This is a genomic window from Desulfobacula sp. (assembly GCF_030145145.1).
In the GTDB taxonomy this organism is placed as follows: Bacteria; Desulfobacterota; Desulfobacteria; order Desulfobacterales; family Desulfobacteraceae; genus Desulfobacula.
This window is the reverse complement of the sequence record NZ_JAQYWD010000025.1, coordinates 1-57,671: the sequence shown is the minus strand read 5'-3', so window position 1 is coordinate 57,671 and position 57,671 is coordinate 1. Positions and strand designations below refer to the sequence as shown.

Below are 57,671 nucleotides of genomic sequence, written 5' to 3'. Positions count from 1 at the left end.
ATGTTGAATCTCAGCCAGGGCGGTGTTGAGATTGATTCCTATCTGGACAATGCGTTTCTGGATAAAAAAGGGCATGTTGGACTTAATGTTGTAAAATCAATGATTGAATACAAGATTCACCTGTTATTTGTTTCAAGTATTGGCGAAATTTCATTCCATTATTTAAAAAATAATTTTGTGGATATCGTCAACGTTGATGGAGAAATGACGGTAAAAGAAATTGTCAGTCTTTATACAGCAAACAAACTTCATCCCATTACCAAGCCCGATTTGTCAAAACGAAATTTTTAAACGAATGATATGCAACAAAAAAAATCCTAAAATAACGTGATCCCGTTTAAGCTTCATGACAGAACTCCGGCAGTCTAAAGCGGGTCATTCAACCCATTTTTTATGGTGCAAACACCAATGAAGAAAAAAAGGCCCCTATTGGATACATTATCCCAGAATGCGACGGAAATCATTCTTGAAAGCATATCTGATGGTGTTTTTACAGTTGACCATGAGTGGAAGATTATGTCCTTTAACCGTGCCGCTGAAAAAATTACCGGTATATCACGGGAAGAGGCGATTGGCAGGCATTGCTGGAATGTTTTTCGATCAAATATGTGCCAGAACGAGTGCGCATTAAAAAAAACCATGCAGGAAGGCAAGTCCTTCTTCAGCAGTTCCACTTATATCATTAACAGCAGGAAAAAACGGATTCCCACCATCGTTTTCACGTCTTTGTTAAAAGACAAAAATGGAAAGATTATCGGTGGGGTTGAGACCTTCAGGGATCACAGCCTTGTGGAAGAGCTTCGGAAAAAACTGTATGACAGTTTTCAAATGGGGGATATGATCAGCCGCGGCCAGGAGATGCGGAATATCTTTAAGATTTTGCCGAAAATTTCTCAAAGTGACAGTACCGTACTGATCCAGGGAGAAACCGGTACGGGTAAAGAATTAATGGCAAGGGCCATTCACAATTTGAGCCCCAGAAAAGGGGATCCGTTTATTGCGATTAATTGCGGCGCACTCCCTGATACCCTTCTGGAATCTGAATTGTTTGGATATAAAGCAGGTGCGTTTACCCATGCAACCAAAGATAAACAGGGGCAACTTTCCCTTGCAAATGAAGGGACGATTTTACTGGATGAAATCGGCGATACGAGCCCGTCTTTTCAGGTCAAGCTCCTTCGGGTTCTGGAAGAAAAGAAAGTGTTGCCCCTGGGGGCTGTTAAAAAGGAAAAATTAAATATACGGGTCATTGCCGCTACAAACAGAAACCTGGCGAAAATGGTGGCGGAGCATACCTTCCGGCAGGACCTTTATTACCGCATCAACGTCATACAGATAAAACTGCCGCCCCTCAGACAACGGATGGAGGATATTCCCCTTCTTGTGGATCATTTTATTGCCAGCCGGAATAAAATACGGGGAAAATCCATCAGCGGGATCGATCCAACAGCACTTGGCATCCTGATGGCCCATGATTACCCGGGAAACATACGCGAATTGGAAAATATTATTGAACATGCCTTTGTCCTGTGCTCTGAAGGGGATATCACCCCGGACGTCCTTCCATCTGCGCTTACCCGGCAATCCATGATGGAAATAGAGGATGACCCATCACCATTTCCCTTGAAATCGGCAGAAATCAAAGTGATAAAAACCTACCTGAAAAAAAATAATTATGATCGCAAAGCCACTGCCAGGGACCTGGGTATCCACAAAAGTACCTTGTTCAGGAAAATTGACAAACTCGGAATCCAACTGCCTAAAATCGACGGGCGGTCCAAACGCGTGTAACGGACAGGTGTGCTGCAATGTTACGTCACTATACCGTTGCAGTTCTGCGTTTGTGTACCGCCTTTCAACGCCCTGTTTTATTTGTTTATTTTATAACTATTTGATTTTAAGTCTATTTTTTTTAACTGGGATGACAGATGGCACCTGGCATTCTCCTTGCAATACCTTATCAAAAGAACGTATGGCACCCATACCTTTTTTTAACCCTAAGAATGGAGAACACCATGAAAATTTGCATCAGTTCAACTGGAAAAGATATGAATTCCCAGATAGACCCCCGATTTGGCAGATGCGCGTATTTTATCATTGTTCAGACAGATGATATGCGCTTTGAAGCCCTTGAGAATACCTATCAATCCCTTGGAGGGGGGGCCGGTATTCAGGCGGCAAACTTTATTCACTCAAAAGATGTTCAAACCGTTTTGACAGGCAATTGCGGACCCAATGCCATGAATGTCTTTGCAGAATGCAATATTCCGGTTGTTACGGGACAGGCAGGTTCGATCAAGGACGCAGTGGCGCGATTCAAAGCGGGCGGTTTGACACCTTCTGATCATCCAACGGTGAATGAAAAGGCTGGATTGGCATCTGCACCAGGTCAGGGGAACCCTATCCTCCAGGGCCAGGGACGCGGAATAGGGTGTGGCGGCGGCCGGGGCATGGGCGGCGGCGGTGGTCGCGGCATGGGCGGCGGCGGTGGAAGAGGCATGGGCGGCGGCGGTGGTCGCGGCATGGGGGGCGGCGGCGGCCAGGGCATGGGCGGCAGGCGGGCTTAACCATAGGGCCGTGTCGTGAAATCGCATCGTTATACCATGGCAACTCTTTGAGGAACAATGATATGAAAGTTGCAGTTACGATCTGGGATGAAAAAATTTCTCCTGTTTTTGATTCCGCTCACACGCTTTTGATTGTGGATATCAAAAATGAACAAATAAAGAATATATCGTATCATTCATTTGAGCCGAAATTCGAAGCGCGCCTTACAGAGGAGTTAGGTCATCTGGGGGTTGAGGTCCTTATCTGTGGCGCTATTTCCGAAACGCATTCGACACTGATTGAAGCCAGTTCCATTCAGTTGATCCCCTTTATCGGCGGCAATGTAACCCAGATTATTGAAACCTATGCCAAAGGCAATCCACTTGCCCCGACGTTTTTAATGCCGGGATGCCGGGCGGATAGTCCTTCCCTGTGAAGGGGATTGCCTGGGGTTGGGTTGCACTATTGCATTATACCTTGTTATAAGGTCGCAGTTTTGCTTCCTGCTTTTTTTTTGTTTTTTTAGCTTGGGTTCAATACCGTCTCAATCCCTTTAAATATAAAGGGGTTGGTGCAGGTTCAGAAATAGTCTCCTACTGGCATGTTGTTTGCAATATATAATGCAACAGGGGAAGGAGATATCGTGGCGTTGCCCATAAATTGGAAGATACTTTTAATCGATGACGACGAAGATATTCGGGATATTATGGCAATTACCCTGAAAGATGCCGGATATTCAGTCATTTGCGCGCCGGATGGCTATGCGGGCCTGATGCTTGCCACACGGGAAGAACCCCAGATCGTCATCACCGATATTAAAATGCCCGGCCTGAACGGTCTTGAAGTCCTTGAAAAAATAAAAAAAATAAAACCTGAAACAGAGGTCATTGTTACCACGGGGTTTGGCGATATTAAACAGGCGGTCAAAGCCCTGCAGTATGATGCATCGGATTTTATTTCAAAACCCATTGATGACGGTGCCCTGCACATGGCTTTGAAACGGGCCATGCAACGATATGTTGATCGAAAACAATTGTCGGACTATACCTCCCTGCTTGAGAACGAAAATTTGAAAACCAGTGCTGAACTGGTAAAGAATGTGAATTTTCAAAGCAGTCTCATTGAAAATTCAATGGATGGCATCCTTGGATGCGATGAAAACGATACTGTTTTGACCTATAACAGGAGCATGGAAAAACTGGTGGGGTATCCAAAAGCCCTGGTATTGAAAAAAATGAGGGCAAAGGACTTTTTTAAACCCGAACGGTTTTTAAAATTAAAACAAGATCTGTCCGGCAGCCATTTCGGTGGCGAAAATCGGTTGTTTCTCTATGAAACCGCCCTGCTTTCAATGGAAAAAAAGGATATTCCGGTTCAAGTTTCCGGCTTTATCCTCTCCCGGGATACGGTCCAAAACAGCATGGTGCTGTTTATCAGTGATTTGCGGGACCTGAGAACCCTGGAACAGCAAGTGACGGATCAGGCAAAGCTGCTTCACCGGGAAAAATTGATATCTTTGGGACGGCTTGCAGCAAGCATGGTCCATGAAATTAACAACCCCTTGTCCGGGATTTTGAATTATATCCGGCTGATGATTAGAATCAGCGGCAAAGACGGTAACATGGCAAAGGATTTGACACCGGATAAACTCAACAAGTTCGCGTCTTATCTGAAAATTATAGAATCTGAGACCCAGAGATGTTCTGATCTTGTGTCGGGACTGTTGAAATTTTCAAGGCGAACAAAACTGGAACAAAACAGTATTGATGTCGCAGACCTGATTCACCACAGCCTTTTGTTGTGCAACCATAAGCTTGCTTTGAGCAATATTGTTTTAAGCGAGCATTGCGACCCTGAAATTCCCCCCATATGCGGAGATTTTAATCAGCTGGAGCAGTGTATCATCAACCTGATTTTTAATGCCATTGATGCCATGAAAAATGGGGGGGCACTGGAAATCCGGACAGGGTTTAACCGGAAAGAAAACCTGGTTTTTATTTCCATAAAAGATAATGGAAAGGGGATTTCAGAAGAAGATTTGAATTTTATTTTCGAGCCTTTTTTTACCACAAAAAATGAAGGGTATGGCGTGGGACTGGGTCTGTCCTCGGCCTATGGCATCATTGAAAAGCATAAAGGAACGATTGTGGTGGAGAGTCGTCTGAATGCCGGTTCTGAATTTATGATTAAGCTTCCCCCAAAGGAATCGGAAGATAAAAGTAAACGAGACTAAAAACAATATCAATCATATTGGAGGTACCATGTCTGGAAAGTTTGCCCCTGGAAAGACTGCCCGTTTGACCGTTCAACCCTGCAAGATCGGTTTTTATATCTGCCATTGCGGGTTGAATATCGCCAGCAAGGTGGATGTTGAATCTGTCAGAGATTATGTGAAGACCCTGGAAGGGATTACGGTATCAAGGGATTATAAATTTATGTGTTCAGAACCGGGTCAGGCCATGATTGAAAAAGATATCCGGGAACTGGGACTGAATCGTGTGGTGGTGGCATCGTGTTCGCCCAGACTTCACGGAAAAACCTTCATGGAAACCTGCCGACGGGCAGGGCTCAATCCGTATTATTTCCAAATGTCTTCTGTCAGAGAACAGGTCTCCTGGGTGACTGAGGATGAATCCCTGGCCACCCAAAAGGCAAAGCACCTGGTGACGGCTGCCATTCAACGGGTGAAGTTTCATACCCATCTTGAAACAAAAACATCCGGTGTAAATCCCAACGTGGTGATCATTGGGGGCGGGATTGCGGGCATGCAGGCGGCCATTGATATCGGGAATTCAGGTCACAAAGCATATTTGATTGAACGCGAGACCACCATTGGCGGTCATATGCTTCAATTTGACAAAACATTTCCCACCCTTGATTGTGCCGCCTGCATCGGCACCCCCAAAATGGTGGAAGTGGGTCAAGATCCGAATATCGAGCTGCTCAGCTTTAGTGAGGTCACCAATGTTTCAGGGTTTATCGGTAACTTTACATTGGATGTCAGGCGAAAATCACGATACATTAAACAGGACCTGTGCACGGGCTGTGGTGAATGTGCCACTGTGTGCCCTGTTTCCATCCCCAACCCCTGGGATGTGGGTATGGCATCAAGAAAGGCCATTGGCCGGTCGTTTCCCCAGGCAATCCCCATTACCTATAACATTGAGAAACGAGATCTTGCCCCTTGTCGGTTAACCTGTCCTGCCGGGATTAATGTCCAGGGATATATTCAACTGATCGGTCAGAAGAAATATGATAAGGCCGCCCGGCTGATTATGGAGAAAGCCCCGTTCCCTGGTGTGTTGGGAAGGGTTTGCCCCCATCCCTGCGAAGCCGAATGCCGGCGAAAATCAGTGGATGCACCCATTGCCATCAAAGAGCTGAAACGATTTGCTGCTGACAGGGCAGCCTTTGAGACTGCAGACATCCCTGATATTATGGATCGGGAAGAAACCGTTGCCGTCATCGGTGCAGGGCCCGCCGGGTTGACGGCTGCTTATTTCCTGCGTCTCAAGGGATACCGGGTGACGGTTTTTGAGCGATTGCCGGTTCCCGGCGGGATGCTGAAAACCGGGATACCGGATTACAGACTTCCGGCAGCAGTGCTTGACAGAGAAATTAACTTTATTCTGGCCCACGGGATCACCCTTGTCACCGACACGGCTTTTGGAACGGATGTGACATATGCGAGCCTGACAAAGGCGGGCTTTTCTGCCATTTTTTTAAGTTCCGGTGCCCATGAATCTCTCTCCCTCGGCCTTGATGGAGAAGCATCGACAAAAGGGGTGATGGATGCCGTGACCTTTTTACGGGATGTGAACCTGGGCCGCCAGACAGATTGTGGACGAAAGGTGATGATCGTCGGCGGCGGTAATGTGGCCATAGATGCGGCAAGGTGTGCCAAAAGGACCGGCGACTGTGATGTTTCCATTCTCTATCGGAGAACCCGGGAGGAAATGCCGGCATATGAGGAAGAAATTATCGGGGCCATGGAGGAAAACATTCATATTTTAACCTTGACGGCACCCATCGGCATTATCAGCAGGGATGGCAGGATTCAAGGCATTGAATGTATAAAAAATCAATTGGGTGAAGCAGATGCCTCCGGGCGCAGGCGACCGGTCAATATTCCCGGCTCTGAATTTGTTATTGACTGTGACACCCTGATTCCGGCCATTGGTCAGCGAACAGATCTGTCCTGGGCGGATTCAATGCCCGACCTTGAGATCACCCCCTACAACCGGATAAAGACCCATCCGGTGACCCTGCAAACCTCCCTGGAAACGGTTTTTGCAGGCGGCGATATGGTCACAGGACCTGCAACGGTCATAGAGGCCATTGCCCAGGGAAGAAAAGCAGCCGTTGGTATTGATAATTATATTAACAAGGTTGAAATGGATCAAGCGGACGATATGTTCCATCCGGGGGTGACACCTGAAAATTATGCGGACATCCCCTTAGATACGGCGGTTGAACACCGGGTGCAGGTTCTTTCGGTTGATCCGCAACACCGGGTTCAGTCGTTTGAAGAAGTTGAAGCAACCCTGACGGAAGAACAGGCCGTAAAAGAAGCGCAGCGGTGCCTGAATTGTGCGACCTGCTGTGAATGTATGGAATGTGTCAGTGTCTGCGAGGCCAAAGCCATTGATCATTTTATGAAAGAAGAAACCATCCAGGTACATGCCGGCAGTATCATCCTTGCCACCGGTTATGACGCTTTGGAACCCACCCCCCTGAAACAATTCGGGTACGGCCGGTTTGCCAATGTGTTTTCTGCCCTGGAATTTGAACGGTTAAGCAATGCCACCGGTCCCACCGGCGGTAAAATTTTGATCCGGGATGAGAATAATGCGTTTACAAAATCACCGAAAAGTGTGGCCATTGTTCATTGTGTCGGGAGCCGGGATGTGAATTTTCACGAATACTGCTCCCGGGTCTGCTGCATGTATGCCTTAAAATATACCCATTTGATCAAAGAAAAAGTGGGACATGACACCAAGGTCTATGACTTTTACATTGATATGCGGTGCTTTGGTGAAGGGTATGAAGAATTTTATAAACGGTGCCAGGAAGAGGGAACAATTTTTATCCGGGGAAAAGTGGCCCAGATAACCGATAAAGCCCGTAATCCTTCGGAACAGGGGAAATTGATCGCCATTGCAGAAGATACCCTTTTAGGGGAACTGCTTCGGGTCCCCGTGGACATGGTGATTCTCTGCACCGCCATCCAGGCCAGAGAAGATACCGGAGATGTGGGACGGGTGTTTGGCGTCAACCAGGGGGCAGACGGGTTCTTTCTTGAAGAACATCCCAAGCTGGGCCCCTTGAATACGGCAACAGAAGGGGTTTTCCTCTGCGGATGCTGCCAGAAGCCCATGGACATACCGGATACGGTGTCCCAGGCATCGGGAGCGGCTGCAAAAGCCTTGTCCCTTGCGGCCAGGGGCCAGGTTGATATCTCGCCCACCATTTCTTATATAGATCCTGATATCTGTGTGGGGTGTAAAACCTGTATCAGCCTTTGTCCGTATTCAGCCATTGAGTTTGACGACAGACGGCAGGTGTCGGTTGTCAATGAAGCCATCTGCAAGGGATGCGGGAGCTGTTCCGGGTTTTGCCCCAGTGGCGCCGCATCCAGCAGACATTTTACCCCAAAACAGATTTTTGCCGAAATCAGCGGTATTTTTTAAGGAGAATAAAATGGAACCATTTGAACCTGTTATCATCGCTTTTGTCTGCAACTGGTGTACGTATACGGCTGCGGATCTTGCAGGGACGTCACGATTGTCTTACCCCACAAACATCCGCCTGATCCGGGTCATGTGCACGGGAATGGTCGATCCGCAATATGTGATCAAGGCATTTCTTGAAGGCGCAGATGGCGTTTTGATAAGCGGTTGCCATCCGGGCGACTGTCACTACATCAATGGTAACTACAAGGCAAGACGCCGGATTAAATTATTAAAAGAAATCCTTCCCCGGTTTGGCATTGAAAAGGATCGGTTGCGGCTGACATGGATCGGGGCAAGCGATGGTATCGAATTTGCCGAAATCATGACGCAGATAAATGATCAAATAATTGAAATGGGGCCTTCTCAGACAAGATTGAACAAGGCCATATGATGGAAAGGAAATCATTGCCATGATGACTAAAATAGAGCGTGAGGATAACAGTTCTGCCAAAGGGTTGCAGCAGTTTTTTAAACAGCTCCTGGAAATGCAGGAGATTGATGCCCTTTTTCTGCCGGTCAGATTAAATGCGTCAACGTCCATTATGCCGTCCCTGGTGACAGATCCGGCTCAACTGGAAAATGCCGTGCCGTTAAGCCCGTCGTTTCCCCTTAATTCGGCAAGGATGGTATCCCGTCTTTCATATAAGGCATCGGGACGGAAAACAGCGGTATTGCTGCGGCCTTGTGAAACCCGTGCGTTTATTGAACTGATAAAGCTCAAACAAGGCTCCCGCCAGGAGTTGATCCTGATCGGCATGGATTGTCCTAAAGCACTGACCTCGTCAGATTATGCGGCGTATGCCAAACAAGCACCCCTGGCGGATGATGCCTATATTGAAACGGTTTTTTCAGACAACAATGATACGCTGAACGGGTTTGAATTCAGCAGTGCCTGTAATACCTGTGAGCATCCGTTTCCCGTTAACACGGATATCAATATCCTGCTGCATGGTGTTGACCTTTCAGATGGTATGGTGGTGACAGCTGAGACTGAAGCCGGTCAACAGGTCCTGGGACGTCTGAACCTGCCGGAAGCCACAGCCCCGGCCAGGCGGGAGGAGAGGATACAGCAGATAAAAGAGGGGAATTCAACGGCCAACACGGCAATGATTGAAGATATCACAGACAGGACAGACAGTATTGTGAAGCTCAATGCTTTTTTTGATCGGTGCATCAATTGCTATAACTGCCGGAACATGTGCCCGGTCTGCTATTGTAAAGAGTGTGTCTTTAATACCGATGTGTTTCATCATCAGCCGGTTCAATATCATCAGTGGGCAGAAAAAAAAGGCAGCATCAAGCTGCCCACGGATACGACCTTTTATCATCTCACCCGAATGGCCCACATGAGTCATGCCTGTGTCGGATGCGGTCAGTGTTCCAATGCCTGCCCCAGCGATATAAATGTTTTCCAATTGTTTAAGAGCGTGGCCCGGCTGACCCAGGCAGCTTTTGAATATTCACCGGGAACAGATGAGAATGAATCGCCTCCGTTGTCTGTTTTTTATGAGCGAGAGTTTGAGAATACCGTGGGTATTGCAAGGGAAGAATAGAATAACATTACGTTGAATCGTTATGAAAAAAATTTTCGGGGGGTAAAATGAATAAAGCAATTGGCAGAACAGTGGTTGCCGGGGCGGGGTTGAGCGGTATCAGGTCTGCACTGGATCTGGCTGAAACCGGTTATAAGGTTCTCCTCATTGACACATCAGATCACATTGGTGGTCTTCTGTGTCAGCTTGATCACCAGTTTCCCACATCCACCTGCGGATATTGCCGTATGCTGCCCATGTTTGACAGGGACAGGTCTTCCCAGCATTGTTTGAGAAAGGGGCTTGTCCATGAAAATATTGACATTCTTTTGTCAACGGAACTGATATCTGTTGAAGGAGAACCGGGTGATTTAACCGTAACCCTCAAGCAAACCCCTTCCTTGATTGATCCGGACTTGTGCACGGGGTGCGGAGAATGTGAAACGGTTTGTCCTGTTTTTGTCAATGATGCATTTAATGAAGGATTGACAAAAAGAAAGGCGATTTATCTGCCAAGTCCCCAGTCTTTTGCCAATGCCTACACCATTGATTACGCAGCATGCACCCGGTGTGGGGAGTGTGAAAAAATATGTCCCACAGGGGCTGTCAAGTTTATAGAACAGGACAGGGAAACGTTTAAGATCCTGGTGGTGGATGATGAAAAAATCGTTCGGGACTCCATGAAAGAATGGCTCAAGGAAGAGGGATTTTCCGTTTCAACCGCGGATTCAGGACAAACAGCCCTTGACCTGATGGGTTCCCAATCGTTCAATATGATGCTCACCGATATCAAGATGCCGGGTATGGACGGGGTGGCGCTTTTGACCAAGGCAAAACAGATCAACGAGGATCTCTGTGTTATCATGATGACCGCGTATGCCGAGGTTGATTCCGCTGTGGGCGCCATGAAGCAGGGCGCGCTGGATTATTTGACCAAGCCGTTTGATCCGGATGTGCTGATTTCCATGGTGGTGAAAATTTATCATGAATTTGAAATTGCTGAAGCACGGGTTGAAAAGGTCGATGCCCTTATTCTTTCCGGGGGGACACAATTTTTTCGTCCTGAACTGGGAAAAAATTCTTATGGATATGGTGTTCTGCCGGGGGTGATAACCGGACTGGAGTTTGAACGGCTCATCAGCGGTACCGGGCCTGGTTTAGACCCCGGTAGTGGCAGGCTGCTGCATCCACAAACCGGCAAACCCGTGCGAAAAATGGCTTGGATTCAATGTGTGGGATCCCGGGATGTCCATTCCGGGGCATCTTTTTGTTCCTCTGTCTGCTGCATGATTTCCATAAAAGAAGCCATCCTGGCCAAAGAAAAGTTTGGCCGGGATCTTGAAACCACGATTTTTTACATGGATATGAGAACCATTGGCAAGACGTTTGACGGCTATCGGCTGACTGCCCAGGAAGAAAAGGGGGTCAGGTTTGTCAGGGCAAGGATCCACTCCCTTTCTCAGGACAGTCAACATGCAGACAAAGGTCTCCATGCCCGATATGTAGATCTTGGGGGCATTGTGCATGAAGAGGATTTTGATCTGGTGGTTCTGGCCACCGGCCAGCGACCGAATCAACAGATGGCAGACCTTGCCGCAAAAAACAGTATCGGCACGAACGCCTGGGGATTTATTGAAACCCAGCCGTTTTCAATGACCCGGACATCAAGGGCAGGGATTTTATCCGGCGGATCTCTTTCCGGACTGAAGGATATCAGTGAATCGGTTACCTGTTCGTCTGCTGCAGCGTTAGGTGCCTGTAAAGTCATGCACGCTGCCGGGAAACGGAGACGTCCTGAAAGTGATGGGGAAATACCAGTGGATTTGGCCAGGGAAACGCCAAGAATTTTAACGGTGCTGTGCCGTTGCGGCAGTGATTTTTCTAAAAAGCTTGATGTTGAAGTTCTAGAGGCGGGTCTGGCCAGAATTCCGGAAATCGAATCCCTGGAAATAATGGATAACCTCTGCACAGAAGAAGGATGGACAACTTTAATAGAGATGATTGAAAAAAAAATGCCCAACCGGCTTGTCCTGGGATCATGTCTGTCCTGCAGTCACAAACAAAAAATCAAACAACTTGAAACATCAACAGGACTCGCTTCAAACCTTATTGAAACAATGGATATGGTGTCTGTTTTAAAACGATATCCCGGGTCACACATCCGGGAGGCCACCCAGGGGATTGAAAGAGAGTTGAAGATTTTGATATCAAAGTCCCGGTTTAAAAATCCCGTGCCAATGGAACGGGTTGCATCCAATCAGGCCGCCCTGGTCATTGGGGGGGGGATCGCAGGTATCACGTCGGCCCTGTCCATCGCGGATTGCGGATACCATGTGGACCTGATCGAAAAAGGGGAGTCCATTGGCGGGAATCTCTTGTGGATGGACAAGACCGTTGACGGCCTGGATATCCAGGCGTATCTGGACGAATGCGTCAAACGACTTGAGTCCCACGAGCAGATTACGATTCACAAACAGACAAGGGTGGCGAGCACTGCCCAGCGTCCGGGAGAATTTGCCACTGTGTTACAACATGAGGACAAAGGGCACCAAACACTTTTACACGGGGTGACCATTCTGGCCACAGGGGGAAATCAAGCCCCCCTTGAACCGGCTGTGGGGGATTCCCAGTACAACGTGTTCACCCAGAAAGAATTTGAGATGGCCATTCAGGATCAAACCATACATCCGGAACAATTGAACAGTGTTGTCATGATCCAGTGTTCCGGAACAAGGGATGAACGACGGAATTACTGCTCCAGGATCTGCTGCATCAGGGCATTGAAAAATGCGCTTTTCCTGAAAGAAAAAAATTCGGATACCCAGGTCTATATCCTTTACAGAGACATGATGAGCTATGGATTCTTTGAAGACTATTATACCCGGGCAAAAACCCTTGGGGTGATTTTCTTCCAGTATGATTTGGAAAACAAACCCGTGACGGAATTTACGGACGGCCACTGTTTGGTTAAAACCCATGACCTCCTGCTGGATATGCCTGTGGAGATTGAGGCCGATTGTGTTATCCATGCGACGGGGATTTTGCCGGATCTTCCCGAAGCACTGGCAGATCAATATGGTGCAGCACTGGATGGTTTCCATTTTTTTAAGGAAGCGGATTCAAAATTTCGACCGGTGGACAGCATGAATTACCGGGTTTTTTCCTGTGGGTTGTCATTAAAACCATGTACCATTGAAGAAGCTGTTTCTTCAGCCGAAGCTGCAGCCATAAGGGCTGTCCGGGTGCTTGCCCATGAACGGCTGGTGTCCGGGAAAACCGTGGCAACGACCCGTACCGCGACCTGCAGTCTGTGTGAGATGTGTGTGGATACGTGTCCCTATGGTGCCCGGTTTGTTGACAGCCTGGAAGAAAAAATTGTGATCGACCCGGCTGCCTGCCAGGGATGTGGCGTGTGTGCGGCTGTCTGTCCCAGCGGTTCTGCTGTTTTAGAGGGGCTTGGCAGTCAACAGATGCTGGATGCTATTGATATGGCTTTGTCGTGATATGTTCAGTGACCCGGGCCGGCGTGTTGTAGAGAAGATCAAGTGATGAGGTGATCATAAAAATAAAAAGGGGAAATATTATGGGGCAGACAACGAATGATCGTCTGTTGGCAATGACTGAAACGGCCAAGGAAATGGTCGGCACCTGCATTCAATGCGGTACCTGCACAGCATCCTGTCCGAATACTGAATTCATGGACATCACCCCCAGGCATATGTGGCGGTTGCTGCTGACAGATCATATGGACGCAATTTTTTCAAGCAAATCCTTTATTATGTGTTCCTCCTGCTATTATTGCACATTAAGATGTCCCCGGGGGCTTGAGCTGACCGCTGCCATGAGCCTGTTGAAACAAGCAGCATCAAAATTGGAATTAAAGCAGTTCCGACGATCTTCCCTTTTCTATAAATCTTTTCTGGACAGTGTTAAAAAACATGGAAGGGTCAAGGAAATGGAATTTATGACCCAGTATTTTATGGCAATGAAAAATCCTGTGTTGCCGTTCGCCTACGCCGTTTTGGGACTTAAACTGTTGTCCAAAGGAAAGGTCCACCCTGAATTTCCCTTCGGCAGCAAGGGGAAATTAACTGCATTGTTCAATAAAGTTGCCGAACTGGAGGGATGAGATGAACTATCTATATTACCCGGGCTGTTCGTTGGAAGGCACTTCAGCTGAATATGATATTTCCACAAGGCTGTTAATGGCAGCGGCCGGTGTTCAACTGGAAGAAATTGAGGATTGGAGCTGCTGCGGGGCGACTGCAGCGGAGTCCCAAAGCCATTTGCTGTCCTATGTGCTGCCGGCAAGGAATCTGGCCCTGGCAGAAAAAATGAACCGCTCAAAAGAGATCCTTGTGCCGTGCAGTGCCTGTTACCTGAATCTTAAAAAAACCGAGGCAATCATCAAAAAGGACAAGCCGCTATTAAAAAAAATTAATACCGTACTTGCCGAGGAGGATCTTGTTCTAAAAGGGGAGATGAAGGTCCGGCACCTGCTGGATGTTCTTTCAAATGATGTGGATATCGAAAAAATTAAAGCAGGGTCTCACCATAAAATGAAGGATCTTGTTGTCGCACCCTACTATGGATGTCAGTGCTTAAGGCCTTTCAAGATTTTTGATGATCCGGAAGATCCCCATTCCATGGATGCATTGATCCAGGCAACAGGGGCAAGCGTTTTTGATTGGGATATGGGGGGGCAATGCTGTGGTGCATCCAATACCAGCACAAAACCGGAAGCCGGCATGGCGCTTGTGGGAAATATATTGAAAGCGGCCCATGGGGCTGATGCTATTTTAACGGTCTGCCCCATGTGCCAGATGAACCTTGAAAGCAACCAGAAAAAGATATCTCATAAAGAAGGGCTTGATCTTGATATACCGGTTCTATTTCTGCCACAATTTTTAGGTCTTGCCATGGGAAAGACGTTGACCGATGTCCGGCTGGATTTAAATCTTTCCAATACCCGTGCGTTCACTGAAAAGGCCATATGAGTGATTTTGTTAAATATTTAAGACACAGCCTTGTATCAAAACTGATCATTATTGTCGGACTGACGGTTGTTCTTTCCATTTCTGCCTGGGCATACTTCAATATCAATCATATCCGGACCCAGATGATGAAAACCCTTATGGACAGTACGGACAGACTGTCAAATTCCATCAAGCTTGGCACCCATTATGCCATGATGCTGAATTCAAGGGATGACATTACACAGATTATTAATAATATTGCCACCCAGCCGGGAATAGAAACGATTCGAATATACAATAAAGAGGGTCAGATAAAATTTACCAATCAGGAAGAAGAAATCGATACATTTGTTGATATCAAGGAAGTGGCCTGTGAGATTTGCCATCATCAGAACCCGCCATCGGATCAAATCGGGCTGGCGCAGCGGACACGGTTTTTTCGATCTGAAAAGGGCCACAGGCTTTTGGGGATTGTTCAGCCCATCTGCAATGAGCCCAGCTGTGCCACGGAGTGCCATTTTCATCCCGGGCATCAAAAGATACTGGGGTCACTTGATGTGGTGGTTTCCCTTGAGCAATCAGACCATCAAATGTTGAAACTTGAAAAGGGGATCATCAAGCTGGCGCTTTCGACTATTTTCATCATATCTGTGATCATTTTTTTTTCCATTTTACAATTTGTAAAAAAGCCGATCAAGAAGCTGATTGAGGGGACCCAGAAAATTGCGGAAGGGAATTACAACCAGGCTATTGATATTGGAAATGATTATGAAATCGGTCTTCTCAGTACGGCCATAAAAAAAATGGGCACCCGGATCGGTCTTGATCAGGCAGAATTAAAAAAGCAGAGAAACGAATACCAGTCACTTTTTGAAACCGCCCCCTGCATGATTACGGTTCAGGACAAAGACTATCGGTTGTTAAGATGGAATAAGGTATTCCAGGACAGGTTTGATCCCAAGCCCGGATCCCTGTGTTATCATGCCTATAAAGGCCTGGAACAAAAATGCATCAATTGTCCGGTTGAAAAAACCTTTATGGATGGAAAATCTCATTATGGCCAGGCCGAAGGCATGGGGAAAAATGGTGAAAAGAATTACTGGATGTTTATTACCTCTCCCATAACAGATGCAGACGGAAATATCATTGCCGCCATGGAGATGAGCATTGATATCACCCAGAGGCGACGGCTTGAAAAAGAGCTTAAAAGCTCTGAGGAAAAGTATCATGCCATATTTAACAATATTTCAAATCCTGTGTTTGTAATCGAGTTTCAATCCTTTGAGGTCCTGGATTGCAATATTAAAGCGGTTGAAGTGTATGGGTATTCGAAAAATGCCTTATTAAAAAAAATATTTTCCGAATTCTTTATCGAAAAGGAAAAAGCAGAGCTGATTAAAAAAATGAAGTCTGGCCAGGAAATCAACAAGGTGAAACACCTCATTGCCCGGGAGCGATTCATCTATGTTGATATGTGGGTATCGCCGTCTAAATATTCCGGCCAGAAAGTGCTGCTGGTTACCATAAATGATATTACCCGGCGGCTTAAAACAGAACAGCATATGATGCACGCCAGTAAAATGGCCACCCTGGGTGAAATGTCAACCGGGATTGCCCATGAATTGAACCAGCCCTTATCGGTGATTAAATCCTCCAGCAGTTTTTGTATGAAAAAAATGCGGAAAAATGAGAAAATTGATAAGGATATTTTTCACAAGCTGATTTTGAAAATTGACAGCAATGTGGACCGGGCGGAAAAGATCATTCATCACATGCGCCAGTTTGCACGGAAATCGGAAATCAAACTGGTTCGAACGAATGTGAATAGTGTCCTCCAAAGAACATTTGAAATGTTTAACCAGCAGCTTAAAATTCATGGCATTGATGTTGTCTGGGATAAAAATGAAGACTTGCCGGAAATACTGGCCGATCCGGACCGGCTTGAACAGGTATTTATCAATCTTGTGATTAATGCAAAAGATGCCATTGAAGAAAAATGGAAAAAAGAAGGCATAAGACCTGGGGGTGTTGACAGGATTACCATCATCACCAAAATTATTGAGGATATGGTTACCATTGAAATTCACGATACCGGTATCGGGATTCAGCAAGCAACCGCAGATAAGCTGTTTGAACCGTTTTTTACCACCAAAGAAGTGGGAAAGGGGACCGGTCTGGGGCTGTCCATCAGTTACGGCATTATCAAAGAGTGCTCCGGTACAATTCAGGTCGAGCAGGGAAAACAGGGCGGAGCGATCTTCGTGTTATCCTTTCCCGTGCCGGATACATCTGAAGAGGATATTGTATACGAAACGTAACCGAATTGAGGGAACATGATTGATCGAAGCCAGGTGTCCATATTAATTGTTGATGATGAAGAAGATATCCGGGATATTCTTGAAATTGCACTGATGGATATCGGATATGTCGTCTTTCTTGCTGAAAATGGTGAAAAGGCGTTTGAGATATTCAAATCGAAACAACCGGATATTGTCATTACCGATATTAAAATGCCGGTGATGAACGGTATTGAATTGTTACGACAGATTAAACGCGAAAATCCGGCAACAGAAGTGTTAATGATCACCGGGCATGGGGACATGGACCTGACCATTCGCAGTCTCAAATATGAGGCCATCGATTTTATCACCAAACCCATCAATGTGGATATCCTTGAAATCGCCGTTGAAAAGGCCGTTGAAAAAATTATCTCACGGCAAAAACTTTTGGAATACACTCAAAAACTTGAACTTCTCATCCTTGAAAAGTCCAAAATGGCCGACCATTTGTCTTCTCTGGGATTGATGATCGGCACCATCTCGCATAATATCAAGGGGCTGTTGACCAATCTTGACGGGGGGGTGTATGTGGTGCGATCCGGCTTGAAAAAAAAGGATACGAATACTGTCCAGGAGGGTGTGGACCTGCTCGAACAGGCCATTGAGCGGATAAAGAAGATGATCATGGATATTTTATTGTATTCCAAGGAAAGAAAACTCAATCGGACCGTCATTGATACCAGGGGGTTTATGGGTCAGATCAAACAAACGATTGAATTGAAACTGAAAGGAACAGGCATCGCCTTTCATTGCAATGATACCCAGTGCCCTGAAACCATGCGCCTGGACGAAGAATTTTTCATGGCAGCCTTGATTAATATTTTAGACAATGCCATTGATGCCTGCCTGGCGGATGGGGATAAAAAAGAGCATGTTATCCGGTTTGAAATTTTAAAAAAGACAGATCAACTGGTGTTTCACATTCACGATAATGGCTGCGGCATGGACACTCAAACAAAAGAAAAAATATTTAATTTGTTCTTTTCTTCAAAAGGGACAAAAGGAACCGGCTTTGGCCTTTATATTTCAAACTCCATTATCAAACAGCATGGGGGATCCATCCATGTGATGTCTAAAAAAGGAAAAGAAACCGACTTTAAAATAATCTTGCCGGATGATACCTGATTAATGATTCTCCATTGGGTCATGTTCATCCTGAGTTTTTCTTGCGGTCATTATTTTTATGGGGTAATATAGACCCCATATGATTTCTTTGCACCACAGGCTTAAACTGATTTATAAACACTGCATGGGTACATATGGAGGGTGATGATGAATTTGGAAAAATATAAACAAGTGATTTCAGATGCCATTGACGCTGAAATCGCGGCAAAACAATTTTATGAACAGGTTGCCAGGAGGATCAAGAACGCTCATCTCAAAGAGTTGTTTGAAAAATTTGCCGGGGAAGAAAAAAAACATGAAAAAATGCTCACAGGCATCTTGAACAGAGAAAAAATGGACACTGCTTTCTTTAATTTTGACAAGGATTTTAAAGTGTCGGAAACCATTGAAATGCCTGAAGTAAATGAAGACATGGACCTTAAGGGTGCCATAGGGATTGCCATGAAAAATGAAGAGCTTGCCATGAAGAATTATACAGCCCTGGCTGAAAATTGCGATGATCAAGAATTAAAAGCAGTTTTTATGGATCTTGCTGCCATGGAGCGGAATCATAAATTCAAAATGGAAGAAAGCTTTATGGACGTGGCCTATCCCGAAGTCTGGTAGGCAATGCCTTTTTGAATATTTTTTTGAGTGGAATACCCCACGGCTTGCTGTGGGGTATTCGTTTATCCTAAAGCATCCATCTGGAATTTTTTTCGGTTTTTAAATTTCTTTGGGCTTGCACAACCTGTCTGATGATATCGCCACCCGACCGCACCCCTCACAGGTATATTTTAATTTTCCCAGCATGGGTTTACAGATATGTTTGGCATCCGTGGAAGATACGCCGCAGTCTTCACAGGTATATGCTTTTGTTAGTTTCACCGGGTCGCACAAATGCCCTTGGTCCTTTGCCACTTTGCCGCAGGTTTTGCAGGTATGAAGTTCTGCCATGGGTCACCTCTTTTATTAAGTGATTCATTATAAATGTTTGTGAACAGGCTTAGGTATACTATTGCGATGAAATATAGAGATGTCAAGTTTATGTTTTTTAAATCAGCAAATATTCTGTTTAATCTTTTTCCACCTGTTATTTTGTAAATCAATGATTACAATGTTAGTCAAACCTAGTATGAATTTGGTCGGGAAGACCACTGAACGGCCACTATTTAGTGCCTGAACGGAAACCCGTGTTTGGACGGAAAGTTGCCCATATGCAAGGCGCAAGAAATTCTGAAACCGGAGTGTACTAGTGTACATGAGGATTTCAGAGTTTTGCAGCAACGCAGCAGATGGGTGAGTTTCCGTTCAAACACTATTTAGAGATTAAAAGGGGAGACATTACACCTATGACACCTAAAAGAACATATCATACCCTGGAAACATTGACATTTGACAATCGGTTTGTCCGGGAGTTGCCCGGTGACCCGGATATGGCCAATACCCGGCGTCAAGTGACAGGGGCCTGCTATTCCCGGGTGACACCCACACCAACAGCTGACTCCAGGCTTGTTGCGTTTTCCCCGGCAGCGGCCCGGCTCATGGATTTGAAAGATGAAACCTGTCAATCAGATTTTTTTGCCCGGGTTTTTACCGGGAATTATCTCTTGCCGGGGATGGATCCCTTTGCCATGTGTTACGGGGGGCATCAGTTCGGCAACTGGGCCGGTCAGCTGGGAGATGGACGGGCGATCAACCTGGGAGAGATTATCAATCAGCGGGATGAACGGTGGATGTTGCAGCTGAAAGGCGCCGGTCCCACGCCTTATTCCCGGACGGCCGACGGGTTGGCCGTGCTCCGCTCTTCCATCCGGGAATTTTTGTGCAGTGAGGCCATGTTTTACCTGGGGATACCCACGACCCGGGCCCTGAGCCTGACCCTTACAGGAGAAGCCGTGGAACGGGATATGTTTTATGATGGTCATCCCAAACTGGAACCGGGTGCGGTTGTCTGCCGGCTTTCCCCATCTTTCACCCGGTTCGGTAATTTTCAAATCCTGGCGGCCCGGGGGGAAAACAGCCTTCTGCAACGTCTCATGGATTACACGATCACAACGGATTTTCCTCACCTGGGAACGCCATCCCAGGAGGTTTATGAAGCCTGGTTCCGGGAGGTCTGTAAACGGACCATGGACATGATCCTGCACTGGATGCGGGTGGGATTTGTCCACGGGGTAATGAATACGGACAATATGTCTATTATGGGGCTGACCATTGATTATGGCCCCTATGGCTGGCTGGAAGACTACACTCCCGGATGGACACCCAACACCACAGATGCCGCCGGCCGCCGATACTGCTTTAAAAATCAACCCCAGATAGCGCTGTGGAACCTGGGGCAGCTGGGCAATGCCATTTTTCCGGTGGTCAAGCACCTGGAGCCGATTCAGGCGGCTGTTGATGATGCCCTGGCATATGTCCAGCAGGGCCAGAATGCCATGATGGCTCAAAAGCTGGGATTTCAACACTTTGAACCCGCTTCTGACGCCGCCATAATCGCAGACCTGCTTGAGGTTCTTCAGCAGGTGGAAACCGACTACACGCTTTTTTTTCGGGGACTTTCCCTTTTGACTGCCCCGGAAGAATTGTCTGAAAATAAGGTTCCCTCTTTTTTGGAAACCGCCTTTTATGCCCCGGACCGCATCACCCGGGCCCAGGTGATGCGGTTGAATGCCTGGCTTGCCCTTTATCAAAAAAGAATAGCCCAGGATAAGGGTTCCCCCGGGGACAGAAGGCAACGAATGAACCGGGTAAATCCTAAATATGTCTTGAGAAATTACCTGGCCCAGACCGCCATTGACCGGGCTGAAAAAAATGATTTTTCCCGGGTTTGGGAATTGCTTGATGTGATGCGAAAGCCGTATGATGAACAACCGGACCGGGAAGAATTTGCAGAAAAAAGGCCTGAATGGGCTCGCCACAGACCTGGCTGCTCTATGTTGTCCTGCAGTTCCTGACACATTTTAGCAACACCGAGGTAAGAAATATTTGGAAGAGGGAGTTGTGGCTGGAGAATGGAAAATTATTCTCCAGCCGGTTATGGAGGTTAAAGGGCCGTTTCCGGGTGAAAAACGTTTACTTCTTTTAAGTCATCACCCAGATATTCCCTTTCATTTGGTCCCAATATTCCTAATGAAAGGCAAATTAAAGTCCACAAATGAACTACAGGATAATTTCCACCATAATGCTCACTCAGTTCATGGATCTGAGCATGGCAATTGTGACAGCCTGCAATACAATAATCGGCCCCGGTGGCTTTAATCTGTTGATCTTTTAATCTTCCGTATTCGAGGCGTTCGTCTTTAAATCCGGATTGAAGGAAACCGCCGCCGCCACCGCAACAATAATTATTGGATCTGTTGGGCTGCATATCGATAAAGTTTTCTTCTCCGACAATGGATTTGACAACGAACCGCAAATCTTCGGCAATGGGGTCCCCATAGCTTTTTCTGACAATTTGACAGGGATCCTGTACGGTAAATTTTATTTTAAGGTCTTTATTCCAGTCGGAATTGACCTTTAATTTTCCTTCACGAATCCATTTTGCATAATATTCATAAATGTTTTTGATTTCAAAGTTATGTTCAAGATTGTATTTTTTCACTCCGGCCCGGACTGAAAAGGTAACGTGACCTCACTCGGTATTGAGAAAGGTCTTCACCCCCAGCTTGTTGGCCTGATCCACACTTGTGCCTGTCGTCTGTTTCCAGGCATCATCATCTGCCAGGAACATGCAATAGTTTTCACCCCCCCAGCCACGACTGCCATAGGTCCAGTCAACGCCTGCCAGGTGAAGGATTTTCCAAAGGGGTACCATTTCATCCGGTTCTGTCACAGGTTCCCGGGAGTTCTGGTTCAAGAAAAATTCGGCACCTTCTTTGTCAATGGGTGCCTGCATATCTTCAAACTCCGGCTGGGCCTCCTGATACTCTTCCAATACGTCTCCGACAACAAACTCAAAATCTTCTGGGGTGGCTCCCATGGCACTGCAACTTTCATTTCTTAAGGCCATGTCACAGGACCCGAGAATTCCTGTTGGTCTTTCTTCTCTGGGGCGTAATTTTCTTGCATTAAAGATCAATTGGGGGATATCGATCTGCATGGGACATACATAAATGCAACGTTGACACATCGTACACATCCAGGGCCAGTTAGATTTGACAATTTCCTCATCCATACCTAACGCAGCCATTCGAAGAAATTTTCTAGGATCCATATTCTCAAGTCCTGTGGCAGGACATCCTGAGGCGCATGCGCCGCAAGTTAAACAGGCGTTTAAATTACCGCCGTCCGGCAGTAATTCTTTGACTTTATCTAAAAAAATTCTGCTTCGTTTCCTATTTCCAAGCTTAATGACAGCTTCTGCCATTGATCTATCCTTTCTATTATTTAGTGGTAATCGTGGGTACCGACAATAACCTCAATTCCAGTCTTCTTTTCTATGATGTCTGCCAGGTCTTTTGCGCCGGTATAAGGACATCCCGGTACCGCATTGGCCAGGCAGGTACTCAAATATATTTTATCCGGCTTGATTTCAGACAATTTTATTGCCATGCCGATACTGGGGATAACCGTTCGTCCGGGACATTCGCATTTGATAAAGGCAACAACTTGTGATGGGTTCTGGAATGTACCGTCACCCTGGGAGGCTGCTTTCAGACACCGCCATTCGCCAGGGCAACCATATCCCTGATCCATGTATGACCCGCATCCGACAACCGCTACGTTTTCCATTTTTAGGTCTCTCCTTGCTTTAAAATCATCTTTACATCGCAATTCTAAATAGGAAAAGCACAATGCATGCCAAAAAGGGAGTCAATTGCTTTTTTTTAAAAAGCTTATAAATTTAGAGGGTTATGTTTTTGGGGATTGCCTGTTTTATTTTATAGGATTGCAATCGTGCGACTATTCATTCAAAAACGGTGTTAAATCTGCGACATGTTTGCTGGAGAAGGATTGAAATACAACCCTAATGAGGATCGCTGTGTGGCGGATTTGTCCCTTGACATTCTCCTGCAATGTTATACTATTTATTTGTGTGCTGAGTTTAGTCAGTGCAACGGTTTCTTTCTCAAGGTGTATTCCCGAAAAAAATGGCATTACTCCTCAAGTTTGGAACACGATTATTTATTTTATTACAGGAGATTGCCAGTATGGCTAAAGGTATCGTAAAATGGTTTAATGACGCAAAAGGATTTGGGTTTATTGAGCAGGAAGATGGAAATGATTTGTTTGTACATCACTCAAGTATCAATGCAACAGGGTTTAAATCCCTGAAAGAAGGGGATCATGTTACATTTGATATTGAACAAGGGCAAAAAGGTCCTGCAGCAACGAATGTTACCGTTGACTAAGTGAGTATTTTGTTTGATTAAAATCGTCATTTCAATGACGTGAAAAAAAGCCCTTAACCATTGATCTGGTTGAGGGCTTTTTAAGTTTTTCCCGTTCGATCGTTTCAGTGATAATATTTCAACCCTTATCAAAAAGGCTTTTATTATGGTGAAAAATACAGAAACAACGAAGACAGACACTGTAAAAAAACAGACCCTTGTCACTGCAGTTCTGCTGTCCCTGTGTATTGGATTTATTGCAGGAACGATATATGCCTCGTTTAAACTATCTTCTGACAAACCGGTTCAGCCGCAAGGCAAGGTTGCAATGAATACGAATCAGACAGGGGGGCAACCGGTGAATGCCATCGAGTTTTCTGCAAAAATTTTACCGCTGGAACAATATTTAAAACAACACCCCGAAGATGGCGAGGCCTGGACCCAGCTGGGCAATCTTTTCTTTGATTCAAATCAAGTGAAAGAGGCCATTGATGCGTATGAAAAATCGTTGGCAATTGAGCCGGGTAAGATTGGGGTGATCACTGATCTGGGGGTCATGTACCGGCGAAATAACCAGCCTCGAAAGGCCATTGAAGCCTTTGATAAGGCCATTGCAATCGATCCTTCATTTGAGACGGCACGATTTAACAAAGGCATTGTCCTGTTGCATGACCTGAATGATGTGGCCGGTGGTATCGAGGCATGGGAAGCATTGGTTGCACAAAACCCCCTGGCCATGGCGCCCAATGGTGAATCCGTTGATGCCTTGGTTCAAAGAATGAAAAAGCAGCCATAGAGATGGATTAAAAAAATCCAGACGGCTGCAGCTAAAAGGAAAAGATCAACGTCAGGGAGCCGATGGTCTGGCCCTGTCGCTGATCGTCAAACTGTTTGGTCTTGAAAAGATGACGATAGGTCAGTTTGATCCGGTTAAAGTTGACGGCAAGTCCCACAGAAAGGTCTGCCACCAGCAGTTTTTTATCAACGCTGTGGCTGTGTTTCCAGGTATTACCGTCAAGAAAGATATCATGGAGCACGGCTTCCACCTGGGAACTGGCAAACAGGTGTGCGCCAAATGCAGCCGGTTCTGATGCTGACTGGCCAGTGACAGGGGCACTGACCCCTGCGCCGGCGCGGATCACATCAGACCCGAAATCTTTTGGGATATGATATCCGAGACGGATTTCACCCCCGGCATTGCCGGAGGTTCTGACATTGCCCAGGGTTATCCCGGCATGGGAAATCAGGTCATACGCCAGGCTGTCTGACAGTTCCATGCTGTGCCGGCGCCATTTGCGCTGCCAGGAAAACCGCACTGCCGGTTCATTGTGAAGCTGGTTGTCCCACCCTTTTGCCGTGGGGATGTCTCTTATTTCATGGACCGTGTTCTGGGCAAATTTGGCTTCAGCCCCAGGACCCACAACGCCCAGGGTGATTTCCAAGGTGTCAAGGACGGCATCGGTTTTACTGTGCAGGGCCAGTCCACCATACAGGAAACCAGCATATGGCCGGTCCTTTTCAAGCAATGTCGGTGTCTGGATATCCGATGGGGTAAAGATCTGCTGTCCTACCAACAGACCCACCGTATGGATACTTCCCGGATCACCTGAAAAGGGGATGGCCCGGATAATGGGAATGGACCATTCCGGCAGGCGCACGTCATCCGCATATTTTTTCAGGTCTTTGGAAAGCCAGGTGATTTGTATGGCATTGGTATAATATTTATCTGTATCGCCAAAAAGATCATTTTCAAAGAAGACCTGAATGGTCTGGAGGTCAGCGGGCTCCCTGGCCCATGCACTGGGTGAAAAAAACAACCCACAAAAAATGATGCAGATACAGCAACCGCGGCTGACAGCACTCGATGAAACCACCATACACCTCCATGGATTAAAACTGTCTATTTAACCCATCCGAAAGAATTAAGAAAGTCTTAAAAGCACTTGGCCTGCTTGATGTATCCTATTTGTTTGACAGATTTGAGGCCAGCACTGCCGCACCAATGGCGCCGTTTTCCTGGGCCAGTTCACCCACCAGGAGTTCAAATCCAAGGCGGTTCTCAAGGGCCGTTACCATGCCACTGTTTTTTGCCACCCCCCCTGTCATCATAACCGGTTCCCGGATGTTTATTTTGTTGGCAAGGATGGCAACGCGGGCTGCAGCAGATTCGTGTAATCCAGCAATAATATTTTCTCTTCGCTGCTGGTTGGCGATCATGGAAATAACCTCAGATTCTGCAAATACGGTACAGATACTGCTGATTTTTGAGGGGGTGTCTGCCCGGCGGCTGAAGTTTCCCAGTTGATCTAATGTCACTTCCAGGGTATTGGCCATGACTTCCAGAAATCGTCCCGTACCTGCGGCACATTTGTCATTCATGGCAAAGTTTTCCACCCGGCCACTGGTATCCAGAAGAATGGCCTTGCTGTCCTGACCGCCAACATCAATGATTCCCCGGATCGTTGGATTCATGAAATAGGCACCGGTTGCATGGCAGATGATTTCCGTCATGGCCTTGTCTGCAAACTCGACACTGGCACGGCCATATCCTGTGGCAACAATGGCGGCAATCTCGGTTTTTACCTGAGCTGTTTTTTCCAACAGCAGATCAAATACCTTGATCCCTGCCGTTACAGGATTATATCCCGTGGGTATGACCTGGGTGCCCAGAAGCTGTCCATCTTTTATCACCGCGGCCTTTGCAGTATTTGAACCGATATCAATGCCGGCATACATCATATCCGTGCCCCCTGTGTTTTACGATTTCCATGAATGCATCAATACGGGTTTCCACCTGGGATTGCGAAAAATTTCCAGGGTCCACCATATCTGCCTCTATCATGAGCACGGGAATATTTGTTTTTTCCCGGACGATTCTCATGATGTCCATCTGGCCGAAAGAGTAGGGCTTGCAAGACCGGTTTGAATGCATCACCAGCCCGTCGGCAGCATACCAGCGAACCATGTCGATCACCTGGTCTGCCATCTGGTCAACACCGATGTTCAGATAAATCCGGGTATAGGCCTGGGCCATGGAATCCAGATAATGATGTTCATCAATATAGTCCAGGGTACCGCACCAGGCAGAGGTATAGGTATCTGCCACCAGGCAGGCATGATGTTCTGAAAATTTGCCGGACATCCATTTGAGTTGATACCAGATGGGCAGGTTGTCCCACAACAGCCGGTAGCGTTCATTGGGAATGCTGCTGATATTGTTTTTTATCCGTTCTTCCATTTCTGCTAAAAGGTCTGTGTAAAAGTCAACAGCGATCTGTGTCCCCCGAAGGGTGACGATCAGGGCCAGGAAAAAAAAAGCATCAAATGCCGACATGGGGGATGGTTTGTGAGCGGTTGTGTTGAGGACTTTTTGCCAGAGACGTTGTGCGTCAATGGAAAGCTTGCCGATGCGAGCCATTTTATCACGATTAAATTTTCGTTTGGTAAGGGTTTCAAGAAAGGCAATATATTCATCTACCTGTGCCTGGACGTACCTGGCGATTTCAGCCGTGTATCCGGTATGGCAGACGGGGGTGTCCAGGATAAACAGGGGAACGTTATAGAACCGTGCCTGGACTTCATACCATTTGAGCACCGTACCGCAGATATTATTGCAGCAGATCAACATGTCCGGTTTGGGCAGTCCGCCCAGGGGGCCACCCTTGAACACAGAGCAGGCGATATCAGCTCTTGCATAGGCACACAGGTCTGAACTGTAGCCCATGTTTTCCGCCTTTTCACAGAGGTTTTCACCCATTTTGGCTGCACCGATCATGGCCCCGTGGTTTTCCGGGTAAACCGGGATGATGTCCATGGCCAGCAATGGTTCGACAGGGCCGCCGGAAGTAATCCAGGCCACCTGTTTGTTGTTCTGGGAAGCGCTCAGCGCATCGATATAATAGTGGGTCATCAACTCCCGCATTTTTTTTGCAGCGGTTATTTTTTTTGTTTCCAAAGGCGTGTCTGGCATGGAAGCGTCCTTTTTTATATCATATGGATAAAGGTTTCAATTCTGGTGGATAACTGCCCGGATCTTTGCTGCTGATCATCCATTTCAAGGACCATATGCTTGATTTTTTTCTCATCAAGGAATTTTTTAAGGTAGGGGGTATCAAAGGCATGGGGATCACAGAATTTTTGAAGCATAAAAATAATTCCATGGGCCGTGTTTTTTTCAGCAAGGGCAAGGAGGTTTTCACCCCGGGCCGTCAGTGTTGTATGTTTGGCCGGGCAGTTCATACGGTCCATATATCTTTCGGAAATGGCAGTCAAAGGGTCTATGTCTTCGGATATTTTTCCTTCAAACCAGCGCTGGCCGGTACAAAGATCATCCCCCACAATTACCCCCCCGGCCGCTTCAATTGCCGTATAAAATACAGGGGAATCACAGATTGACCCTGAAACAACGATTCGCTTGGCACTGGTTACCGGCGGCTGTGTTTGTTCAAGCCGAGTCACAATGACGGGTAACAGATCTGCCACTATATCCCGGTCCATCACCATGGACCCCTTTACAATGGCGTACAGATCACCACCGGTGATCAATCCCGGATTCCGGGAGTTGAGGGTATAGATCGTTGAGAGATGGTTGCGGATCAGATTGACTTTTTTAATGGCATCGCTAAGATCTGCATCAGTGATGGTTTTACCGGTGGCGGCTTCCAGATCTGTTTTAAATCGGGTCAGCACGTCCTTCATATAGGTCCTGGCGCTCTGGGTGTTGAGTTTGGCCGGCAAGACCACATCAGCAAAGAATTCATATCGTCCATTCATGCGCCAGATATCGCTCAATCGCTGGATGGAATCACAGGTATGGGGAAACACGGTGCCGTCAAGGAAGTCCAGTCGTCCTGACAGGCTGTCTTCCAGCACGCCCCTGACAAGGGAGCAGCAATAGGCCTGGAGATGATTCTCGGCCAGGACAATATCTGATTTAGAAGAAAACAGCCGCATGGGGTGACATCCGGCGGCAACGATCAATTCTTCGGGTGCATAGGAACACAGGTATCCAATGATTTTCTTGGACTTTTTTTTGATGGTGTATGCAATGGCTGAAACGTCTCGAATGGCATCATGAAAAGATTCAATTTCCTTCATATTTTTTTCTCCTGATCGGTATCAAACGCATACCATAAACCCCTTTTTCACCCGCGATTGGTCGTTACAATACCCATAAAAATAAGCAGCATGCTAAAAAAATAAAGTATATTAATACTTTCAAGCAAAAAGACATAGGCTAAAAATCCACTGAAAAGCGGGAGTGTATAATACACCATCCCTGCTTTGGCCGGCCCAAGGATAACAACGGCTTTGGTCCAAAAGACAAAGGCCCCCAGGGAGGCAAAAATACCGATATAAAGGATTGCCGGTATGGTGGTCCGGGTTAAAATAGCGTGCTGGATGGTTGTCTGCTCCCACAAAAAAAAGGGAAATAAAAAAAGTAATCCCAATATGAAGATGGACAGTTGTAATGCCATAACACTGATTGCCGCTGGTTTATGTCTCAGAAAAAGACTGTAAACCGCAAATATAATGGAAGCCAGCAGCATCCAGACGTCACCCCTGTTGAAAGAGATATTTAAAAGGGCCGAGAGGCTGCCTTTTGTAATGAGTGTGACCACACCGATTAATACCAGGGTGATGCCGATGCCTTTTTGGGCGGTTATGGGGTCTTTGTACAGAATCCTGGATAAAAGGACAATAAAAACAGGAAACGTGATGGCAATCAGTGAAAGGTTCATGGCGGTTGTCGTGTGTCCGGCAATGTATATCAATGTGTTAAACGTTGTAACACCCAGAAGCGCTGTGATTGAAAAATAGGTGGGATGTTCCTGGATGATGCCCCACTCGCGTATCAACGATTTTAATGCAAACGGCAGGAAAACAATGACTGCCACCAACCACCTGTAAAACGCGAGGCTTACAGGGGGAATGTTGTCATGGAGTCCCCTTGCGATGATAAAATTACCAGACCAGATAGCGGTTGCACCAAAGGCAAACAGGTAACCGATGAGAAAAGATTGTTTTTTGGCCGTTTCAGACATGATGCATTCCCTTTGTTTAATGTCAGGTGACTATAGTGTTTTAACCGGTTAAAATAAAGATACAATTGTTCACCATACACTTATACCTGTTTCACATACTTTGATTAATGGGTATTTGAAATGATGGAATGAGAGGGGGGGCAAAAACAAAATATACCCCCCATTTATCATTGATGGAAATAATTTAGATAGCGTGACCGACGGTTTAACCCTTAATTTCTTAAAATAAATATACTGATTTTTATCTGCTTAATCTGGGATATACTCCCAGATCCAGCCAATGTTAAGTGCCTTTAATTTTTTCCAGATAAGGAACAGGCTGAAGAAACCAAGGCTCAATAAAAGGATGTGAATAAACCCCGGGGCAGGATAAAAATAAATTGTAATGGGGTGTAAATCAATGGTAACCGGCATTGTGTGCATCGCTTTAACCCCTTCATTTATCATTATATCCATGGCCTGGCAGATGCCGGTAATCCCGAAAAAAAATGATCCTGCTAAAAACATATATTTCATTAAAATCTCCTGATAAGCGCTAATATCAATGGGTCCAGCCTGATGAACACCTGCAGACTGGGTGGTTTGATAATGATAGACAGCAAATTACATGCCATGGAGACCCGTGGCCGTTCATTGTCATGGAACAGATTAAAATAACAGGTGTTATGAAATTTTAAACAGAAAGCCAATACCTAAAAACGGGGAAAATATGAAAATAATGTAATTGTTTTGAGAAATTTTTTTCTTACCGGCAGTGTCATCTGTGCCTCACCTTTCTTTACGGTCACTTTGGCCCCTGCATATGTCACAAAAGGTCGATAAGTGTCAATTCTTCCCCCGAAAAAAAGAAAAGAAGATCCCCAGGACACAGAGAATAGATGAAATGGTAAAGCAGATTCGTAAACTGTGTAAAAACAGATCATAATTGGCCGGTGTTATTTCCTCGCGCCCGATGAAAATTGAAAAAATAACCATGGCCACTGCCATACTGGTCATCTGCCCCAGCAGCCGCATCGTTCCCACCGTGCCCGAGGCAATACCTAAAAATCGTTTTTCAACAGATCCCATGATAGCGCTCATATTGGGAGACGAAAACATGGCAAATCCGAATCCAAGGATAATCAGGGTGCCAATAATATAGGGAATTGATGTCGTCCGGTTTATAAACTGAAAAAGAAACAACCCTATAGCGGTTATGGCCATGCCCGAGGTGGCTATTTTCCTGGGCTCTATACGGTCTGACAACTGACCGGCTAAAGGGGAGAAAACCGCCATCATAACCGGCTGGGCAATTAGGACAATCCCTGCGGTCTGTGGGGTCATGCCCTTGATATATTGCAGATAAAGACTCAGCAGGAATGCAACCGCAAATGTGGCAGAATAATTGATCAGCGCAGCAATGCTTGAAAAGGCGAACAGTTTATTTTCACGGAAAAGGCGGATATTAACAACCGGGAGTTTAACGCGCAGCTCAAACCATATGAAAAATCCCAGGCATAAAAGGCCGAAAATAATCAGATAGACCGCGTTGATATCCGGCAGGACAGATGCGCCGTATATCAGTGAGAGGATGGCAATGCTGTACAGGATACTGCCGGCCACATCAAAGGTTTCTCCTTTTGCATCAGCCCATTCTCCCTTCAGATATTTTGAGGCGATATAAAGCGATAGGAGACCGAATGGCGCTACCAGAAAAAACAGGCTTCGCCACCCGATGTGCTGGGTGAGTATGCCGCCTACAAAAGGACCTGCCGACAAACCAATATAAACGGCAGAAACATAAATTCCCATTACGCGTCCTCTTTTTTGCGGCGGAAATACCGAGGTTAAAATAGCGATGCCTGTTGCGGTGAACATGGCAGAGGCAGCCCCCTGGAGCACTCGGAAAAAAATCAGCATCCCCACAGAGGTTGAAAGGCCGGCAAGAACAGATGCGATGGTAAAAAGGGCAAGCCCCCATTTAAACACGCGCTTGCGCCCGTGAATATCTCCAATCCGGCCCGCCGGCAAAAGCATCATTGCCGTTGCAAGCAGAAGGGACGTCGCTATCCAACTGAGCTGGACGGCATCAGCGTTAAATTCTTTCTGGATAGATGGCAGTGCGACATTGACAGATGAAATAATAAACGGCCCCATAAATGATGTCAGTGTGGAGATAAACAGTGTCGCTTTTTCCTGTGCCTGCTGGGTGGACAAAGACAATTCCTTTTTAATTAATTGACCCATATAATTGCCTGTCCGACAGGGGTATTGAAGAATCTTGAATGAACCTCGCATTTACACATTAACAAAAAAAATGTATTCAGGGGAAGGTTTGGTTCTCCTATAAGGCTTTCAAAGTTTCCACCCCCTTTAACAATGACCATATCCACTGAATTCAGTACGTGTAAAAATTTTTCAGAGCATCTTGACAGCACTGTTCCCGGAAGGGGGCCATCTATCCCATTCGTAATGACCTGGGCAATGTCCGGTAATCCCATATCGACGGCTTCATCATATGTGACATCATTTAAGGCCGGGTTTTCCCTTACTGCATAATACATTTCCATATGATATGTTTCGTATAAGGTCTCAATTAAGAGCTTGTCCAGGACCGCTTCACCTGCATTATCGGCAATCACTAAAAGTGATTTTGAATTTTTAAGTTGAGATGACAATTGTTGATAACTTTCAGTATGTAACGGAATATCTTTTGTGGAAGCCATCAGGACTTTTTTCAAATTATTTTCCGGGTTGCCGGATAACATGACATCTATGGTATTTCCAAAAATTGAAAGTTGTGTGGCCATTAAAATCGGGTCATCACAATTTGAAACATGATGTTTTAATTTGTCATAAATGGATAACAATTGTGAGTTTGCTTTTTCTTTTATCGTGATAAAAGGGTCTGCTATGGCTGTTTTATCCATTAATATTATTAATACTTTTTCAACGAGTTCTGCACTTGTAATGTCCCAGATGTTATTTTGCGTCATTATGGACTTAACAAACTCATGATAAATTGTTCTTTGTTTATCCGGTTCAAGGTTAAGAGACCGTAACCCATTTAGACTCATTTGTAATATACACGGAATGCATTCTTCTTCCACTTTCATTTTATTTGCTCCAAGTTTTAATATTGAAATGCCAAGACCAGAAACCATTTTTCCATATCAACTCCTGGATATAATCGTTATCATAATAACCTTGCTAAGGTAACAATTAATTATGGTTTTAGTGATATCCAGGCATGTTTTTTTTGCGTTGTAAACTTTTATACCCACATGTCGGCCTGCCGACACAACGAATAACGAAAATGGTATTATGCCGCCCCGGACCGTCGGCGGCCCATTTGCCCTACCGGTCTAAAGCGCAGGAACTGCGGGCAACCACAGCCAAAAATCCAATCCAGCCGGTGCAAACTTCATAAAGGAATATGCTTTCCTTGTAAAATTTAAATACCGCTTTATTGTTTACACAAACAATTGTTGCTGAATCTTAAATGATTCAATCAGATGAGATCTAAAAAAAGGAATCTTTTTGAATGTCACATATCAATAATCCCATGGAAATCTTTAAGTTGTTGAATGGTTCTAACTGTAAAAAATGCAATGAAAAAACCTGTCTGGCATTTGCAGTGGCTGTGTTTAAGGAAAAAAAACCGATCCATGCGTGCCCCTATTTGGAAAAAGAAGTGGTTGAACGGTATGGGGGGGCAATTGAGAAACCCAATACTATTGATGAATATAAAGCAGAAGCGATTGAAATACTCAAACAAAAGATATCTTTAATTGATATTGCCGAAGCAGCAAACCGTCTAAAAGCCAAGTTTTCCAACAATAAACTTACCATAAAAATTTTTGGTAAGAATTTCAGTATTGATACTCAGGGAAACATATCATCTGAAATTCATATCAATGCATATATGGTGGTGCCGGTATTGAACTATATTTTGAACGGCTCGGGTAAATCTCCCCACGGAAAATGGATAACCTTTCGGGAGTTGGCTGGCGGGCCTTCCCGATATGCTCATTTTCAACAACGTTGTGAAAAGCCGGTAAAGCGGGTTGCCGATACGTATACGGATCTGTTTAAAGATATGCTGGAAATCTTTGATGGAAAACAAATTGTCAGTCCTATTGATTCAGATATTTCAATTGTTTTGTATCCCTTGCCTCTTTTTCCTATAATGGTTTGCTACTGGAAGCCGGAAGATGGTCTTGATGCAAGTCTTCACATCTATTTTGATGTTACGTCTGATGATAATCTTGACATTGAATCCATCTATACGCTTTGTGAGGGTGTTGCTTTGATGTTTGAGAAGATCGCCTTGCGGCATGGTGCTGAATAAACTTTAGGGCTTGGTCCTAACTTCGCCCACTTTTCATATTGATGGTTCGACGGAGTCAGGCTTGTGTTATTGTGCTTTTGACAACAGACTGTAATAGCAAAGAAATTCAGCAAAAGCGTCAATAACGCAAGCCTGACCCCATGTAATTTTAGATGTTGACAAAGACTGTTTATGTTAATATATTCTGATTTAACGATATATAAAAGAAGAGAGTATGATAAACCTTCTTCAGGGAAGCACAAGCAGAATTAAACAAACAACCCTAGCGATAATATGAGGAAAATATGAAAGCATTTATTCGAGTGATGAAAGCATTGTCCGATCCAAATCGGGTCAAAATGATAAAGATGCTGCAATCTCGTCCTCTGTGTGTCTGTGAAATTAAAACAGTTCTGGGGATTGCCCAATCGACTGCCAGCAAGCATTTGAAAATTCTTGAAGATGCGGAGCTGGTAAGAAGCTTCAAAGATGGATTATGGGTCAACTATTCTATTTCCGACGGCAGCGGTTCCCCATATTCTGCCAGCATGATCGGAAATCTGAAGCACTGGCTGGATAATGAATCTGAGATCCGCGAGCTGAATCAAATACTTCCGGGTATTGACCGTCATGATATTGTTGGAAAATAACAGGAAAAAAAATTTACGTTAAAACATCGTTAAATGACCATATATAATTTATAACAGGAGATGTCATGGTATCAAAAATAACCCAACCCATTCAAGGTGGGGGAAAAATAAACAAGATGATGGCCTTAAATTTGTTGATAGCAGCCATTGGTGTGTATCTGTGGTGGACCCTTTACCGGGTGCTGCCAAATCTATCAAAATGGCTCACATATAAACTTTTACCCATTCAAGAAGGATCTCACCTGGGTTCCTCAATTGAATTTTTTCTGTATGATACACCAAAGGTCATGATGCTGTTGTTCCTTGTTGTTTTTGGAGTTGGCATCATCAGGAGCTTTTTTACGCCTGAAAAAACCCGGGCTTTTTTATCTGGGAAAAGTGAATTTGCCGGAAATGTTTTAGCTGCACTTCTGGGAATTATCACTCCCTTTTGTTCCTGTTCAGCCGTACCACTGTTTATCGGGTTTGTCACAACCGGTGTTCCCCTTGGCGTGACGTTTTCATTTTTGATCGCAGCCCCCATGGTCAATGAAATTGCCCTGGGGTTGCTTTATGGTCTGCTGGGATGGAAAGTGGCTGCCATTTATATGGGAACAGGTCTTTTTATTGCGATTTCCGCCGGCTGGGTCATCGGCCGATTAAAACTGGAAGGCCAGATAGAAGATTGGGTAACCCAGACAAATGTGGCAGCCATAGACATGGAAGAAGAAAAACTAACGTGGAATGACCGTATCGTATACGGGTGGGATGCGGTTAAAGAAATCATCGGAAAAGTCTGGATTTACGTGATCCTCGGTATTGCAGTGGGTGCCGGTATCCATGGATTTGTACCGGAAGGGGTCATGGCGTCCATCATGGGCAAAGGGTCCTGGTGGTCGGTCCCCCTTTCAGTCATCATTGGTATTCCCATGTATTCTAATGCTGCTGGTATTATTCCGGTTGTAGAGGCCTTGCTTGGGAAAGGGGCAGCCCTTGGAACCGTTCTGGCATTCATGATGAGTGTCATTGCCTTATCTTTACCCGAGATGGTGATCTTGCGAAAAGTGCTTAAACCAAAACTGATTGCTGTTTTTATCGGGGTTGTCGGCTGCGGTATCCTTTTTGTGGGATATTTATTTAATATGATTATTTAAGGACCACAAATTTTATAAATTGAACATAATAGCTTGCCTTTTGGCCCATATACTGCGTTGTATCAAAGCCTAAATAGACCTGCTATTAAACCTTTGATGCGCCTTGTAGATGAACCAAAAGTCTGCGCTATTTATGTCCAATTTATTTTATCTGCGGTCCTAAGAATACAAAAAAACATAAATTTTAAAGGAGAATATCATGGATATTAAAGTTCTGGGACCTGGGTGTGCAAAATGCAAAAAGACTGAAAAACTGGTTCAGGAGGTGATTAAGGAAACCGGTGTTGAAGCTACAGTTGAAAAAGTAAGCGATATGATGCAGATTGCTTCATATGGTGTGTTTGGCACGCCGTCTGTTATCGTGGACGGAGAAGTTAAATGTGCCGGCAAAGTGCCTAAAAAAGACGATATCAAGAAATGGCTGGGAAAATAAGATAAGGAAAAAAAATGGAACAGGTATTGAAAAATTTCACTTTGGATTTCTTCGGAAAGGGAAAACATAAAGTTTTACCCGCTGTTTTTTTTGAACTGGATGATGTGGTTCTGCTGGATGTCAGATCAAAAGAGGAGGCGGCTTCTTTATCTATTGAACTGGCCCTTCATGATAATGTGCAGTGTCTTAATATTCCCATCAACGAAGTACCGGACAGGTTGAGCGATATTCCCATGGACAGACCCATTGCCGTTTTCTGCCCGGCGGGTGTTCGATCTGCCATTGTTTACAGCTATTTGCTGGCCAAAGGATTTTCTGATGTCCGTATCCTCCATGGCGGGTATCCTGCATTGACGGATGAAGTAATGCCGGGGAAAGTTTTACAGCTCACCCTGCAGGAAATTTAGAGGCATATGGGTCAGCATATTATCGTCAGTATCCTTATTTTCCTGGTGGCCATATTGATGACCATGGTCGGCAAAGGGGGGGGTAATTTTTATGTTGTTATCCTGGCAATGGCAGGGATTCCAATGCATCAGGCAGCAACAACGGGGCAATTTATTTTGTTTGCGGCTTCAATTGCAGCAATGGTGATTTTCCAGAAGAACAAATCCGTATCCTGGAGTCTTGCAGTGTTAATCGGTGGTACGACATCGATTGCTGCCCTTGGGGGTGGATATTTTTCCCATCTTTTTAGCGGATTTATGTTGAAACTGATTTTTGCTTTTATGCTTTTTGCTGCCGGGGCTGTTATGCTTGCACCGATCAAGAAAGAAACAGAGGGAGGCGTAAAGAACAGGTTTGGAACCATGAAAATCAAATCCGTGGGTCAAATATATGGTGTTAACTTGTGGATTGCACTCCCTGTAACTATTCTGACAGGTTTCGGTTCCGGCATGGTCGGTGTATCCGGCGGGTCCTTCCTGGTCCCTCTCATGGTTATTGCTTGCAAAATTCCCATGCATATGGCAGTTGGAACAGCATCTACCCTGATTGCTGCCACAGCCTTTATGGGTTTTTCCGGACATGCCATTCAAGGGGATTTTAATCCTGCATGGGCTGTTCCTTTGGCAATCGTAACCATTGCAGGTGGGGTGATCGGTGGCAAATTTGCTCTTAAAACAAAACCCAGACACTTGAAAAAACTGTTTGCTTATACCAATTGGCTGGCTGCTTTGTTTATGGTGACAAACGCATTTCATGTTTGAGTTTATGCAATAAAATTAATTATTGAGAAGGATTGTGAATTTATGAACAACAATAAAATTATTGTGCTACTGGGAATGCTGGCACTGGATAAAGTAAAAATAATCAGTGTGCTGGCTGTAATCTTGATGCTTTTTTTCATGACAGGTGCTTTTGCAGAAGATTATTCAAACATTCCGATCAAAGGAAGAGTGACCATGATTGATCTGGGGGCAAAAAAATGCATCCCCTGCAAAATGATGGCACCGATCATGGAAAAGATGGAAAAGGCATACAAAGGGAAAGCCGATATTATCTTTATTGATGTATGGGAAAATCGACAACCCGTAAAACGGTTTAAAATTAGGGCTATTCCAACTCAGATTTTCTTTAATGAACTTGGAGAAGAAATGTATCGGCATGTGGGTTTTCTAGATGAAAAATCCATTATTGAACAGATGACAAAAATGGGGGTTGCGGCTCCAAACCTGGGTAGTAAAGGATAGGTGCAATGCTGGACACACTTTTTTTGACCGTCAACCAATGGATGGCAGGTGGGAGTTATTTTGCCGCAATTGGCTGCTTTATTTGGGGAATGATAAGTGTATTGTTCAGCCCATGCCACCTTGCCTCTATTCCACTGATTGTCGGGTATGTTGGGGGGCAGGACAAGATGGTCAATCCGCGGCAGGCAGGATTGTATTCTGTTCTCTTTACTTCGGGGCTTTTTCTTACCATTGCATTCATCGGTATTCTTTGTGCATTACTCGGTAGAATGCTTGGGGATGTGGGGAATTATTGGCAGATTCTTGTGGGTATTATTCTCATCTGGGTTGCTTTGGGAATGTTGGGGGTTGAAAAATGTTCTTTGTCTGGGAGCCTCTTATATAAATTAAATTTAAAGGGAACATTCGGGGCTTTTGTGCTGGGGCTCGCCTATGGAATTCTTTCCGGCTCATGCACCTTTGGATTTATTGCACCGATTCTGGCAATTATTACGGTTCAAGAAAAAGTGGCTACCGGCATACTCTTTATTATTCTTTTTGCCACTGGACACTGTTTTCCCATTGTGATTGCAGGTAGTTCAACCGCTGCCGTAAAACGCCTACTTGAAAACAGCGCATGGAACGGGGCCGGTCAGTGGTTTAGAAAAATTGCCGGTTCAACGATTGTCCTTTTGGGGATTTACTTTGTTGTGACACCTTTTTTTAATTAATGGTGTAACACCCCTGGCCGGAAATTGTCTACATAGCGGTGTATACAAAATATTTAATTCCAGTTTGGCGGATGGGATGAGAAGGATATTCCCCCTTTATTTCTAACGGGCTGATCAACCGAACGTCATATTTTGTGAAGTTTGATGATATGCTACCCTATAAGTTCAAAAATTTAAATTAAGATTTCCGTATCAATATTTCAAATGCCTGTAAAGGCATTTCGACGGATCAATTTTTGTGGAAATATAATAAAGGGCATTGCATCATACTTGAATGGTAGCACGCCTTGTGTCATAATTTGTTTCACCCCGCTGATGATAGTTTTTTGTTGGCACAAATACTCTATCTGCTTGAGCCATCAAGCGCAACGGGGTTTTTATTTTTTTTGATGATGAATCGGGGTAAAATAGGAGAACGGATCATGAGCAAAGATACAGTTCCGAATTCACAACTGATAGCAGGAATTATACTGGCCCAAGAAACAATTATTAATATGCTTATCGAATCAAACGCTCTAAATAGAGATGAGGTAATCGTCAGGTTTAGCCAGATAGTGAAAGACATGGGTGATGAGCCTGGTGATATTTCTGATATTCCCCTTCGAGTTATTGCAAGGAAGCTTGCAGGGGAATCTATTGATGATCTTATCGGGTTTTCTGAATAATTTGATAAAGGATCAAAGAATGGAATGTGAAACGAGGGTAATAATCCTTGATTAAAGAAATACTTCGATATGATAAAAAAGTGACTTAACGGAGAGTCCCAAATATCGGCGGAGGCTCAAGTTCTAACCCGCATATTATAGTAGAAGGTATTGACAATAAAAGGGTTTAGCGACTAAATACACCAGCAGACATATACTCTGGTCCGTTTCAAGGATTTTAGAAGAAGGAACTTGATATTATAATAATTTTGATAACTATTTTTGCCTCATCTTTTGTTATTGCACTTTCCGGGGCCATGATGCCGGGTACGCTTCTCACCGTCGCCATCAGCGAGAGCAGTAAAAGGGGGGTTTTGGCTGGTCCTTTACTGATTCTGGGTCATGGTATCCTTGAGGTGATATTGCTGGCGGCACTCTTCATGGGCATGGCACCTTTATTCAAAGAAGAGTGGTTTTTTATCTTCATTTCAATAGCTGGTGGCAGCATATTGCTGTGGATGGCAGCAGGGATGTTTCGATCCCTACCTTTCTTGACCCTGTCCCTTGAACCGGGCGATGAAAAAAGCGGCAATATTATTTTGACCGGCATACTCATGAGCGCAGCCAATCCCTACTTTATTATCTGGTGGGCGACCATTGGTCTTGGTTATATCCTTCAGTCAAGTGAATACGGCCTTGCGGGGATCCTAAGTTTTTTCAGCGGCCATATTCTGGCTGACCTGACCTGGTATACCATAATTTCAACAGCCGTGGGAAAAGGTCGTTCCTTTTTCAGTGACAAGATTTATAGAGGGATTATCGGGTGCTGTGCCGGTTTCCTGATATTGTTTTCCGTTTACCTATTCTTTGGTGTGATCCGATATTTAAGAATTTAAACATTATTTTTAAACGATCTTATGGGTTTCTCGAATGAAGAAAAAATTAATTATTACCATTATTATCTTATCTGGAATCAGTATTTTAGGCTGGCAGATTTATCAAAAAGTTTCTGATTCCACAAAGCATTTTAAGCGCCAACGTCAAAACATACCCGTTGCCGTTGAGGTTGCGTTCGTAAAAAAAGCTTCCATACGGGAAGTGGGGGACTTTACCGGATCTTTGCATCCGCTATCTGAGTTCATTATGGCGCCGAAAATCGCCGGGCGTATCGAAAAGCTATTGGTTAATATAGGTGATACTGTCAAAAGCGGACAGCTTGTGGCCGTACTGGACAACGATGAATATTATCAACAGGTCATCCAGGCAAAGGCAGAACTGGCGGTTGCCCGGGCAAATCTTGAGGAACGAAGAAGTACGATAGAAAACGCAAAAAGAGAGTATAAACGAACCAAAGTATTGAGGGAAAAGAAGATAGCCTCTGAATCCCAGCTTGATATTGCAGGATCCGAATTTATGACCCAGCAGGCAAAGCTGAAAGTTGCTATTGCCCAGATATCTCAAAAAGAAGCAGCCCTGAAAATGGCTGAAATACGCGTTTCTTATGCTATGATTAAAATCCCTCTATACACCACCACAGGCTACAAAGTAGTGGGGGAACGCTTTGTGGACGAAGGGGCATTGCTGGAGCCAAACACTCCGATAGTTTCTATTCTCGATATCGGAAAGCTCATTGTAGCCATACATGTAATCGGACGGGACTATCCTAAAATTCAGGCAGGGCAGGAAGCGGTCATTTCAACTGATGCGTTTCCGGGAATCACCTTCAGAGGAAAGGTGATTCGCTTAGCCCCTATTCTGAAAGAAAAATCCCGGGAGGCCCGTGTGGAAATCGAAATACCCAATGAACAAAAACTTTTAAAACCAGGTATGTTTGTGAGGGTTCAAATACAATTTAATGAGAATGATAACGCCACCGTGGTTCCGATAGCATCCCTTGTCAAGAGAAATGGTGTACAAGGGGTTTTTGTAGTCGATCTCCAGGAACAAAAAGCCAGGTTTATTCCGGTTACCCTCGGTATTGTGAACGGCATCCAGGCGGAGGTGTTAAATCCAGTCATCACCGGTGCGGTGGTGACTCTGGGACATCATCTGCTGGAAGATGGAAATTCGATTATTCTGCCAGAAAATAAAAAAGCATCCGATGAGCAGCGGGAAAGTGGGGAGCATGATGCCAAGATAATCGATTCTACCAAGGGGAAAGAAAAATCGTGAACGTCTCTCAATTTTCCGTACAACGCCCCGTATTGACCGTCATGGCGTGTTTGATCGTCATCATTCTCGGCGTGGTTTCCTTGTTCAGACTTTCCATCGACCTGATGCCCGATATCACATACCCGACGCTCAGCGTTTCCACTGAATACGAAAACGCCAGTTCCGAGGAAGTCGAAGAGTTGATCACCCGACCGGTTGAGGAGGCAATGAGTGCAGTACCCGGAGTAGAAGAGGTTACTTCGGTTTCTGCTGAAGGGCGAAGCAGCGTTCGGGTTACTTTCTCATGGGGTACTAACCTTGATGAAGCGGCCAACGATATTCGAGAACGTCTGGATCGCGTTATTCCACGCCTTCCGGAAGATACCGAACGACCAAGCCTGCGAAAGTTCGATCTTGCATCTTTCCCGATTTTAATTATGGGAGTATCCAGTGATCTGGAACCAATACAGATAAGAGAAATTATTGACAATCAGGTGAAAAATCGAATTGAACGTATCCCCGGGGTGGCTTCGTTGGATATTCGAGGTGGATTGGACCGGGAAATCCATGTCAATCTGAATGCCGAAAAGATAAAAGCCCTGGGGCTTCCCATCGATCAACTTATCAGCCGACTCAAGGAAGAAAATATCAATCTTCCGGCCGGTACCATTGAACAGGAGATGCTGGATGTTACCATCAGAACGCCTGGGATTTACACCCATTTAATTGAGTTGAAAAATACGGTAGTTGCCATACGGGAAGGGGTACCCATACAGTTAAAAGAAATAGCTACCGTAGAAGATGCCTGGGAGAAAGTAACCCGGATTGTACGGATAAACGGCAAGCCGGGTGTGCGTATTTCGATCAACAAACAATCGGGGAAAAACACTGTGGAGGTAGCAACCGGGGTCCTCAAAGAGATCGAACAGATCAACCAAGACATCCCCCAGCTTCATATCATCCCCATTATCGATTCTTCAGATTATATCAAACGCTCTATAACCAATGTGGGCACAACCATCCTCTATGGCGGAGTGCTGGCTATATTCGTGCTGTTGTTTTTTCTCCGTAATATTTCCAGCACTGCCATTATTGCCACCACGATTCCAATATCGATGATTGCCACCTTTTCTTTAATGTATTTCAATGGGTTTACGTTGAATCTGATGACCCTCGGCGGTCTCGCGCTTGGTATCGGAATGCTGGTGGACAATGCCATTGTGGTGCTGGAAAATATCTTTCGGCTCAGGGAATCGGGTCAGGAGCCTGAATCAGCAGCAATAAAGGGCAGCCAGGAAGTTGTGGCTGCGGTTATTGCAAGCACATTGACCACGCTTGTCGTATTTTTACCGCTTATTTTTGTGCAAGGCATGTCCGGAATTATGTTTAAACAACTTGCATACGTTGTGACTTTTTCACTGGGTTGCTCCCTGGCAGTAGCTCTGACGCTGGTGCCCATGCTGGCAGCCAGGATAGGCACTTCAGTTACCCTTAGGAAAGGGGTCGGCACTGCTCAAGGCTGGAAGATATTTCATCTATCGGATCGGTTTTTTACCGGTATGGAAAATAATTACATCAATTTACTTAGTTTTGCTATCAACCATCGAGGGTTGATATTAGGAAGCGTATTGCTGGTGTTTTCAGGAAGTCTTTTTTTGATTCCGCTGGTGGGTGTTGAGTTGATGCCAGCGGCTGATGAGAGCGAAGTACGGGTTAATGCAGAGATGGCAGTCGGCACAAAGCTGTCTTTGGTAGACAAAACCTTTCAAAAGATTGAAGCTATCGTGAGACAAGAGGTGCCGGAGATCAAAAACACAGTATCTTATATCGGAGGTTCCTCCTGGCGGGCACAGGGAACCAATACCGGTGAGATGCGAATTGCGCTGAAACCCGTCAAAGAACGAAACCGATCCAGCGAGGAAATAGCAGCAGCCCTTCGCAAAAAACTTGTTTTTATGCCGGGAGTTACAATACGTACACGTGCCGGCCAGGGACTATTTTTGCTTAAAATAGGCACGGGGGGAGATGAAAAAGTTCAGGTGGAAGTGCGCGGGCATGATCTTGAAACATCCGACGCTCTGGCCCATAAGGTTGAAGAGATCATAGGGAATGTGGCCGGTATAACAGATACCAGAATAAGCAGGGAGACCGGAAATCCGGAAGAGCTTATTGTCGTGGACAGGCAAAAGGCAGCGGACATGAAGCTTTCGGTATCCAGGATTGCCAATATGCTGCAAACAGTGCTTTCCGGGACTTCTGCCGGCAACTATAGGGAAGGGGGAAACGAATATAGAATTCGGGTAAAAATTGAGGGTGCTGAGAAAAAAAAGCTGCGAGATATTCTGGACCTTCCCATCATCAATACAGATGGAGAGCCGGTGGTACTTAGAAACGTCGTTGATGTTCGTTCCAGGCGCGGACCTGTACTTATCCAGCGCAAAGACCAGGAACGCGTGGTCTATGTAACAGCCAATATCAGCGGCCGTGATATGGGCTCTATTTTGGCAGATGTACGGGAGGGCTTGCAATCGGTACCTGTCCCCAGAGATTTCAACATCTTTTTGGCGGGAGATTATGAAGAACAGCAGAAATCCTTTCGCGAGCTTTTGATGAGTTTTGTGCTGGCACTGTTGCTGGTATATATGGTACTGGCATCACTCTATGAGTCAATGCGATATCCCTTTGTGGTAATGTTTTCCGTGCCCCTTGCCGCTATTGGAGTGATCCTCATGTTATTTTTTACAGATACCACTTTTAACGTTCAATCCTATATCGGTTGTATCATGCTGGGGGGTATTGCGGTGAATAATGCTATATTGCTTGTGGATCACATCAATTTGCTGCGTCTGCGAGATATGCCGGTTCAAGCAGCCATTATAGAAGCCGGTAAAAGACGTCTCAGACCTATTCTTATGACAGCTACAACCACTATCTTGGCCATGACGCCTTTGGCTGTCGGTATAGGCGAGGGCGGCGAAGCCCAGGCACCAATGGCCAGAGCCATCATAGGCGGACTGATCAGCTCGAATCTGATTACGCTTATTGTGGTACCAACAATCTATGCGCTCTTTGAACGAAAGAAGATGAAATCCCAGACCTATGGCGTTATAGCGCCAGCTGAGCCCAAACTCCGGGAGACTATTAACGAGGAGCTGACATGATGGCAATTTCTTGCTTTCGAAAATTATTTGTAAGGCTGTTTATTTTGACCTTTTTTCTTTTGCCGATATCCTGTGTGATTTCTAAAGACGTATGGATCGCAGAGGATCAAATCCTGGCAGACGTTTACAGTAAAAAGAATATGCCAGCAGCAGTTGACATCAAGCCCATATCCAAACAAATCATAAATCTTCCTGAAAAAGGTCCGCTTAAAATCACTGTAGAAGATGCCATTCTTATGGCTCTTGAGAACAACCGTTCGTTGTTAGTGGAGCGGATCAATCCTTTTATTCAAAAAACTTTTGAGGATCAGGAACTGGCTGTGTTTGACCCGATTGTAAACGCAGGGGCCTCTATCCGGCGAGACGATAGCAAGACATTGAACCCGTCAGGAAGCTATTCTGATAGTTCGGTAAACGATGTCTTTGCCGGAAGCATCTCTCTTAAACAATTCTTCCCCACTGGTACATTTGTGGAAGTTGCCACCGTCACAAAAACAACAGACTCAGACCAATATAGTACACAATACGCCTCCACCCGCTTGGGGCTATCGGTAACACAGTCAATTCTGCAAGGGTATGGAACGGATGTGAACCTGGCCCGACTTCGTCAATCACAACTCGAAACAGACATTACCCAATATGAGCTTCGTGGATTTAGCGAATCGTTATTGGCACAGGTTGAAACCACCTATTGGGATTATGCACTTTCCCTGCGGCAGATGGAAATTGTAGAGGAATCACTTAAGCTTGCCAGGCAGCAGATAACAGAGACCGAAGAGATGATCCGGGTGGGGGCCACAGCAGAAGCAGAGCTTGCTGCAGTACAGGCCGAAGTTGCCGCACAGCAGCAGGGGCTGATCGATGCAAAAAGTACTTTGGAATCTAACCGGCTCCGGCTTATCCGGTTGCTTAACCCTTCAGGGGATAATCCCTGGGAAAGAGATATCATTCTGGTGCATCCACCAACATTGCCGGAAATAAAATATGATGAAGTAGGGGCGCATGTGGCGGTAGCTATGAGGATGCGACCGGAGATGAACCAGGCAAGGATAGATATTCAAAAAAATGACATTGAAATCGTTCGAACCAAAAACGGACTGCTTCCCCAAATGGATCTTTTTATTACCCTTGGGAAAACCGGATATGCCAACTCCTTTTCAGGGTCTGTGAATGACATTAAAGATGACAGCTATGATATGATGGTGGGGCTCAATTTTGAATACCCAATTTTCAACCGCAATGCCAGTGCGCAACAAAGAAGAGTTCTTCTTAGTAAAGACAGGGCTGAGATGGCTTTAGACAATCTCAAGCAGATAATAGCGCTTGATGTCCGAAATGCTTATATTGAAATTAATCGCACAAAAGAACAAATTTCCGCCAGCACTGCAACAAGAAAGTTTCAGGAAGAAAAACTGCGGATTGAAACCGAAAAATTCAGGGTGGGCCGCTCCACTAATTTGTTTGTGGCTCAGGTCCAGCGTGATCTTCTCGTAAGCCGTATTAACGAAGTTCGGGCTGTAGTTAACTACCTTAAAGCGACCGTACATTTCTACCGGATGGAAGGCTCTCTTCTAGAACGCAGGGGTATAAATGCCCATGGCCACAGCCCTGTTAAAATGTGATCTATATATTGGAGTTGAATATGGAAACATGGCCGAGGATACTATCCTTGGATCATATAGAGGAATTGAAACTCAGAGAACCGTATAATCAAATAATTTTCTTTGGCGGGGGTTACAAAAAATCAGGTGGTTGATTTGGGGAGTCATACTTTTCTTGACAAAAAGGAACTTCCTCTTCATTAATAGGGATGGTTTTTCTCAATTGAGAGAAAATGGTGTTAAGTTCAAGGTGTTATGATGGCTTGAGATTGTGTGGAATCTCACAAGGACAAAGGACTTGGAATCATAATAGGGTTCCATTTATCTGTGATTTTGAAAGGTGGAATAGTGACAACTCGTTCTCTGCTGTTTGCCATAGTGGTTGGCGCCGCCCTGGTGATGACTTTGTTTCAACCTGTATTTGCTGATGCTGTTTTGGCCCGTACCCAGATCAATGCCGTCTGTGAAGAAATCGACACGCGCGTTGCTGAGATCAAAAGTCTGAAACATGCAAAAAATCTCCAACAGGCCTTTGATAAACTGGAAGACTTGAATACCTATATTGAAAATAATCTTCAAAATACCTTTTATGATAAGATTCAGGTGGTTCGTCGAGAAGATCCAACGTATACGCCTCCCCAAATCCAGATAGACCTGGGGGTGGAATTCACCACAGAGTACTGGGATGGAAGAATCGAACAGGCCACGAAGTCTCTTAAGGATGCAACAGGCGCGCTCAAGGGCATCCCGGCCATGAAGACGCTTGATTTTCATAACAAGACTTTTGTCGTGCTCAAGGCTTTGAAAAACACCTTCTCCAATGTAAAAAGTGTGGTTGAGGACGTGGCCTCCCTAAATCTTGTCGGCCTCACGAAAGACACCTGGGAAGCGCTCAACGGTTTTATTGATGATTACACGGCCATTGAAGATGCTAACCTGCAGGCCGTCAACACCAATCTGTTCAAGATGGAAATCGAAACCCTCATCAGAAAGGCCAAAAAAACCCTTGAACTGATGCGGGATGCAAAAAGCAGTTACCTCAAGTACCGGTATGACATCGCTCTTTTCGACTGCCATTTGCGCAATATTGCCCACTATACTGACAGTGCTGTGAAAAACCCGGTCTGGCCGCTGGATTTCAACAACCAGGACTATACGTTTAATCCAGAACCCTATAAAGAAGCATTGGACCGGCTGTCTGCAAACTTTTTGGCAGAAGAATTCTGTTGGAGCCAGTTCGTCAAGATTTATTCCGGCATCATGGCCGAGGCCCTGGAAGAAAAAAATCAGGTGGTTGAAAATATCAATACCTCACCAGAGCCCCAGGAGAACAAGACAGGTTATCTGAATGATGTAACGGCCAACTGGGGGTGGCTGTCAGACCATGCCCAAAACATGTGGGACGAGTTTGACACAGCCCGGCTGGTGGCCTGGAATACCTATGACACCCTGTCCGATGCAGTTGATGGTCTGGAAACACAGATTATGGCCCTGGAGAGTTCTTATTGGGACACCCAGGGCTTTGTCCGGGAAAGCCTGGACACCTTTGACGAGGCGTTCAACGGGATCATTCAGACCAATCTTCCTTCTTTTTCCGGAAACAACCCGTATTACCTGATGCGGGAATATGACCCCACGTTTCCCCTGTCCGAGTTGAGAGCATCCTTTGAAATGCCGGATACGACCCCGGATATCAACGACTACTCATTCCGGACATATCCAGATGCCCTGAACCGGCTGGCTGGTGCTTACCTGACCATGGGTCAGGCCGGCCTGACAACAGATTCCACCCGGACCTATTCCGGATCGGGCAATCCCGTTGCCCAGTTTGCCGCAAGTCCCCTTTCACAACCTCTCATGGACGCTGTCGGGTCCAACCTGGACGTCCTGGCAACCCAGGTAGACCATTACGAAACCTTTATGGCCAGTAAACACGACATCCTGATGGAAATTGAAAACACACGAACTGCATGGGAAATCGCTGTGGAAGCACTGGCCAGCCACGCAGATGACAATTGGATTTCTCTGTGTACCAGGGGCGATACCATACGGGGGAATGCTGAAATTTTCTGGGATGCCATTCATCTGGATGTGGTCCTGGCAGATGCGGATTCCGATTTTAGTGCCACCCTGGCCCGGCGGAAGATTGATTCGGCAGTGGAATACATTGATGGGCAAGCGGCCTTTAACCAGGATCTTGCGATCTCTGGGGTGCTGCTGCAGCGCCTGCAAAATGATCAGACACTCCGGACCCTGGTCCAGTTTATTATCGGAGACTATACCGTCTTGCCGGCTATGCCGTCGGAGCAGGGGTATCTTGATTTTTTAAAACAACTTGAATACCTGGCCGCTTTTTATAACCTGAGCGACCTTGAACGGGTCATGGATCTGCGAGCCGAAGCCAAAGCACTTTTCCAACAGGTTTTTGCCGAAGCATCTTCTCTCAATAGCTGGATAAACCGGGATAATCCATACTGCGTCATGCCTGAAAATTTAGATGTTTTCAATGCCTTGATTGATGCGGTTGGCCTCTATAGCGATCTTTACGTGCAAGATGCTCTGGACGGCTTTCCCGGTTGGGCAGCCGGGGCCCGGAAAACATTAAACACGTATTGGCCCGTGACCTCTGGTGACGATATCCGGCCCAACGTGATTCACCACACCCCGGGTATGAACAGCGAGAATGTGTCAGTGTACCAGACCATCCGCGTTGGATTCAATGAGCCCATGGACGAAGCCACCCTGGTGTCTCCCTTCGTAACTCTCAAGGCCAACGGTGTTGAGAAGTCGTATCAGGATCGTTACGATACAGCTTCTCGTACCCTTTTTGTGACGCCCGGTCACTTGCTGCCCGACACCACGTACACCCTCACCCTGAATGAGGGGTGCACAGACCTTGCCGGCAATGCTCTGGTTGAAGAATCCTGGTCGTTTACCACAGAATCTTTTGACCTGGGCACACAACCGGTGGTCATTGACATCACCGGTGTGGCAGACGGTGGAACCTATGCTGAGCCGGTTACCATCGGGATACAGGTCTCGAGCGGCGGGTACCAGGCCACGGTATGGCGTGATGGCCAGAGCCCTCAACCAGTCATCGACGGCGCTGTGGTATCAGCACGGGGCCGGTATGACCTGCAGGTGGAAACTCCCCAGGGGAATCGCAGGCTCTCGTTTATCATGGGCATCCCCTTGGAAGACGCCGCCATGGACGTGGCCAATGAATACGCAGCACCCACAAGACCAAGGAGCGTTGTAAGCGACGAATACCTGGGGATAGGTCTCCGGTACCTGGTTGAGGGGACACATTATTACTACAGTTCGGGCGGCAAGGTATACCGTTTTGACATGCTCACGGGCCAGGACATCTACCTGTTTGATGCGGACGATTATTACACCACCATCGGCGGAATAAACGGAGCGCCTTCCACCCGGTGCTCTTTTCTGGACGTGGCTGAACCCTGGGTACTGTACGTCAAAAATACCGGAATCGAAGGCCCAGGAGTGGACCCGGCCGACAAAACATTTTCCCTGTTTCTGTACAACACTGATACACAGGCCAGCACAGCAGTGCCAACCGGTTCCGCCAGCATTACGTCCGGCCTGATTCACCGTGAAACCGTTGTGTGGCTGGATTCAACCGGTGCAGCCCCGGTTATTCGATCCTGGAAAATCGGGGCATCCCAGCCCCTGGTGCTTCACACAATTACCGGCCTTGAATATTGGCAGAAGCCATTGATACAGGGTTTTACCGGTGACCACCTTGTTTTTGAAATCAGTGACGGCGAGAACTATACGGCCATTGATACCGATGGGGTTAATGGTGTGGATTACCGGGAGCCTAAGGGGGAAAGTCTTCATGTTCTGGATACCCGGACCGGAAACGTGTCCGATCTGGTGAGCCATGATCCCCAGGCGCCGGTTCGCATCCATAACGCCGCGACGGTTCAAGGGAGGGCGGTGGCCCTGGTCTATGCCATGCACGGTAATGTCGTTGGCAATTTCTGGAACGACACCTGTGATGATAGCAAACTAAGGGTGTTTCATCTGGATTCCCAGGCGGTTTTCACAGTGAGTACCAAACCCCAGGTCTGGCACTTCCAAATTTCTGAAAGTCTGGTGTACTATATGGAACGGAACAACGCACCGCCATATTCCCTGTCCGGTATTCAGCTGACAAGCGACATGACCCCCACAGCCTATGATTTGTTTACCCATCGGACCTATCCAGTGGATTTAGGGGCGGCGTCCGGGCATTTCGCTCTGTTCGGCGATTCTCTGATCAGTGATGATGATACCCCCCGGGTGGTGGCTCTGGGGCCGTCAACCAGCAGTGTCTCCATATCCAACACCCAGCCTGCAGACGGGACCCTGGATGTTCCGGTATCCACCCGTATCACGGCTGTTTTCTCTGATGACATGAATCCAGATACCCTGACCAGCGAGTGGATTGCCCTGACACGTCTTGACAAAGACAAGAATTTTATCGCCCGGGATCCGGTGGTTATGTCGTATGATGCTGCCACCCGGACGCTGAGCCTTGATCCGGGAATCCTGGCTTCGGGAGCTGACTACCGGGTTACGATTTCCGGCAATGTGCAGGATGCCGGCGGTGCTGTGCTTGGTGCTTCCTACTACTGGGGATTTACAACCCAGGACGTGGACGGTCCGACCCTGGTGAATTCCGTGCCGGCGTCCAACACAACGGTCCTGCCGCAAGGGGGACGTATTCAGTTGATTTTTGATGATCTCATTGACAGCGATTCCATTGTCGGCAACGTGCTTCTTAATAAGGGTTCATCGCCCATCGACTTTACATTTTCCGGTGGGGGGAGTCATACTGTTTCGCTCATGCCAGTAAGTCCGTTGGATCCCGGCACAACCTATACCATTGCGATCAACACCGGTATCACTGATATGGCAGGTAACACCCTGACCCACCCTGTTACCCTCTCCTTTACCACGGTGAGCCATGCACCGCTGTCTGTGAACGGAAAATTAATAACGGCTGACCAGATGATGGGCGGGATTTACGAAACCGCATTGCCCGGAGGGAGCAGCGAGCAACTTGATGGCAGCTATGTCCAGGATGTGGTTGCCAGTCCGGACGGCGCGTACCTGTATTTTATGTCCGGAAACCTGCAGGTCTGGAACCGTCAGACCCAGGTCATCTCTGCGTCGGAAAATGATTTTCTCTATCGTTTTACGCCGGATTTTCTTCCTGACGGAAGCCGGATCATTTATGCGAGAAACCGCAGCGGTTTAGCCGGCACGGAAATAATCAGCAACTCCCTGGCCGGGGATAATCCCCAGGTGATCGTTGCCGTTCCGGATGGAACCGTGACCTCTGTTGCGGTGTCGCCCAGCGGGACTCAAATTGCCTTTGCCGTCAACATGGGGTTTTCCAAGCCCCCGGAAGTCCGGGTGTTTACCCTGGCGACCCAGCAGATGGCAGTCTATATCGGCGGTGACATCCCCCATTGGTCACCCAGCGGCGATAAAATTTATGCCTTTGCCAATTCTGCGGATACGGCATTTGAATGGGCTGTTGTCAGCCTGCTGCCGGATCTGTCTTCTGCCACCTTTATTGCCAGGGTGGATGGTGCTTCATCGTCAGCAGTCTCTCCCACAGGACGGTTTCTGACGTATTTTTCAAACAATGGCCTGTCTGTGGTGAGCTTGTCCTCGGGCAGTCAGGTAGATGTTCTGGCCTGCACCCCGGCGAATATGGGGACAGTACGTCTGTTCTGGACATCTGATGAAACACACGTTCTGATACCTGCCATGGGCGTTGAGAGCCAGAACACCATCGGTGCCTATGCAGTGAACATTGCCAATCGTTCTGTTTCTACCATGACGTCCATTGATGGCGGCATGCCGGCCATGCCCATGGATTTTCTGGAAAATCCGGGTTCAGCATCGCCCGATCCGGTAGCGATTCAGGTGACCAACATCTCCTCGGGCAATGCAGCATCTGTCACCCTGGACTGGTCTTCCTATGCGGACACTGCTGCTGCCAGCTTCCGGGTATATACGTCTGACCATCCGTTTTTTACGGTCAACGGGATGACACCCATCGCAACGCTTACCGGCAAGACCTATGCAGATACCTCCCTGAATTTTGGTGTTGCCGCTTATTATGCGGTTACCCCCGTATTGGCGGGCGGTACTGAAAGCATTCTTGTTGAACCTTTTGGCCCGGTGAGCGTGGATGACCAGGATGGTTTGAACGACGCATGGGAATATTTGTATTTTTCCTCTCTTGACCAGACCGCAGATGATGACCCGGATAACGATACCCTCACCAATGCCCAGGAGGCTGTCAAGGGAACCAATCCCACTATGGCTGATACAGATGGCGATTTGGCCCCGGATGGTGTGGAAGTCGATCTTGGCATGGATCCAAACGTCAAAGATGTAATGCCCATTGTTTTGACGGCTCCGGGTGCGGATGTGGCCGTGGATCAAATCATGACCCTGAGCACCAGCGGCGGGTCTGGATCATACAGCTACACGGTGAATGACACACGGGTCGCCACAGTTGGTTCGCAAGGGCAGGTGACCGGGGTATCTAAGGGAACGGTAACCCTTACGGCACAGGACACCCTGTTCCCCACCCTGGTGTCTAATGACGTTAACATCAATGTGGTATCCGAGAGTTTTGATATCCGTCCGTCCGGGCCGTATACGCTCCAGAAAAACGGATATCTGGATCTAACGGTTGCGGGGGGAAGCGGGTTCTACACCTGGACCCTTTTGAAAACAGATGCAGCCACGCTAACTCAGTCCGGAGCCGGCTGCCGGTTGGCCTCCACAGGAACCGAGGGAACGGTTACCATTCGTATCTCTGATGAACTGGTACCGGAACGTGAAACGCTAACCGTGACCATAATTGTTGCGTCCATTCCCGGGGATCTAAACGGAGACTCACGGGTGATGCTGGACGATGCGATCCTTTGCAACCGCGTTATGACTCATGGTCAACCGTCTTCAACCGTCAATATGGACGGCGATACCAACAACAACGGCCAGGCGGAGATGATGGATGTCCTGTATATTCTCAAGGCCATTCGCTGATGCAGATCGAATCTTGAATAGGGAAGATCACACCCAACCTTTTAAAATCCTTTATCGGAGCCGAGGCTATGGACCTGGTAAAGATGCCCTTCGGACGGGATCTGCCTGTTGGAGCCCGGCATGGAGCTGGCGTTGCTGTCCTGCAGGGCAGATACCGCTTTTAAGCAAAAGGATCTATTCCCTGCGGTAAAATTTTGCATGTCCATTGGAACTATAGTGTTCAATATGCTAAAATCCCGGGTAATGGTCAGGGACAAATTCATCATTTGAATATAGCAGTTGATCTATATCCAGTGTGATATCAGAAAAGTCATCATAATTGTTATCATACCCACAAACAGAACAGACGCTTGTGTGGGGAGATAACAACATTCCGCAATCCATACAAAAGTCTTTGGACATTGTTTCCTCCTTAACAAGAAATTTATATTTGAATCGGATTTGCACAATTAAAAATGTCAAATCCTTAAGAATTTAAAAAAAATATAAATTCACATTTTATTGTGTCAAGAGTGAAAACGCCCTAAATCTGAAGCCTAATCCTAAAATAATTTACTGACACGAAAATGTACTGTAAGATAAAGGTTTTTAATCCCATAGGTGTCCAGCTGCATTCGAACAACATGATTATCCGATATGCCAGCGGGATAACTTATCATGACCGGATACTCTCCTGACAAAATACCGTCACCATTGCAACGCCGGCATTCGTAAACACCGACCCGCCCTTGCCCAAAACAGGAAGGGCAAGTCAGTTGCGCAGGCAGTGCAACTTTAATTTGTCCACCCCAAAACGCCTGCTCCGGTGTTAATGTTATGACAACATTGAAATTTTCTTTCTGTTCACTCCCAGGTCGGGATGTCTGCCTGAAATTACTGAATATTCTGTCAAACAATTCATCAAATGACGGCCGACAAGAATGAAAAGATCGTGCAAGACTTGCAGTTCCCAGATCCATAGGTGCTTCCTGGTTAGGTATCATCGGCTCGACATGTCCCTTACGGCCAAAACGTATGCTTTCCCCATACCGGGGTTTCAACTTTTTTTTTTGATTCAAAACCTCAAGGTCATGGGTCTGCCGTTTAATCGGATCTGAGAGTACAGAATATGCCTCCTGAATCGCAAGAAACGGAGAATGGTTTTTCCCGTAATGATCTGGATGATACTCTTTGGCAAGTCTTCGGTATGCGTCTTTGATATCATCCAGTGTCGCCTCTGAAGTAATTCCTAAAACAAGATAATAATCCTTGGGCATAATATCACCCCTTGATAAAAATTCTTCAATTGAACAATATCAAGATTCATATTGTATGATGAATATCTTGAAAAGTTAACTAACTGCCTTTTATAGAAAACTGCTGTTATTGAAATGCCTCCATACATTTCCCTTTTTCAATAGTGGTTTTAAGGTCGGTTATGTTTTTATCGTACAGGTTGAAAACATATTCAAGCTTTTGGAAAATATTGTCATCTTCACCAACAAGACGTCTGGTTTTTTCCATTAATCGACAGCCCAATTCCTGGAAATCTTCCATTTCCTTTAACAGTGTTTTGCGGTTTTCATGCCTTTCCTTTTCCTGGGCAATTACCGGATGTAATTGGTTTATGGAAAACTCTACAAGGACATCCCTTGGCAGCTCGTATTCCCTGGCAAAGGTATCCAGTGCACTTAAACAATTTCTGCTTAAAACAAATGTTTTTTGCCTCCGCTGACTCCGCTTGGGTTGATAATTCTTGGCCTCGTCAGCTATTTTAACCAAAAAGTTCTTGTCTTCAACCAGACTATCAAAGATTGATTTTTGTTTTACACCAAGTTGGTTTGCAACGGCGCTAAGCAAGTTGATGGTATGTTTGGGAAGTGTAAACGTTGCCCGAACCGATTGCATCCCTTTTAGTGCATCGAAAGAAAGAGTTGTTTTTTTTAATTTCGATTCATTCATCATTTCGGGCCTCCTTTTAAAAGGAAAAATAATCTATACGCATTACTTTGTCAATAAAAATGTAATTCATAATGAAAATTTTATTGACATACAATTTTTTATGTTTATTTTAGCGTCAAATTCAAAGTGAGGTCGAATTAAACCTAAGCCTCACAAACCAAAACAATAACAGAAAAGGAGACGGAACTATGTTTACAGGAATCAGTGAAATCGACAGAATGTTCGGGGCCATGAATCTGTTCCGGAACAGAATGGACAGACTCTTCAATGATTTTGACGGGTCCTATCTCTATGATCCTGCTTTCAGGCTGACGTCTAATTCACCCAGAACCAACCTTCTGGAAAATGGTGACAACTTTGAAGTACAGGCGGAAGTTCCAGGAATCTCAAAACAGGACCTGAATATCAAAATCCAGGGCAACTACCTGGAAATCAGCGGCAAACGAATCGTGGATACCCCTGATGGTTACAACATCCATAGGAATGAAACCGGCGGCAGTACATTTTCACGCAGTTTCACTCTGCCCGCTGACGTAGATGCGGAAAAAGTTGAAGCAATGATGAAAGACGGCATCCTGTATCTTAAACTGCCGAAATCAGAAACTGCCAAGCCCAAACAGATCACTATCAATTAATCGATGAAGGAATAGTATAAAATTGATTAGGAGGTTATCATGAGCGACAGAAAAGAAATTGCCAAAAAAGAAGACAAATCTATCGAGAAAACCAGAGCGTTGAGATCAGCAATACCCACTGTTGATATCTACGAAAATGATGATGAAATCCTGCTGCATGCAGACATGCCAGGTGTTAAAAAAGAGGATATCTCTGTGAATATCGACAATGGAACGCTTTCCCTTTCCGGTGTTCGGCGGTTTGACAATAAAGGGGTTTCCAAATGGGAGGAGTTTTCGGATGTTGAATATGTCAGAAGCTTTTCTGTTCCCCAGAGCATTGATGTCGAACAGGTGGAAGCTGAACTTAAAGACGGTGTGCTCAAACTGCACCTTCCCAAATCTGAAGTGGCCAAACCCAAGATGATCGAGATAAAAACTGTATAGGATTTACGGTCAGGACACCATCTCTAATTGCAAGGTGGCTGCGGGGATAATCTAATACGTCTCATCGCAGCCACCTTAAGCAAAAACAAAAAAGGAGGTGACAAATGGATATTAAAAAATTTGCACCATGGAATTGGTTTAAACGGGAAAACGACGACAATGGCCACGCTATTCCTGTAGCGTACAACAGGAATAAATCAAACAAAGGCCACTCACCCCGATTATTGAGCGGATCCCGCGATGAAGTAGACCGAATGTTTGATGATTTTCTCAACGGTTTTGGATGGTCCCCCCTCAGAGACCGTTCACGCATGCTTGAGGGAATTACAGGCAGTGTATTAAAACCAAGGCTTGATCTGGGTGCGACAGAAAAAGAATATACGGTTTCTGTGGAGATCCCCGGCGTCAGTGAAAAGGATGTGAGTCTTGAACTTGTTCATGACACTCTGATCATCCGTGGAGAGAAAAAACAGGAAAATGAAGAAAAAAATAAGAATTTTTACAGGCTGGAAAGATCCTATGGCTCTTTCCAACGCACCTTGTCATTGCCGGAAGATGCCAATAGAGACGATGTTAAGGCGGATTTTAAAAACGGTGTATTAAATATTATTATCCCTAGAATGGAACTTCCCGGAAGCCGGGCCAAGCAGATTGAAATTAAATATGCCTAACCCCTTGATATGGGGTGTAATTTCATGCTGAAGTCAGGAATATCAAAGTGAAAAGCAGGCTATTATTCATTACTGAAGAAAAATTTTTTAAAAAAATAATAAAACTGTATTGACATGAAAAAAAGCGGAATTAATTTAGGCTCAAATACAGATGGTTTTGTGGGAGTATCGGCTTTACAGGTAGAATAGACGGCACCTTAACTCTTTCATGAAAACGTTGACTCTACTTTCCTTAAAAGGTTCCCGCAACAATTTAAAACACCCTATCACAGGAGGAAGACTTATGTTTACAAGAATCAGTGACATAGACAGATTGTTCGGGACCATGAATTTTCTCCAAAAGAAACTGGACAATCTCTACAGTGATTATGGAAGATCATCCGGTTACAGGTGGGAATTAGAACAAACCTTTCCCCGGACGAATTTCTATGAAAACGGCGATAGTTTTGAAATCAGGGCTGAAGTGCCCCGGCTTGAAAAGAATGATCTTAATGTTAAGATTCAAGGGAACTATCTTGAAATCAGCGGCACCAGAGAATCGGATGCCCCCGAAGGCTATAAGACCCACAAGACAGAACGAGGGATTGGATCTTTTTCTCGAAGCTTTACCCTGCCTGCAGATGTGGACTCCACAAAAGTTGAGGCCACATTGAAAGACGGTGTGCTTTATCTCATTCTTCCCAAGCATGAGGCGGCAAAACCCAAGAAAATCAGCATCAGTTAAACTTCAAGATAAAGTCAGAAAAAGGAGGTTTACCATGGACAAGGCCCAGGAAATCGCAAAACAAGACGAAAAAAGCATTGAGAAAACACGTGGCGTATACGAAG

The 57,671-nt window shown here is 45.8% G+C and carries 49 protein-coding genes (1 of these 49 running past the window's edge); 35 read left to right on the top strand and 14 right to left on the bottom strand.

From position 1 onward, the window contains the following. The 14 genes from Q1Q15_RS15030 to Q1Q15_RS14965 all read left to right on the top strand — a co-directional run. A protein-coding gene (locus Q1Q15_RS15030; RefSeq protein WP_300461563.1) for a cation diffusion facilitator family transporter crosses the window boundary here: on the top strand, positions 1-291 show its end. Its footprint begins 948 nt before the window's first position; 291 of the gene's 1,239 nt are visible here — the last part of the coding sequence; its start codon lies off the left edge, out of view; its stop codon occupies positions 289-291. A 117-nt stretch (positions 292-408) separates the two neighbouring features. Next, positions 409-1,791, top strand: a complete 1,383-nt coding sequence (locus Q1Q15_RS15025) for a sigma 54-interacting transcriptional regulator (protein ID WP_300461560.1) — start codon at positions 409-411, stop codon at positions 1,789-1,791. 224 nt (positions 1,792-2,015) lie between these two features. Then, a complete protein-coding gene (locus Q1Q15_RS15020; RefSeq protein WP_300461558.1) occupies positions 2,016-2,567 on the top strand; it encodes a NifB/NifX family molybdenum-iron cluster-binding protein in 552 nt (183 codons plus the stop codon). Between the two features lie 62 nt (positions 2,568-2,629). After that, entirely contained in the window at positions 2,630-2,983 is a 354-nt protein-coding gene (locus Q1Q15_RS15015) for a NifB/NifX family molybdenum-iron cluster-binding protein (RefSeq protein WP_300461555.1), read from the top strand. Positions 2,984-3,190: 207 nt separating this feature from the next. Beyond that, complete coding sequence (locus Q1Q15_RS15010; RefSeq protein WP_300461553.1) at positions 3,191-4,780, top strand: response regulator; 1,590 nt, start codon at positions 3,191-3,193, stop codon at positions 4,778-4,780. A 28-nt stretch (positions 4,781-4,808) separates the two neighbouring features. Continuing rightward, entirely contained in the window at positions 4,809-8,237 is a 3,429-nt protein-coding gene (locus Q1Q15_RS15005) for an FAD-dependent oxidoreductase (RefSeq protein ID WP_300461550.1), read from the top strand. A gap of 10 nt (positions 8,238-8,247) precedes the next feature. Beyond that, positions 8,248-8,670 (top strand): hydrogenase iron-sulfur subunit, encoded by a 423-nt coding sequence (locus tag Q1Q15_RS15000; RefSeq protein ID WP_300461549.1) that lies wholly within the window; start codon positions 8,248-8,250, stop codon positions 8,668-8,670. Between the two features lie 19 nt (positions 8,671-8,689). Continuing rightward, positions 8,690-9,832 (top strand): 4Fe-4S dicluster domain-containing protein, encoded by a 1,143-nt coding sequence (locus Q1Q15_RS14995; protein ID WP_300461546.1) that lies wholly within the window; start codon positions 8,690-8,692, stop codon positions 9,830-9,832. Positions 9,833-9,879: 47 nt separating this feature from the next. Next, complete coding sequence (locus Q1Q15_RS14990; RefSeq protein WP_300461543.1) at positions 9,880-13,314, top strand: response regulator; 3,435 nt, start codon at positions 9,880-9,882, stop codon at positions 13,312-13,314. Between the two features lie 80 nt (positions 13,315-13,394). Then, positions 13,395-13,940, top strand: a complete 546-nt coding sequence (locus Q1Q15_RS14985) for a 4Fe-4S dicluster domain-containing protein (protein ID WP_300461540.1) — start codon at positions 13,395-13,397, stop codon at positions 13,938-13,940. A gap of 1 nt (position 13,941) precedes the next feature. Beyond that, positions 13,942-14,808: a CoB--CoM heterodisulfide reductase iron-sulfur subunit B family protein gene (locus tag Q1Q15_RS14980; protein ID WP_300461537.1), complete on the top strand. Its 867-nt coding sequence runs from the start codon at positions 13,942-13,944 to the stop codon at positions 14,806-14,808. Further along, a complete protein-coding gene (locus Q1Q15_RS14975) occupies positions 14,805-17,105 on the top strand; it encodes an ATP-binding protein (RefSeq protein ID WP_300461534.1) in 2,301 nt (766 codons plus the stop codon). Before Q1Q15_RS14980 ends, Q1Q15_RS14975 begins: the two co-directional genes overlap by 4 nt. A gap of 15 nt (positions 17,106-17,120) precedes the next feature. After that, positions 17,121-18,251 carry a hybrid sensor histidine kinase/response regulator gene (locus Q1Q15_RS14970; RefSeq protein WP_300461531.1) on the top strand — a complete coding sequence of 377 codons (1,131 nt, stop codon included), beginning with the start codon at positions 17,121-17,123 and terminating at the stop codon, positions 18,249-18,251. A gap of 144 nt (positions 18,252-18,395) precedes the next feature. Next, the gene (locus tag Q1Q15_RS14965; RefSeq protein WP_300461529.1) at positions 18,396-18,857 is read left to right on the top strand and encodes a ferritin family protein; all 462 of its coding nucleotides are present in this window, start codon (positions 18,396-18,398) and stop codon (positions 18,855-18,857) included. 99 nt (positions 18,858-18,956) lie between these two features. Here Q1Q15_RS14965 and Q1Q15_RS14960 read toward each other — a convergent pair whose 3' ends face one another. After that, on the bottom strand, positions 18,957-19,187 hold the full coding sequence (locus Q1Q15_RS14960; protein ID WP_300461526.1) for a hypothetical protein: 231 nt from the start codon (positions 19,185-19,187) through the stop codon (positions 18,957-18,959). Positions 19,188-19,582: 395 nt separating this feature from the next. On the opposite strand from Q1Q15_RS14960, the gene Q1Q15_RS14955 reads away from it, so the two are divergent. Beyond that, positions 19,583-21,190, top strand: coding sequence for a protein adenylyltransferase SelO family protein (locus tag Q1Q15_RS14955; protein WP_300461525.1), 1,608 nt, complete (start codon positions 19,583-19,585; stop codon positions 21,188-21,190). A gap of 89 nt (positions 21,191-21,279) precedes the next feature. Here the strand turns inward: Q1Q15_RS14955 and Q1Q15_RS14950 are convergent, their stop codons facing one another. Beyond that, a complete protein-coding gene (locus tag Q1Q15_RS14950; protein WP_300461523.1) occupies positions 21,280-22,602 on the bottom strand; it encodes a (Fe-S)-binding protein in 1,323 nt (440 codons plus the stop codon). Between the two features lie 20 nt (positions 22,603-22,622). Further along, the gene (locus tag Q1Q15_RS14945) at positions 22,623-22,967 is read right to left on the bottom strand and encodes a CGGC domain-containing protein (RefSeq protein ID WP_300461522.1); all 345 of its coding nucleotides are present in this window, start codon (positions 22,965-22,967) and stop codon (positions 22,623-22,625) included. Positions 22,968-23,386: 419 nt separating this feature from the next. Between Q1Q15_RS14945 and Q1Q15_RS14940 the strand changes: the two genes are divergently transcribed. Together Q1Q15_RS14940 and Q1Q15_RS14935 are read left to right on the top strand one after the other, a co-directional pair. Then, positions 23,387-23,587 (top strand): cold shock domain-containing protein, encoded by a 201-nt coding sequence (locus Q1Q15_RS14940; protein ID WP_300461654.1) that lies wholly within the window; start codon positions 23,387-23,389, stop codon positions 23,585-23,587. A 145-nt stretch (positions 23,588-23,732) separates the two neighbouring features. Continuing rightward, positions 23,733-24,362, top strand: coding sequence for a tetratricopeptide repeat protein (locus Q1Q15_RS14935; RefSeq protein ID WP_300461520.1), 630 nt, complete (start codon positions 23,733-23,735; stop codon positions 24,360-24,362). Positions 24,363-24,393: 31 nt separating this feature from the next. Here Q1Q15_RS14935 and Q1Q15_RS14930 read toward each other — a convergent pair whose 3' ends face one another. The 8 genes from Q1Q15_RS14930 to Q1Q15_RS14895 all read right to left on the bottom strand — a co-directional run bounded on the left by Q1Q15_RS14930 (position 24,394) and on the right by Q1Q15_RS14895 (position 32,705). Beyond that, the gene (locus Q1Q15_RS14930; protein ID WP_300461517.1) at positions 24,394-25,443 is read right to left on the bottom strand and encodes a lipid A deacylase LpxR family protein; all 1,050 of its coding nucleotides are present in this window, start codon (positions 25,441-25,443) and stop codon (positions 24,394-24,396) included. An 85-nt stretch (positions 25,444-25,528) separates the two neighbouring features. Continuing rightward, entirely contained in the window at positions 25,529-26,305 is a 777-nt protein-coding gene (locus Q1Q15_RS14925) for an acyl-CoA dehydratase activase (protein WP_300461514.1), read from the bottom strand. Then, positions 26,286-27,536 (bottom strand): 2-hydroxyacyl-CoA dehydratase, encoded by a 1,251-nt coding sequence (locus Q1Q15_RS14920; RefSeq protein ID WP_300461511.1) that lies wholly within the window; start codon positions 27,534-27,536, stop codon positions 26,286-26,288. The genes Q1Q15_RS14925 and Q1Q15_RS14920 overlap by 20 nt, the downstream gene beginning before the upstream one ends. A gap of 14 nt (positions 27,537-27,550) precedes the next feature. Next, on the bottom strand, positions 27,551-28,663 hold the full coding sequence (locus Q1Q15_RS14915) for a 2-hydroxyacyl-CoA dehydratase family protein (RefSeq protein ID WP_300461508.1): 1,113 nt from the start codon (positions 28,661-28,663) through the stop codon (positions 27,551-27,553). 47 nt (positions 28,664-28,710) lie between these two features. Further along, positions 28,711-29,610, bottom strand: coding sequence for a DMT family transporter (locus Q1Q15_RS14910; RefSeq protein ID WP_300461506.1), 900 nt, complete (start codon positions 29,608-29,610; stop codon positions 28,711-28,713). Positions 29,611-29,859: 249 nt separating this feature from the next. After that, the gene (locus Q1Q15_RS14905) at positions 29,860-30,126 is read right to left on the bottom strand and encodes a hypothetical protein (protein ID WP_300461504.1); all 267 of its coding nucleotides are present in this window, start codon (positions 30,124-30,126) and stop codon (positions 29,860-29,862) included. 309 nt (positions 30,127-30,435) lie between these two features. Further along, entirely contained in the window at positions 30,436-31,836 is a 1,401-nt protein-coding gene (locus Q1Q15_RS14900; RefSeq protein WP_300461501.1) for an MFS transporter, read from the bottom strand. Continuing rightward, positions 31,824-32,705 carry an ARMT1-like domain-containing protein gene (locus tag Q1Q15_RS14895; protein ID WP_300461500.1) on the bottom strand — a complete coding sequence of 294 codons (882 nt, stop codon included), beginning with the start codon at positions 32,703-32,705 and terminating at the stop codon, positions 31,824-31,826. Before Q1Q15_RS14895 ends, Q1Q15_RS14900 begins: the two co-directional genes overlap by 13 nt. 428 nt (positions 32,706-33,133) lie before the next feature. Between Q1Q15_RS14895 and Q1Q15_RS14890 the strand changes: the two genes are divergently transcribed. The 14 genes from Q1Q15_RS14890 (at position 33,134) to Q1Q15_RS14825 (ending at position 53,170) form a co-directional block, all read left to right on the top strand. Then, positions 33,134-33,940 carry a DUF3786 domain-containing protein gene (locus Q1Q15_RS14890; protein ID WP_300461498.1) on the top strand — a complete coding sequence of 269 codons (807 nt, stop codon included), beginning with the start codon at positions 33,134-33,136 and terminating at the stop codon, positions 33,938-33,940. A gap of 284 nt (positions 33,941-34,224) precedes the next feature. Continuing rightward, entirely contained in the window at positions 34,225-34,569 is a 345-nt protein-coding gene (locus Q1Q15_RS14885) for a metalloregulator ArsR/SmtB family transcription factor (protein ID WP_300461496.1), read from the top strand. A 65-nt stretch (positions 34,570-34,634) separates the two neighbouring features. Beyond that, entirely contained in the window at positions 34,635-35,702 is a 1,068-nt protein-coding gene (locus Q1Q15_RS14880) for a permease (RefSeq protein ID WP_300461493.1), read from the top strand. A 199-nt stretch (positions 35,703-35,901) separates the two neighbouring features. Further along, on the top strand, positions 35,902-36,135 hold the full coding sequence (locus tag Q1Q15_RS14875; RefSeq protein ID WP_300461491.1) for a thioredoxin family protein: 234 nt from the start codon (positions 35,902-35,904) through the stop codon (positions 36,133-36,135). Positions 36,136-36,149: 14 nt separating this feature from the next. Then, a complete protein-coding gene (locus Q1Q15_RS14870) occupies positions 36,150-36,542 on the top strand; it encodes a rhodanese-like domain-containing protein (protein WP_300461489.1) in 393 nt (130 codons plus the stop codon). Positions 36,543-36,548: 6 nt separating this feature from the next. Beyond that, the gene (locus tag Q1Q15_RS14865; protein WP_300461487.1) at positions 36,549-37,343 is read left to right on the top strand and encodes a sulfite exporter TauE/SafE family protein; all 795 of its coding nucleotides are present in this window, start codon (positions 36,549-36,551) and stop codon (positions 37,341-37,343) included. Positions 37,344-37,385: 42 nt separating this feature from the next. Beyond that, positions 37,386-37,826 (top strand): thioredoxin family protein, encoded by a 441-nt coding sequence (locus Q1Q15_RS14860; protein WP_300461483.1) that lies wholly within the window; start codon positions 37,386-37,388, stop codon positions 37,824-37,826. A gap of 5 nt (positions 37,827-37,831) precedes the next feature. Then, entirely contained in the window at positions 37,832-38,536 is a 705-nt protein-coding gene (locus Q1Q15_RS14855) for a cytochrome c biogenesis protein CcdA (RefSeq protein ID WP_300461480.1), read from the top strand. A gap of 422 nt (positions 38,537-38,958) precedes the next feature. Continuing rightward, complete coding sequence (locus Q1Q15_RS14850) at positions 38,959-39,201, top strand: hypothetical protein (protein ID WP_300461477.1); 243 nt, start codon at positions 38,959-38,961, stop codon at positions 39,199-39,201. Positions 39,202-39,449: 248 nt separating this feature from the next. Next, positions 39,450-40,076: a LysE family transporter gene (locus Q1Q15_RS14845; RefSeq protein WP_300461474.1), complete on the top strand. Its 627-nt coding sequence runs from the start codon at positions 39,450-39,452 to the stop codon at positions 40,074-40,076. A 34-nt stretch (positions 40,077-40,110) separates the two neighbouring features. Beyond that, a complete protein-coding gene (locus Q1Q15_RS14840) occupies positions 40,111-41,352 on the top strand; it encodes an efflux RND transporter periplasmic adaptor subunit (RefSeq protein WP_300461471.1) in 1,242 nt (413 codons plus the stop codon). After that, positions 41,349-44,492: an efflux RND transporter permease subunit gene (locus Q1Q15_RS14835; RefSeq protein WP_300461468.1), complete on the top strand. Its 3,144-nt coding sequence runs from the start codon at positions 41,349-41,351 to the stop codon at positions 44,490-44,492. Before Q1Q15_RS14840 ends, Q1Q15_RS14835 begins: the two co-directional genes overlap by 4 nt. After that, positions 44,489-46,114, top strand: a complete 1,626-nt coding sequence (locus Q1Q15_RS14830) for a TolC family protein (RefSeq protein ID WP_300461465.1) — start codon at positions 44,489-44,491, stop codon at positions 46,112-46,114. The genes Q1Q15_RS14835 and Q1Q15_RS14830 overlap by 4 nt, the downstream gene beginning before the upstream one ends. Before the next feature lie 327 nt (positions 46,115-46,441). Then, positions 46,442-53,170, top strand: a complete 6,729-nt coding sequence (locus Q1Q15_RS14825) for an Ig-like domain-containing protein (RefSeq protein ID WP_300461463.1) — start codon at positions 46,442-46,444, stop codon at positions 53,168-53,170. A 228-nt stretch (positions 53,171-53,398) separates the two neighbouring features. Here Q1Q15_RS14825 and Q1Q15_RS14820 read toward each other — a convergent pair whose 3' ends face one another. From Q1Q15_RS14820 to Q1Q15_RS14810, 3 genes are all read right to left on the bottom strand, one after another. Then, positions 53,399-53,572: a hypothetical protein gene (locus tag Q1Q15_RS14820; RefSeq protein ID WP_300461460.1), complete on the bottom strand. Its 174-nt coding sequence runs from the start codon at positions 53,570-53,572 to the stop codon at positions 53,399-53,401. Between the two features lie 140 nt (positions 53,573-53,712). Further along, entirely contained in the window at positions 53,713-54,426 is a 714-nt protein-coding gene (locus tag Q1Q15_RS14815; RefSeq protein WP_300461457.1) for a DnaJ domain-containing protein, read from the bottom strand. A 106-nt stretch (positions 54,427-54,532) separates the two neighbouring features. After that, on the bottom strand, positions 54,533-55,114 hold the full coding sequence (locus Q1Q15_RS14810; protein ID WP_300461454.1) for a hypothetical protein: 582 nt from the start codon (positions 55,112-55,114) through the stop codon (positions 54,533-54,535). Positions 55,115-55,299: 185 nt separating this feature from the next. Between Q1Q15_RS14810 and Q1Q15_RS14805 the strand changes: the two genes are divergently transcribed. The 4 genes from Q1Q15_RS14805 to Q1Q15_RS14790 all read left to right on the top strand — a co-directional run bounded on the left by Q1Q15_RS14805 (position 55,300) and on the right by Q1Q15_RS14790 (position 57,567). Next, positions 55,300-55,746: an Hsp20/alpha crystallin family protein gene (locus Q1Q15_RS14805; RefSeq protein WP_300461452.1), complete on the top strand. Its 447-nt coding sequence runs from the start codon at positions 55,300-55,302 to the stop codon at positions 55,744-55,746. Between the two features lie 39 nt (positions 55,747-55,785). After that, a complete protein-coding gene (locus Q1Q15_RS14800) occupies positions 55,786-56,172 on the top strand; it encodes an Hsp20/alpha crystallin family protein (protein WP_300461451.1) in 387 nt (128 codons plus the stop codon). Between the two features lie 104 nt (positions 56,173-56,276). Then, positions 56,277-56,843: an Hsp20/alpha crystallin family protein gene (locus tag Q1Q15_RS14795; protein ID WP_300461449.1), complete on the top strand. Its 567-nt coding sequence runs from the start codon at positions 56,277-56,279 to the stop codon at positions 56,841-56,843. Between the two features lie 283 nt (positions 56,844-57,126). Continuing rightward, positions 57,127-57,567 carry an Hsp20/alpha crystallin family protein gene (locus Q1Q15_RS14790; protein ID WP_300461448.1) on the top strand — a complete coding sequence of 147 codons (441 nt, stop codon included), beginning with the start codon at positions 57,127-57,129 and terminating at the stop codon, positions 57,565-57,567. The last annotated feature ends 104 nt before the right edge of the window (positions 57,568-57,671 follow it).

Coding starts and splice junctions, on each gene's coding strand:
- Q1Q15_RS14860 (WP_300461483.1), top strand. CDS start 37,386: ATGAACAACAATAAAATTATTGTGCTACTGGGAATGCTGGCACTGGAT.
- Q1Q15_RS14810 (WP_300461454.1), bottom strand. CDS start 55,114: ATGATGAATGAATCGAAATTAAAAAAAACAACTCTTTCTTTCGATGCA.
- Q1Q15_RS14850 (WP_300461477.1), top strand. CDS start 38,959: ATGAGCAAAGATACAGTTCCGAATTCACAACTGATAGCAGGAATTATA.
- Q1Q15_RS15020 (WP_300461558.1), top strand. CDS start 2,016: ATGAAAATTTGCATCAGTTCAACTGGAAAAGATATGAATTCCCAGATA.
- Q1Q15_RS14830 (WP_300461465.1), top strand. CDS start 44,489: ATGATGGCAATTTCTTGCTTTCGAAAATTATTTGTAAGGCTGTTTATT.
- Q1Q15_RS14820 (WP_300461460.1), bottom strand. CDS start 53,572: ATGTCCAAAGACTTTTGTATGGATTGCGGAATGTTGTTATCTCCCCAC.
- Q1Q15_RS14895 (WP_300461500.1), bottom strand. CDS start 32,705: ATGAAAGTGGAAGAAGAATGCATTCCGTGTATATTACAAATGAGTCTA.
- Q1Q15_RS14960 (WP_300461526.1), bottom strand. CDS start 19,187: ATGGCAGAACTTCATACCTGCAAAACCTGCGGCAAAGTGGCAAAGGAC.
- Q1Q15_RS14935 (WP_300461520.1), top strand. CDS start 23,733: ATGGTGAAAAATACAGAAACAACGAAGACAGACACTGTAAAAAAACAG.
- Q1Q15_RS14875 (WP_300461491.1), top strand. CDS start 35,902: ATGGATATTAAAGTTCTGGGACCTGGGTGTGCAAAATGCAAAAAGACT.
- Q1Q15_RS14910 (WP_300461506.1), bottom strand. CDS start 29,610: ATGTCTGAAACGGCCAAAAAACAATCTTTTCTCATCGGTTACCTGTTT.
- Q1Q15_RS14870 (WP_300461489.1), top strand. CDS start 36,150: ATGGAACAGGTATTGAAAAATTTCACTTTGGATTTCTTCGGAAAGGGA.
- Q1Q15_RS14945 (WP_300461522.1), bottom strand. CDS start 22,967: ATGGAAAACGTAGCGGTTGTCGGATGCGGGTCATACATGGATCAGGGA.
- Q1Q15_RS14985 (WP_300461540.1), top strand. CDS start 13,395: ATGGGGCAGACAACGAATGATCGTCTGTTGGCAATGACTGAAACGGCC.
- Q1Q15_RS15000 (WP_300461549.1), top strand. CDS start 8,248: ATGGAACCATTTGAACCTGTTATCATCGCTTTTGTCTGCAACTGGTGT.
- Q1Q15_RS14965 (WP_300461529.1), top strand. CDS start 18,396: ATGATGAATTTGGAAAAATATAAACAAGTGATTTCAGATGCCATTGAC.
- Q1Q15_RS14885 (WP_300461496.1), top strand. CDS start 34,225: ATGAAAGCATTTATTCGAGTGATGAAAGCATTGTCCGATCCAAATCGG.
- Q1Q15_RS14970 (WP_300461531.1), top strand. CDS start 17,121: ATGATTGATCGAAGCCAGGTGTCCATATTAATTGTTGATGATGAAGAA.
- Q1Q15_RS14955 (WP_300461525.1), top strand. CDS start 19,583: ATGACACCTAAAAGAACATATCATACCCTGGAAACATTGACATTTGAC.
- Q1Q15_RS14905 (WP_300461504.1), bottom strand. CDS start 30,126: ATGAAATATATGTTTTTAGCAGGATCATTTTTTTTCGGGATTACCGGC.
- Q1Q15_RS14805 (WP_300461452.1), top strand. CDS start 55,300: ATGTTTACAGGAATCAGTGAAATCGACAGAATGTTCGGGGCCATGAAT.
- Q1Q15_RS14880 (WP_300461493.1), top strand. CDS start 34,635: ATGGTATCAAAAATAACCCAACCCATTCAAGGTGGGGGAAAAATAAAC.
- Q1Q15_RS14915 (WP_300461508.1), bottom strand. CDS start 28,663: ATGAAGGAAATTGAATCTTTTCATGATGCCATTCGAGACGTTTCAGCC.
- Q1Q15_RS14940 (WP_300461654.1), top strand. CDS start 23,387: ATGGCTAAAGGTATCGTAAAATGGTTTAATGACGCAAAAGGATTTGGG.
- Q1Q15_RS15025 (WP_300461560.1), top strand. CDS start 409: ATGAAGAAAAAAAGGCCCCTATTGGATACATTATCCCAGAATGCGACG.
- Q1Q15_RS15005 (WP_300461550.1), top strand. CDS start 4,809: ATGTCTGGAAAGTTTGCCCCTGGAAAGACTGCCCGTTTGACCGTTCAA.
- Q1Q15_RS14840 (WP_300461471.1), top strand. CDS start 40,111: ATGAAGAAAAAATTAATTATTACCATTATTATCTTATCTGGAATCAGT.
- Q1Q15_RS14990 (WP_300461543.1), top strand. CDS start 9,880: ATGAATAAAGCAATTGGCAGAACAGTGGTTGCCGGGGCGGGGTTGAGC.
- Q1Q15_RS14890 (WP_300461498.1), top strand. CDS start 33,134: ATGTCACATATCAATAATCCCATGGAAATCTTTAAGTTGTTGAATGGT.
- Q1Q15_RS14865 (WP_300461487.1), top strand. CDS start 36,549: ATGGGTCAGCATATTATCGTCAGTATCCTTATTTTCCTGGTGGCCATA.
- Q1Q15_RS14800 (WP_300461451.1), top strand. CDS start 55,786: ATGAGCGACAGAAAAGAAATTGCCAAAAAAGAAGACAAATCTATCGAG.
- Q1Q15_RS14975 (WP_300461534.1), top strand. CDS start 14,805: ATGAGTGATTTTGTTAAATATTTAAGACACAGCCTTGTATCAAAACTG.
- Q1Q15_RS14930 (WP_300461517.1), bottom strand. CDS start 25,443: ATGGTGGTTTCATCGAGTGCTGTCAGCCGCGGTTGCTGTATCTGCATC.
- Q1Q15_RS15015 (WP_300461555.1), top strand. CDS start 2,630: ATGAAAGTTGCAGTTACGATCTGGGATGAAAAAATTTCTCCTGTTTTT.
- Q1Q15_RS14815 (WP_300461457.1), bottom strand. CDS start 54,426: ATGCCCAAGGATTATTATCTTGTTTTAGGAATTACTTCAGAGGCGACA.
- Q1Q15_RS14980 (WP_300461537.1), top strand. CDS start 13,942: ATGAACTATCTATATTACCCGGGCTGTTCGTTGGAAGGCACTTCAGCT.
- Q1Q15_RS14995 (WP_300461546.1), top strand. CDS start 8,690: ATGATGACTAAAATAGAGCGTGAGGATAACAGTTCTGCCAAAGGGTTG.
- Q1Q15_RS14855 (WP_300461480.1), top strand. CDS start 37,832: ATGCTGGACACACTTTTTTTGACCGTCAACCAATGGATGGCAGGTGGG.
- Q1Q15_RS14920 (WP_300461511.1), bottom strand. CDS start 27,536: ATGCCAGACACGCCTTTGGAAACAAAAAAAATAACCGCTGCAAAAAAA.
- Q1Q15_RS14790 (WP_300461448.1), top strand. CDS start 57,127: ATGTTTACAAGAATCAGTGACATAGACAGATTGTTCGGGACCATGAAT.
- Q1Q15_RS14925 (WP_300461514.1), bottom strand. CDS start 26,305: ATGATGTATGCCGGCATTGATATCGGTTCAAATACTGCAAAGGCCGCG.
- Q1Q15_RS14795 (WP_300461449.1), top strand. CDS start 56,277: ATGGATATTAAAAAATTTGCACCATGGAATTGGTTTAAACGGGAAAAC.
- Q1Q15_RS14900 (WP_300461501.1), bottom strand. CDS start 31,836: ATGGGTCAATTAATTAAAAAGGAATTGTCTTTGTCCACCCAGCAGGCA.